This is a genomic window from Tunturiibacter empetritectus, from assembly GCF_013410875.1.
Lineage (GTDB): Bacteria > Acidobacteriota > Terriglobia > Terriglobales > Acidobacteriaceae > Edaphobacter > Edaphobacter empetritectus.
The window spans coordinates 173014-229917 of sequence record NZ_JACCCU010000001.1 but is presented as its reverse complement, the minus strand read 5'-3'; the positions used below and the strand labels follow the sequence as shown (position 1 = coordinate 229917).

Annotated in this window: 55 protein-coding genes (2 of these 55 cut by a window edge); 30 read left to right on the top strand and 25 right to left on the bottom strand. The window is 59.4% G+C overall.

From position 1 onward, the window contains the following. Positions 1-534: the 3' portion of a 3-deoxy-8-phosphooctulonate synthase gene (gene kdsA, locus HDF08_RS00895; protein WP_218884467.1), read on the top strand. It extends 327 nt beyond the left edge of the window; the window shows 534 of its 861 coding nt (coding positions 328-861); the start codon falls outside the window, past its left edge; its stop codon occupies positions 532-534. A 362-nt stretch (positions 535-896) separates the two neighbouring features. Here kdsA and HDF08_RS00890 read toward each other — a convergent pair whose 3' ends face one another. Both HDF08_RS00890 and HDF08_RS00885 read right to left on the bottom strand, forming a co-directional pair. Next, a complete protein-coding gene (locus HDF08_RS00890; RefSeq protein ID WP_179636572.1) occupies positions 897-1808 on the bottom strand; it encodes an OmpA family protein in 912 nt (303 codons plus the stop codon). 219 nt (positions 1809-2027) lie between these two features. Beyond that, positions 2028-2633: a DUF2393 domain-containing protein gene (locus tag HDF08_RS00885; RefSeq protein ID WP_257030817.1), complete on the bottom strand. Its 606-nt coding sequence runs from the start codon at positions 2631-2633 to the stop codon at positions 2028-2030. 244 nt (positions 2634-2877) lie between these two features. Here HDF08_RS00885 and HDF08_RS00880 point away from each other — a divergent pair, with 244 nt between their 5' ends. Further along, positions 2878-3042: a hypothetical protein gene (locus HDF08_RS00880; RefSeq protein ID WP_179636571.1), complete on the top strand. Its 165-nt coding sequence runs from the start codon at positions 2878-2880 to the stop codon at positions 3040-3042. A 75-nt stretch (positions 3043-3117) separates the two neighbouring features. Here HDF08_RS00880 and HDF08_RS00875 read toward each other — a convergent pair whose 3' ends face one another. After that, positions 3118-3873, bottom strand: a complete 756-nt coding sequence (locus HDF08_RS00875) for an ATP-binding protein (protein WP_179636570.1) — start codon at positions 3871-3873, stop codon at positions 3118-3120. A 198-nt stretch (positions 3874-4071) separates the two neighbouring features. Here HDF08_RS00875 and rpmE point away from each other — a divergent pair, with 198 nt between their 5' ends. Both rpmE and HDF08_RS00865 read left to right on the top strand, forming a co-directional pair. Next, positions 4072-4308, top strand: coding sequence for a 50S ribosomal protein L31 (rpmE, locus tag HDF08_RS00870; RefSeq protein ID WP_179586303.1), 237 nt, complete (start codon positions 4072-4074; stop codon positions 4306-4308). Between the two features lie 104 nt (positions 4309-4412). Beyond that, the gene (locus HDF08_RS00865) at positions 4413-5708 is read left to right on the top strand and encodes a tRNA dihydrouridine synthase (RefSeq protein ID WP_179636569.1); all 1296 of its coding nucleotides are present in this window, start codon (positions 4413-4415) and stop codon (positions 5706-5708) included. Positions 5709-5756: 48 nt separating this feature from the next. Here the strand turns inward: HDF08_RS00865 and HDF08_RS00860 are convergent, their stop codons facing one another. Genes HDF08_RS00860 through HDF08_RS00850 form a run of 3 tightly spaced genes read right to left on the bottom strand, consistent with a single transcriptional unit; the run spans position 5757 to position 8402 of the window. Then, entirely contained in the window at positions 5757-7388 is a 1632-nt protein-coding gene (locus tag HDF08_RS00860) for a hypothetical protein (RefSeq protein WP_179636568.1), read from the bottom strand. 44 nt (positions 7389-7432) lie between these two features. Then, on the bottom strand, positions 7433-7855 hold the full coding sequence (locus HDF08_RS00855) for a GNAT family N-acetyltransferase (protein WP_179636567.1): 423 nt from the start codon (positions 7853-7855) through the stop codon (positions 7433-7435). 13 nt (positions 7856-7868) lie between these two features. Next, on the bottom strand, positions 7869-8402 hold the full coding sequence (locus tag HDF08_RS00850; RefSeq protein WP_179636566.1) for a YfiT family bacillithiol transferase: 534 nt from the start codon (positions 8400-8402) through the stop codon (positions 7869-7871). A 56-nt stretch (positions 8403-8458) separates the two neighbouring features. On the opposite strand from HDF08_RS00850, the gene HDF08_RS00845 reads away from it, so the two are divergent. The 4 genes from HDF08_RS00845 (at position 8459) to HDF08_RS00830 (ending at position 11648) form a co-directional block, all read left to right on the top strand. Beyond that, the gene (locus HDF08_RS00845; protein ID WP_257030816.1) at positions 8459-9346 is read left to right on the top strand and encodes a glycoside hydrolase domain-containing protein; all 888 of its coding nucleotides are present in this window, start codon (positions 8459-8461) and stop codon (positions 9344-9346) included. Positions 9347-9465: 119 nt separating this feature from the next. Then, positions 9466-10929: a metalloprotease TldD gene (tldD, locus tag HDF08_RS00840; protein ID WP_179636565.1), complete on the top strand. Its 1464-nt coding sequence runs from the start codon at positions 9466-9468 to the stop codon at positions 10927-10929. Then, a complete protein-coding gene (locus HDF08_RS00835) occupies positions 10929-11237 on the top strand; it encodes a hypothetical protein (protein WP_179636564.1) in 309 nt (102 codons plus the stop codon). The genes tldD and HDF08_RS00835 overlap by 1 nt, the downstream gene beginning before the upstream one ends. A 102-nt stretch (positions 11238-11339) precedes the next feature. Further along, positions 11340-11648, top strand: coding sequence for a hypothetical protein (locus tag HDF08_RS00830; RefSeq protein WP_179636563.1), 309 nt, complete (start codon positions 11340-11342; stop codon positions 11646-11648). Positions 11649-11693: 45 nt separating this feature from the next. Here the strand turns inward: HDF08_RS00830 and HDF08_RS00825 are convergent, their stop codons facing one another. Then, positions 11694-12170, bottom strand: coding sequence for an ester cyclase (locus HDF08_RS00825; protein ID WP_179636562.1), 477 nt, complete (start codon positions 12168-12170; stop codon positions 11694-11696). Positions 12171-12250: 80 nt separating this feature from the next. Between HDF08_RS00825 and HDF08_RS00820 the strand changes: the two genes are divergently transcribed. The 3 genes from HDF08_RS00820 (at position 12251) to HDF08_RS00810 (ending at position 15594) form a co-directional block, all read left to right on the top strand. Beyond that, on the top strand, positions 12251-13654 hold the full coding sequence (locus tag HDF08_RS00820; RefSeq protein WP_179636561.1) for a TldD/PmbA family protein: 1404 nt from the start codon (positions 12251-12253) through the stop codon (positions 13652-13654). A 43-nt stretch (positions 13655-13697) separates the two neighbouring features. Continuing rightward, entirely contained in the window at positions 13698-15089 is a 1392-nt protein-coding gene (locus HDF08_RS00815; RefSeq protein ID WP_179636560.1) for an excinuclease ABC subunit UvrC, read from the top strand. 142 nt (positions 15090-15231) lie between these two features. Next, positions 15232-15594, top strand: a complete 363-nt coding sequence (locus tag HDF08_RS00810; protein ID WP_179636559.1) for an STAS domain-containing protein — start codon at positions 15232-15234, stop codon at positions 15592-15594. A 284-nt stretch (positions 15595-15878) separates the two neighbouring features. Here the strand turns inward: HDF08_RS00810 and HDF08_RS00805 are convergent, their stop codons facing one another. Then, the gene (locus HDF08_RS00805; protein ID WP_179636558.1) at positions 15879-16316 is read right to left on the bottom strand and encodes an RNA polymerase sigma factor; all 438 of its coding nucleotides are present in this window, start codon (positions 16314-16316) and stop codon (positions 15879-15881) included. A 123-nt stretch (positions 16317-16439) separates the two neighbouring features. Between HDF08_RS00805 and HDF08_RS00800 the strand changes: the two genes are divergently transcribed. Continuing rightward, on the top strand, positions 16440-17984 hold the full coding sequence (locus HDF08_RS00800) for a carboxylesterase/lipase family protein (RefSeq protein ID WP_179636557.1): 1545 nt from the start codon (positions 16440-16442) through the stop codon (positions 17982-17984). 37 nt (positions 17985-18021) lie between these two features. On the opposite strand, the gene HDF08_RS00795 is transcribed toward HDF08_RS00800, so the two are convergent. After that, positions 18022-19083: a linear amide C-N hydrolase gene (locus HDF08_RS00795; protein ID WP_179638707.1), complete on the bottom strand. Its 1062-nt coding sequence runs from the start codon at positions 19081-19083 to the stop codon at positions 18022-18024. Positions 19084-19209: 126 nt separating this feature from the next. Here HDF08_RS00795 and rpe point away from each other — a divergent pair, with 126 nt between their 5' ends. Beyond that, positions 19210-19887: a ribulose-phosphate 3-epimerase gene (gene rpe, locus HDF08_RS00790; RefSeq protein WP_179636556.1), complete on the top strand. Its 678-nt coding sequence runs from the start codon at positions 19210-19212 to the stop codon at positions 19885-19887. Between the two features lie 64 nt (positions 19888-19951). Continuing rightward, positions 19952-21691, top strand: coding sequence for an outer membrane protein assembly factor BamD (locus tag HDF08_RS00785; protein ID WP_179636555.1), 1740 nt, complete (start codon positions 19952-19954; stop codon positions 21689-21691). An 85-nt stretch (positions 21692-21776) separates the two neighbouring features. On the opposite strand, the gene HDF08_RS00780 is transcribed toward HDF08_RS00785, so the two are convergent. Together HDF08_RS00780 and HDF08_RS00775 are read right to left on the bottom strand one after the other, a co-directional pair. Further along, on the bottom strand, positions 21777-22349 hold the full coding sequence (locus HDF08_RS00780) for a hypothetical protein (protein ID WP_179636554.1): 573 nt from the start codon (positions 22347-22349) through the stop codon (positions 21777-21779). Positions 22350-22405: 56 nt separating this feature from the next. Continuing rightward, positions 22406-22900, bottom strand: coding sequence for a polymer-forming cytoskeletal protein (locus tag HDF08_RS00775; protein ID WP_179636553.1), 495 nt, complete (start codon positions 22898-22900; stop codon positions 22406-22408). Positions 22901-23019: 119 nt separating this feature from the next. Between HDF08_RS00775 and HDF08_RS00770 the strand changes: the two genes are divergently transcribed. Together HDF08_RS00770 and HDF08_RS00765 are read left to right on the top strand one after the other, a co-directional pair. Next, entirely contained in the window at positions 23020-25935 is a 2916-nt protein-coding gene (locus tag HDF08_RS00770) for a valine--tRNA ligase (RefSeq protein ID WP_179636552.1), read from the top strand. Between the two features lie 86 nt (positions 25936-26021). Further along, positions 26022-26879 (top strand): ATP-binding response regulator, encoded by an 858-nt coding sequence (locus HDF08_RS00765; protein WP_179636551.1) that lies wholly within the window; start codon positions 26022-26024, stop codon positions 26877-26879. A gap of 13 nt (positions 26880-26892) precedes the next feature. Here the strand turns inward: HDF08_RS00765 and HDF08_RS00760 are convergent, their stop codons facing one another. The 3 genes from HDF08_RS00760 to HDF08_RS00750 are packed head-to-tail and all read right to left on the bottom strand — an operon-like array spanning position 26893 to position 28140. Next, positions 26893-27318, bottom strand: a complete 426-nt coding sequence (locus tag HDF08_RS00760; protein WP_179636550.1) for an LIC_13387 family protein — start codon at positions 27316-27318, stop codon at positions 26893-26895. Further along, positions 27315-27833: an SRPBCC family protein gene (locus HDF08_RS00755; RefSeq protein ID WP_179636549.1), complete on the bottom strand. Its 519-nt coding sequence runs from the start codon at positions 27831-27833 to the stop codon at positions 27315-27317. The genes HDF08_RS00760 and HDF08_RS00755 overlap by 4 nt, the downstream gene beginning before the upstream one ends. Before the next feature lies 1 nt (position 27834). Beyond that, complete coding sequence (locus HDF08_RS00750; RefSeq protein ID WP_179636548.1) at positions 27835-28140, bottom strand: ArsR/SmtB family transcription factor; 306 nt, start codon at positions 28138-28140, stop codon at positions 27835-27837. A 245-nt stretch (positions 28141-28385) separates the two neighbouring features. On the opposite strand from HDF08_RS00750, the gene HDF08_RS00745 reads away from it, so the two are divergent. The 4 genes from HDF08_RS00745 (at position 28386) to HDF08_RS00730 (ending at position 32966) form a co-directional block, all read left to right on the top strand. Continuing rightward, positions 28386-28607, top strand: a complete 222-nt coding sequence (locus HDF08_RS00745; RefSeq protein WP_179636547.1) for a hypothetical protein — start codon at positions 28386-28388, stop codon at positions 28605-28607. 75 nt (positions 28608-28682) lie between these two features. Beyond that, on the top strand, positions 28683-29666 hold the full coding sequence (locus HDF08_RS00740) for an ABC transporter ATP-binding protein (protein WP_179636546.1): 984 nt from the start codon (positions 28683-28685) through the stop codon (positions 29664-29666). Continuing rightward, positions 29659-30690 carry an ABC transporter permease gene (locus HDF08_RS00735; RefSeq protein WP_179636545.1) on the top strand — a complete coding sequence of 344 codons (1032 nt, stop codon included), beginning with the start codon at positions 29659-29661 and terminating at the stop codon, positions 30688-30690. Before HDF08_RS00740 ends, HDF08_RS00735 begins: the two co-directional genes overlap by 8 nt. 299 nt (positions 30691-30989) lie before the next feature. After that, positions 30990-32966: a PP2C family protein-serine/threonine phosphatase gene (locus HDF08_RS00730; RefSeq protein ID WP_179636544.1), complete on the top strand. Its 1977-nt coding sequence runs from the start codon at positions 30990-30992 to the stop codon at positions 32964-32966. Between the two features lie 240 nt (positions 32967-33206). Here HDF08_RS00730 and HDF08_RS21405 read toward each other — a convergent pair whose 3' ends face one another. From HDF08_RS21405 to HDF08_RS21395, 3 genes are read right to left on the bottom strand one after another with little or no spacing between them, the layout of a single operon-like run. After that, positions 33207-33833, bottom strand: a complete 627-nt coding sequence (locus HDF08_RS21405; RefSeq protein ID WP_218884466.1) for an amidohydrolase family protein — start codon at positions 33831-33833, stop codon at positions 33207-33209. Further along, positions 33830-34486 (bottom strand): amidohydrolase family protein, encoded by a 657-nt coding sequence (locus HDF08_RS21400; protein ID WP_373563162.1) that lies wholly within the window; start codon positions 34484-34486, stop codon positions 33830-33832. Before HDF08_RS21400 ends, HDF08_RS21405 begins: the two co-directional genes overlap by 4 nt. Further along, positions 34438-34938: an amidohydrolase family protein gene (locus HDF08_RS21395; RefSeq protein WP_218884465.1), complete on the bottom strand. Its 501-nt coding sequence runs from the start codon at positions 34936-34938 to the stop codon at positions 34438-34440. The genes HDF08_RS21400 and HDF08_RS21395 overlap by 49 nt, the downstream gene beginning before the upstream one ends. A 358-nt stretch (positions 34939-35296) precedes the next feature. Here HDF08_RS21395 and HDF08_RS00720 point away from each other — a divergent pair, with 358 nt between their 5' ends. The 10 genes from HDF08_RS00720 to HDF08_RS00675 all read left to right on the top strand — a co-directional run bounded on the left by HDF08_RS00720 (position 35297) and on the right by HDF08_RS00675 (position 46625). Further along, a complete protein-coding gene (locus tag HDF08_RS00720) occupies positions 35297-36502 on the top strand; it encodes a DUF2252 family protein (protein ID WP_179636543.1) in 1206 nt (401 codons plus the stop codon). Positions 36503-36978: 476 nt separating this feature from the next. Further along, positions 36979-37863, top strand: coding sequence for a carboxylating nicotinate-nucleotide diphosphorylase (nadC, locus tag HDF08_RS00715; RefSeq protein WP_179636542.1), 885 nt, complete (start codon positions 36979-36981; stop codon positions 37861-37863). A gap of 7 nt (positions 37864-37870) precedes the next feature. Then, positions 37871-38689, top strand: coding sequence for a biotin--[acetyl-CoA-carboxylase] ligase (locus tag HDF08_RS00710; protein ID WP_179636541.1), 819 nt, complete (start codon positions 37871-37873; stop codon positions 38687-38689). 26 nt (positions 38690-38715) lie between these two features. Next, a complete protein-coding gene (locus tag HDF08_RS00705) occupies positions 38716-39531 on the top strand; it encodes a type III pantothenate kinase (protein ID WP_179636540.1) in 816 nt (271 codons plus the stop codon). Positions 39532-39586: 55 nt separating this feature from the next. Beyond that, a complete protein-coding gene (locus HDF08_RS00700; protein WP_179636539.1) occupies positions 39587-40303 on the top strand; it encodes a hypothetical protein in 717 nt (238 codons plus the stop codon). Beyond that, positions 40300-41592, top strand: a complete 1293-nt coding sequence (gene rlmD, locus HDF08_RS00695) for a 23S rRNA (uracil(1939)-C(5))-methyltransferase RlmD (RefSeq protein ID WP_179636538.1) — start codon at positions 40300-40302, stop codon at positions 41590-41592. Before HDF08_RS00700 ends, rlmD begins: the two co-directional genes overlap by 4 nt. Positions 41593-41624: 32 nt before the next feature. Next, complete coding sequence (locus HDF08_RS00690; protein WP_179636537.1) at positions 41625-44468, top strand: ComEC/Rec2 family competence protein; 2844 nt, start codon at positions 41625-41627, stop codon at positions 44466-44468. 26 nt (positions 44469-44494) lie between these two features. Continuing rightward, entirely contained in the window at positions 44495-44770 is a 276-nt protein-coding gene (locus HDF08_RS00685; protein WP_179636536.1) for a hypothetical protein, read from the top strand. A 67-nt stretch (positions 44771-44837) separates the two neighbouring features. Beyond that, on the top strand, positions 44838-45377 hold the full coding sequence (locus HDF08_RS00680) for a GNAT family N-acetyltransferase (RefSeq protein ID WP_179636535.1): 540 nt from the start codon (positions 44838-44840) through the stop codon (positions 45375-45377). A gap of 57 nt (positions 45378-45434) precedes the next feature. After that, positions 45435-46625 carry a glycoside hydrolase family 27 protein gene (locus HDF08_RS00675; RefSeq protein WP_179636534.1) on the top strand — a complete coding sequence of 397 codons (1191 nt, stop codon included), beginning with the start codon at positions 45435-45437 and terminating at the stop codon, positions 46623-46625. A gap of 84 nt (positions 46626-46709) precedes the next feature. Here HDF08_RS00675 and HDF08_RS00670 read toward each other — a convergent pair whose 3' ends face one another. From HDF08_RS00670 to pgl, 8 genes are all read right to left on the bottom strand, one after another. After that, entirely contained in the window at positions 46710-48608 is a 1899-nt protein-coding gene (locus HDF08_RS00670) for an NHL repeat-containing protein (RefSeq protein WP_179636533.1), read from the bottom strand. A 45-nt stretch (positions 48609-48653) separates the two neighbouring features. Continuing rightward, a complete protein-coding gene (gene xrtJ, locus HDF08_RS00665; protein WP_179636532.1) occupies positions 48654-50312 on the bottom strand; it encodes an exosortase J in 1659 nt (552 codons plus the stop codon). Between the two features lie 63 nt (positions 50313-50375). Continuing rightward, on the bottom strand, positions 50376-50567 hold the full coding sequence (locus HDF08_RS00660; RefSeq protein ID WP_179636531.1) for a PExPT-CTERM protein: 192 nt from the start codon (positions 50565-50567) through the stop codon (positions 50376-50378). A gap of 258 nt (positions 50568-50825) precedes the next feature. Then, on the bottom strand, positions 50826-53531 hold the full coding sequence (locus tag HDF08_RS00655; protein ID WP_179636530.1) for a M1 family metallopeptidase: 2706 nt from the start codon (positions 53529-53531) through the stop codon (positions 50826-50828). 61 nt (positions 53532-53592) lie between these two features. After that, positions 53593-54423 carry a methyltransferase domain-containing protein gene (locus tag HDF08_RS00650; protein ID WP_257030815.1) on the bottom strand — a complete coding sequence of 277 codons (831 nt, stop codon included), beginning with the start codon at positions 54421-54423 and terminating at the stop codon, positions 53593-53595. A 275-nt stretch (positions 54424-54698) separates the two neighbouring features. After that, positions 54699-55484 carry a DUF3800 domain-containing protein gene (locus HDF08_RS00645; RefSeq protein ID WP_179636529.1) on the bottom strand — a complete coding sequence of 262 codons (786 nt, stop codon included), beginning with the start codon at positions 55482-55484 and terminating at the stop codon, positions 54699-54701. 72 nt (positions 55485-55556) lie between these two features. Continuing rightward, positions 55557-56603 carry a glucokinase gene (glk, locus tag HDF08_RS00640; RefSeq protein ID WP_179636528.1) on the bottom strand — a complete coding sequence of 349 codons (1047 nt, stop codon included), beginning with the start codon at positions 56601-56603 and terminating at the stop codon, positions 55557-55559. Next, positions 56604-56904, bottom strand: partial view of a 6-phosphogluconolactonase gene (gene pgl / locus HDF08_RS00635; RefSeq protein ID WP_179636527.1) — the end only. 518 nt of this gene lie beyond the right edge of the window; the window shows 301 of its 819 coding nt (coding positions 519-819); its start codon lies off the right edge, out of view — the gene reads right to left on this strand; the stop codon is at positions 56604-56606. It abuts the gene before it with no gap.

The following is a 56904-nucleotide window of genomic DNA, read 5'->3' as shown; positions in this document are numbered from 1 at the left end:
GTTGACTGCGACGCCGTTGCCGAAGCTGTGGATGTGCTGCAGATTCCCGCGTTTCTCTGCCGACAGACAGATCTGCTGATCGCTGCAGCCGAGGCAACGAAGAAGACTGGCGGTGCGATCAACGTGAAAAAGGGTCAGTTCGTTGCTCCGTGGGACATGCGGCATGCCGTGGAGAAGATTCGCGAGAGCGGAAACGATCGCGTCTCGCTGACGGAGCGCGGCGCGAGCTTCGGATACAACAACCTGGTGGTGGATATGCGCTCGCTGCCAGTGATGCGTGGGTTTGCCCCGGTGGTCTTCGATGGCACGCACTCGGTTCAGACACCCTCAGCGGGCAATGGTGTGAGCGGGGGACAGCCGGAGTTCATCCCTGTGCTGGCTCGTGCGGCGGTCGCTGCCGGAGTGGACGGCGTCTTTCTTGAGGTACATGACAATCCAGCGGAGGCGAAGTCGGATGGAGCCAATGCGCTTCACCTGAACCATTTGAAGGCTGTGCTGGAGCAGTTGCTGGCTGTGCACGCAGCCGTTCGCTAGAAGCATGTGTCCTGCCGGACGGGCTCCCTACGCGGGAAGCGGTCACTTCGTGACTTGTATACCTTGTCTGGGTGGGTTAAGGACGGAGGGCCTTCCGTTGGTCGGCATTTTTTGCTTCCGACCAGCGGGAGGACCTATGCTGCCGTGTCGTCAAGACCGGTAGACGCGTCACGAAGTGACCGCTTCCCGCGTAGGGAGCCCGTCCGGCAGGACATTAGCGCGTTAAAAAAAGCGGCCCCTCAGTGAGGGGCCAATCTGCCTTGGTTCTCTCTGGTTAGGAGAGGTTTTTGCGAGTGCGCTCTAGGTCGCTATCTCGGCAAACTTGCGGACGGTGCGGCTGTCTGCACCGTCCTGGGGGAGGGCTACTGATTCACCTCTTGCGGCGAGCTTACTCCCGCGTTGGAGGTCTTTGGCGTTGCTGTTGCGCTGGATGCCGAATCAGAACTCATCGACGCCAGACTGTTGTGGAGCAGCGTGACGCGAACACCATTCACGACTGCCTGCTCGCCATCTGCGAGCTTGGCAGTGTTCTTGCCAAGGCCAGTCTTGTAGATCCGGTAGACGGGAACCTGATGCTCGGTGACGAGATAGCGGACGACAGAGTCGGCCATCGCCTGTGAGGTCTGGACGCCAGCCTTGCTATATCCCTGCACCTCGATGATGTAGCCCTTCTCACCGGCGAGGGTGGTGGCCAAGTTGTCGAGGTCAGACTTACCTGTCGGTCCGAGAGCCGTGCGACCTGAGGCAAACTTCACCGAGGTGGAAGAGACGGTCTGGTATTGATCGAGATTTCCAACCGTGTTGCCGAGAGCGTCGGTACGGCTGCTTGCGCTGCCTGCGAGGGTCTGGGCAGAGTTGGCGCGATTTGCCGCGTCTTGAGCGTGCTGGTCGGCGGTATTAGCCGCGCCCATTGCGTTCTTGATACCAGCTTGTGAGCGGGAGTCTACATCTTTGATGTCGTTGGCGTTTTTGGACTGAAGCTGGTCAAGCTCATTGACCTGACCCTTGATCGGCGCAGTCTGCCGGTTTACCCACTTCTTGCGGGCAAAGGGGTTCATATGACCCCAGAAGCCTTCCTTCGACTGATCGGCCAGGGGCTTGCCGGTAGCGTAGGTGGACTTGTCATCGGGATTCATTGCGCCCGAGGTGGAACTGCCTGCTGCGGAGTCCGGAGTCTGTGATGCTGGAGTGCTCGACTGGGCAAAGGCTGAGATACCTAACGCACTGCATAAGAGTAAAGCTGGGAGGCCGAAAGTATTTCCGGATTTCATCATTTGGTCTACTCTCCTTTTTCTAACTCTGCGCCTGTGTTGCAGACGTCAACATGCACATAGCTAGAGCAGGTGGCGTGCCAAACTACTTAACGTGTCAGCCAGTTGAAAATAAATGGCTTAGAGAAGTGGGGCAGCCTCAGCCCGCTGGGACATTACAACCGACTCACGCAAAATCTTCCGGCCAGGCGGGTAACTATTACCCGATGTCCCAGTGGGCAGCTATTTTGTGTCCACACTAATAATGTGAATCTCGGGCATTTGCGTGTTCCAGTTGGCTGGGATCGTCTCGAAGATAAGGCGAAAGTCCCGTTCCTCGCCCGGCTTCAGGGGAGCCGCGCTTATGGGCTGGGTATCGATATAGGGTTCACGCATCCGAACTACAGATAGCGGCAGTGTCTCTACCTGCGGGGGCATGGCCTCGTCGTTGCGGAAGATGACCTGTACGCTGATGCCTGAGACGGTCTGCCCCCCTGCGTTTTGGATATGGCCGTCAATAAAGGTCGATTTTCCTCCTGAGAGGCTGGTCGACTCGCTCATGGCAAGCTGCGAAAGGGGAAGCTCAGCGGCATAGGCGGCTAACGGCTGGATCGTATTGGGGGACGCCTGGGACTTGTGCCGCGTGGCAAAGACCAGGCCGAGGAGCACCACCAGCACGACCAACCCAGCTACCCCCCAGGCTGCGACCGGCACTCCGCCGCCCTCGGGCGGCTTGCTGGCGAACATCGCAGGCTGGCCGCTGCTGGTCTCGCTGCGTGGTGGGATCGGGGTACTTTGGGAGACAGATGGATCAACCGGGGGATCGAGAGGACGACGCTGTTCGCTCATAAGCGGAGATTTTATACCGCTGGAGGCGGCCAGCAGCGTGGGCTCCTGGCTTCACTGCCCCCAGTGGTTCTCAAAAAGAGAATCATCCAAGAGTCGGTCACAAAACTTTGACAAATTTTCACGTCAAGACCAGAACTTCCTGATGCATTCTCGCGTTAAGGAACATCTATAGGGTGTCGAGTAATGCACTTGCACGAGACTTTACCCAGCGGCATCTGAGACGCGACTTGAGGAGAGGCCAGGCATGAACGAGCAGATCGATCTTACGCAGCAGCTTCCCTTCTCACCGCTGGATTTGAACAAGGGCCTGCAGACAGCCGAGGGTGTTGTGGTTCCAATTGCGGCCGACCGCATGTATCAGTTCGCTGCACTGACGGCTGGCTTGTTTCTGCTATTTACGCTGCTCTAACCCTCGCCGGGCCTACGTGGTACGGGCCTTTCCCTGTGTTCTGAAGCTGCGCTGCTCTTATTTGAAACAACAACCCTAAGCAAAGCTGGCGCGCTTGACCTTCTGGCGGAAGTCCTCGCCCTGCATCTCCACAACAACGCACATCTCCTGCAGGCGCGAGCGCATGCGTTCGCCGATCCTGTCGCCAAGGGTCTCCTCGCGCATCGCGCCGCGTGGACCGCTCTCGGTGCCCAGGGGGCCTGCATTGGCGTAGTTGGTGGTGATGATCGTGGTGCGGCGGTCGTTATAGCGTGTGTTCAGGATGTGCGCGACCGTGTCCCAGACCCAGTCTGTAGGTTTGGAGGCGCCGAGTTCGTCCAGCACCAGCACCTCGGCGTCAAAGACGGGCGCCAGCACCTCGAGTTCGGTGGCAGAGACCTTGTTGTTGTAGCTGTTCTGCACCTGCTTCAACAGGTCGCGGTAGTCGAAGAAGAGGCCGGTAGCGCCGCGTTCGGCCACCAGGGCCTGCAGAATCCCAACTGCGAGATGCGTCTTGCCGACGCCAATCGACCCGGTGAGCAACAGCCCGGTTCCAACCGTCTCCAGCGGGTAGCCGTCGACAAACTTCCGTGCGCGAAGATGGGCCAGACTGAGCGACCGATTCGAGGAGGGAAAATCGGTCTCGTAGCTTTCGAGCGAGCAGTGTTCATACCGCTTTGGGATGTGGGTGCGGCCCAACATCCGTTCGGCGCGCCTCTGCACCCGGCAGACGCAGTCTTTGACGAACTGCCTGCCATCCTCCTGCAGGACCAGCATCCCCGCCCCACCGCATATCGTGCAAACTTCACTCATAGCCGTCCCTTCAGTATGGCAGCATCTGAATCCAATTGCCCCCTGTGCGAATCTGAGTTAAACTGAGGAAACTGCTTGAGCGCTCCGAAAAGGCGCAAGCGGCGGCGCGACAGGCCTTTCGATGTGACGTGAACTCTTCCGTTGCAAGCGATCCGCGAGCCGGCAGGCATACCCAAGATTGAGAAAAGGATAGTTACCATGCCAAAAGAAGGTATTCACCCGAAGTACGACAACATCCACGTCAAGTGCGCCTGCGGGAACACGTTTGAGACCCGCTCCACGCACAAGGGCGACATCGTCGTCGAAATCTGCTCCGCCTGCCACCCGTTCTTCACCGGCAAGCAGAAGCTGATCGACACCGCAGGTCGCGTCGAGCGCTTCCGCCGCAAGTTCGCCAAGTCGGACGCCGGCAAGGCCGAGACTGCCGCGAAGTAAGCGGACGCCTAAATCACCCAGGGGCCTCCGCACCACGCGGGGGCCATTGTTTTGTCTAAATTGTCTACACTAGTCACGAACAAGAACCACGAGCACCTGTTGCCATGAAGAAGCGATACACCCTCGAGCAGAAGCGCTGGGACGATCCAGCCGAGCACGCGATGCCCGAGCACTCCCGCGTGCCTGCAAGCTTCACCATCGGCAACGTCAAGATCGCGCCTGCGACGATTCTCGCTCCCATGGCCGGTGTCACCGACACGGTCTTTCGCCGCTTCATCAAAAACGCCAGCCAGTTTGCGACTCCCGCCGACGGAGTTGCAGACTCTTCGGCCAACGTCGACAGCATGACTTCGAACCAGCAATCCGGCTGCGGCCTCATCATGACGGAGTTCACCTCCGCCGACGGCCTCTCCCGCATGCGCGAGACCAAGCGCAAACGCTACCTGACTTATTACGACGACGAGCACCCGATCTCCGCTCAGCTCTTTGGCTCGAACCCTGCGACGCTGGCTGATTCAGCACGCATCGTGCAGGATGCCGGCTTCGATATTGTTGACCTGAACCTCGGCTGCCCGGCCAAGCGCGTCGTCGCCTGCAACGGCGGCTCCGGTCTGCTGCGCGATCTGCCGCTCATCGAGACGATCTTCAAGACTATCCGCACCGCTGTCTCGATTCCCTTCACCGTGAAGTTCCGCATGGGCTGGAACGACAAGCACATCGTCTGCGTCGAACTTGCGAAGATGGCCGAAGACTGCGGCCTGAATGCAGTAGCCCTGCACGCCCGCACCCGCGAAGACGGCTACACCGGCCAGGCACGTTGGGAGTACATCGCCGCCGTAAAGGACGCCGTGAAGATTCCGGTCATCGGAAACGGCGACATCCGCACCCCTGAGGACGCAGCCGCGATGGTCGACATGACCGGCTGCGACGCCGTGATGATCGGCCGCACTGCACCGTCGAATCCGTGGATCTTCCGCCAGATCGCGCAGTACACCGCGTCGAAAGAGGCCACCGGCGTGGGCACTTACGATCACCCCACAGACCAGGATCGCTATCGCATGATCCGCACCTACTTCCAGATGCTGGTCGACGAGATCGCCATCGAGGAGCGAGCCGAAGCAGCGCGCGCGGAGGCCATTACTGCGGCAGGCCAGGTCGCACGCGAGCAGCGCCACCGCGACTGCGTCGGGAAGATGAAGCAGTTCGCAAGCTGGTTCACGCATGGCGTTCCGGGTGGAGGCGCACTGCGCAAACAGATCTTTGAATCGAAGAACGGCGACGCAGTTCTCAGCGCGATTGAGAGTTTCTTCGCCACTCGCGTGACGGCCACCGAGAAGGAAGACGCCGTCGCAGAAGTCGACGAGACGATGCTCGCCTCAGCCGCTGCCTACTGCGACTGATCGACGACCATCCGTCAGACATTTCATCGCGTAACAGTCGCCAGAGAGTCAGACTCTGCCCTGCAGCACGTGCGTCGAATGTGATCCGGTGTCGGTATTTCGTTTGCGCCATACAGCCTTCACCTTTGCACGCCAACGCTCATCCAGCGCTACGAGTGTCCATTCGACCCGCGGCGAAAGATAGCGCAGAACGACCTCCGTCGCCGGATGAACTCGCAGCGCGGGAGCCACAAGATACAGGCGCGGAGGCTCGGTCGACAGCCGCAACCCACCGAAGTATCCATGTCGCTGAAACTCTCCAAGGCCCGTGGCGTTGTCGGGGTTCTGCAGATGATGCCACCGCACCCGCACCCAATAATCAAGCCCCTGCAGAGCAAGATGAAGATCTTCGTCGGCCTTCAACTCGATGACCGCCAGCCGTCCGTCATCGGTGACACCGAGCAGGTCGAGCATTCCGCGATCCGCTGCGGCGAACGCAGGCACCTGCGTGTAGACATGCTTCGGATCGAGGCGCGTATCGAGCGGCTCCACATCGCGCCGCAGCACGCTCTCGAGCCAGCGTTCGGGCTGCATGCGATAGAGCGGATCGCGCTTGTCGCCGCCGGCAATGCGCCGTGCAAACAAGCGCTCCACCAACTCCTGCAACTCGCTCTGGTTCTCTTCGGTCAGCGGAGTCTCATTGGCGCCGGCGCCGAACGTGATCTCCTGCGCACTGTTGAACGAGTTCCCTGCGTAGCCCATTCGCACCCGTGCAAACTCCAGACCATGCAGCAGAAACGCAAGCTCCGTGCCACTGCGAAGACGCTGCTCCACCACCTCGCGCATCGTCTCCGGCACCAGCGCCATCACGCGCTGCTTCGAGTCGGCGAATCGTTCGTGTGCGGCCTGCTCGTTGGGCGCATGCATCAGGCGTGTAGTTAGGTTGCCGTGGTCGGCGGCGTCGCGCTGCTCCAGCTCTTCGGACCTTTGATCCAACTCCCACAGCTCCCACTGCGCGACCGCCGGGTTGAGCCAAGCCATCCGCGAGAGTGTTAGCATCGCCATTCCACGCGGCACGATCAGCTTCAACCCCTGATACAGCCTTCGCCCATCGCCGGACTCGCGGCAGTGTTGCAGCCACAGGATCCCCAGGGTCAGGATGCCATCGACGGTTGCCTGCGTCTCCTCTTCATTGACGGCGATCACGGCCCACACCTTCTGCCCCTGCAGAAGCGATCCCCGCGCATACGCAGGCCCAAAGCTCTTTTCCAGATCCATCGCTGTGCGAAGCCCGCCGACCTTGAACTCGGGAAAGCTGCGCAGCAGAACCCGCTCCAGCACCCGCAGATACTTCACCCGCGTTGCCTCACGCGTGGAAGGCGTGCGGCGATCGCGATCGGTTACAAGTTCGAGAGTCTGAGGTTTGGTCTGTCCGAAGCGATGCATGCTCAGCCGCAGAACACCATTGCGCAGGACCGTACTAATGACTCGCCGGACGAGATTGCGGTCTTCTCCCCAAAGATGCAGTGTGCAACGGCCATGCTCGGTCGCGAGCTTGTACTTCGCCTCGCGCATATCGAAGAGTGCCTTGCCATCCTCCAGCACCACCGCGCGGGGAGACTCAGCTAGAAAACTTTCGAGAGCAGCGGAGATCTGTTCCACCGTCTGTACGGGCTCCGCGGAGGAGGCTCTTGGCGGCATAGCCGAACGTTAGCACATCTGCGAGCCGGAAAAGCTCTCGCGATCTACAACGAAAGCTTGAAGTGAAAGTCGGAGATGCGTAGCCCATGGCGGAAGTAGAACGCGTGCGCCTCGTGCCGGTGCGTTCCTGAGTCGAGCATGAAGGTGGTGCATCCCGCCTCTTTGGCCAGCGCAATCAGCCACGTCAGCATCGACTCGCCATGCCCCTTCGACCGCGCCGCCTCGTCCGTCACCAGATCATCCACATAGAGCGTCTTGCCGCTCCACAGCAGATTCTGCATGCGGAAGCCGGCGACCGACACGATCGCGCCGTCCGACTCAAGATAGGCGAGCTGATACCCCTCGGCCTGTTGGGTTTGAATGCGGCCAACGAACTCCTCGGCAGCTAACATGGGCCGAAGCTGGCGCATCACCGGGAAGCAGAGGTCAATCTCGCTTGGCATCGTAGCGATCTGAATGGTGGTCATACGCGGACTTCCGCTACCATCCTTCTGTCGCGCGCAGATGCGTGATGTGTGCCACATGATGGCGCGAGTGCCAGGCATAGGTCAGCGCCGACAGCTCTACCGTGACCCGGCCATCCTGGGGATGGTTGTATCCACGCTGCCACTGCTGTTCGTTGAGTGACTGAAGCAGCATCACCCATCGCGCATGAAGGGCTTCCACCAACTCCAAAGACCACTCCACCGGCGCAGCCATATCATGCAGCTTCGCCCAGGCGGCTTCGTCATAAGATTTGACCGCAGGCCAGTCTTCGGTCAGCGCAAGCTTCACCCGGACGAGGGCGTTCATATGACTGTCTGCGACGTGATGCACCACTTGGCGCAGCGTCCAGCCCCCTTCGCGATAGGGCGTGCTCAACTGTCCCGAGCTCAATCCGTCCACTGCATTACGCAGCTGTTCCGGCAGCTCTGCGAGGGTTGCAATCGCCCCGGTACGCTCGTCCGCAGAGATGGATGCGGGCGCTTCAAAGTCGCCTATAGGGTACCTCGGGTCGATATCTGTAAGCGCCATGGCCTCGCCTCCATACCTCTACCAGCAACTTAGCACACGAAATTGTGTAACCTACCATGAAGATTCAGTTGCGCATCTCAAAGCCTCCCCTTATGCGACTCTCAGCGTTTCACCCACTCCTCCTTCTTGTTTGCGTTATCAATAGTTATGCGCAGCAGCCCATCGGTACGGTTCTCACCATGGGCCCCTATATCGGCTTTGACAGCAATGACTATCCCGGCGATGAGGCTCTGCCTGCGCTAAGTCGACACTTCGCCTTCGTGGGGTACTGGCTCAACAATCCTCCCGGCGAAAGACAGAACGGCTGGATTGGCAAGCGCGAGACATTGGTGCGCAATGGCTTCGGCTTTCTCGTCCTGTTCAACGGTCGGCTGGAGGCGGAGATCAAGAAGGAGAAGCGCTCCGGAACATCGCCTGCCTCGCTGGGAACGAAGGACGCCACAGCCGCCGTCGTCGCAGCGCACCGTCAAAACTTCGCCGCCAACACCATTATCTTTTTGGATCAGGAGGAAGGCGGCCGCCTCACCGAAGACCAGTCTGCCTATCTTCTTGCATGGACAGAGGCAGTCGCCCACCTGGGCTATCTGCCCGGAGTCTATGGCAGCGGCCAGCCAGTCGGCGACGGCCCCGGCAAGACCATCACCACCGTGCAGAATATTCGCGAGCAGGTGGCCGCACAGCATCTGCACCACATCGTGATCTGGGCCTACCAGGACGCCTGCCCGCCCGCCAACGGATGCAGCCTGAAGCCCCCTCCGCTCGACTCCAGCGGCACCCCGGACATAGCGGTGTGGCAGTACGCTCAGTCGCCGCGACGCAAGGAGATTACCGCGGCCTGTGGCAAAACCTACGCCGCCGACGGCAACTGCTACACTCCGGATCTGCCAAATTTCCCGTTGGACCTTAGTGTTTCAAGCTCCGCCGACCCGTCGCATGGGCGCTGAAACGAGCCCGAAAGCGAGCTGACCTTCGCGAAAAAGGGAGATAGACGAGCATACTCCAGCCGCACCTCCGAAAGGGCGTTATTTGCCGCGGCTCCCTTGGAAGCCTAGAATCAATCTAGATGACCATACCCGCACCTGACCACAAACGCTACTTCATCGAAAAACTTGGTCTGTCGGAACGCCTGATGGAACGCTGTCTGGGCGAGGCCCTCTCAGCCGGAGGCGAGTATGCGGACCTTTACTTTGAGTCGGTTACGTCCACCTCTCTGGGTATCGACGAGTCCCTGGTCAAGTCGGCGAGCCAGGGGATCAGCGTTGGTTGCGGCATCCGCGTCGTCTCGGGCGAGCGCACCGGCTACGCCTATACCGACGATCTTTCAAGCGAGCGCCTGCTCCGCGCAGCCCGAACGGCGGCCCTGATCGCCAGCGGCCCGGCCAAAGAGCTGATGAGCGGATTTCGCCAGACCGACACCCCCTCGCTCTACCCTGTCGCCGGAGCCACGAGCGATGCCGAGATCGCCGCAAAGCTGGCTCTGATCCAGCGCGCCGACAAGGCCGCCCGCGCCTACGACTCCCGCATCACGCAGGTCCGCGCCGGCTTCAACGATGAGCTTCGCCGCATCCTGGTCGCCGCATCCGACGGCACCTTCGCATCGGACACCCAACCGCTTGCCCGCCTCAATGTCTTCGTCATCGCGAAGGACGGAGTAAACACAGCACGGGGCACCAGTGGCGGTGGCGGTCGCGTCACCATGGATTTCTTCGAAAGCGCCGGCGGCCCCGGAGGAACAGACAAATCCCCAGAGCACCACGCCCGCGAGGCCGCACGAACCGCGATCCTCCAGCTCGGAGCCGTCGACGCTCCAGCAGGCGAGATGCCCGTCGTCCTCGGCCCCGGCTGGCCCGGCGTTCTACTGCATGAAGCCGTAGGTCACGGCCTCGAAGCCGACTTTAACCGCAAGAAGACCTCTGCCTTCGCCGGACTCATCGGCCAGCAGGTTGCAAGCCCCAAGGTGACGGTCGTCGACAACGGACTGATGCCCGGACGCCGCGGCTCCATCAACATGGATGATGAAGGAAACCCGACGCAGGAGACCACGCTGATCGAAAACGGCATCCTCAAAGGCTTCCTCTCCGACAAGCTCAACGGACGCCTGATGGGTACGCCCAGCACCGGCAGCGGACGCCGCGAGAGCTATCACCACATCCCCATGCCGCGCATGACCAACACCTATATGTTGAACGGGGAGGACATGCCCGAGGACATCATCAAGAGCGTCAAGCGCGGCCTCTACGCGGTGAACTTCGGTGGCGGACAGGTCGACATCACCAACGGCAAGTTCGTCTTCTCTGCCAGCGAAGCGTACCTGATCGAGGACGGCAAAGTAACTCGGCCCGTGAAAGGTGCAACGCTGATCGGCAACGGCCCTGAAGCATTGAAGTATGTGTCGATGGTCGGCAACGATCTGGCACTCGACGAAGGCATCGGCACCTGCGGCAAGGCGGGGCAAAGTGTGCCGGTCGGCGTAGGCATGCCCACAGTAAAGCTCGACCGAATGACGGTCGGGGGAACGGGACAATAATGGCTGTCGAACGCGAAAAGATATACGAGTGCGAAGTAAAACGCCGGCGCGTAAAAACCGGCGGAGGCTACGAGCCTTTCTGGAAGGTCAAGCCAGTGGCCGACGCGCTCGTCGACAACGACACGGAGTTTCGCTGCAAGGATTGCTTCGGCGAGGTGAAGTTGCTCGGCCGCAACGGCAAGACCGGCACTGTACCGTACGTCGAGCATAAGTCCCCGGCAGACTCCGAGTACTGCGCCAACGGAATGCTCTTCAAGAAAGCCACCGACGGCCGCGAGCCCAGACCTTCGCAGCACCCCGTCGAGTAGCTGACTGCTTCGTTGCACCAACTTTCCCCAGGCCCTCTGCGCACGACACCTGAAAGTACGACCAAACGTACGAACTAACCGCGCCGAATCTCGAGGTATCCCATGGCAGTCGAACGTGAAAAGTTTTATGAGTGTGAAGTAAAGCGTCGCCGCGTCAGAGCAGCAGGTGGTTACGAGTCGTTCTGGAAGGTCAAGCCGATCACAGTCGCACTCGAAGACAACGACACAGAGTTCCGCTGCATGAGCTGCGGTGGCGCAGTAAAGGTCTTCAAACGCCGCTCCGAAGACGGCCCCGCTACGCACATCGAGCACAAGCTGAAGACCGACTCCGAATACTGCGCAGCCGGCATGTACTTCCTCAAAGCCACCGACGGCCGTCAGGCACGCCCCTCCGCTTCCCCTGTTCGCTAACACGGTTCGCTGAGTGTTAGCTCCAGCCGGGGCGATCGTTCCTGGCTATGCCCTTGGAATGACGCCAAGCTGCTGCATCATCGTCAGGTTATCCATCAGGATTCGACTGTCTGTCATCTTGCCCCCGACCAGGCGGTCGATGACGACGCCTTTGACGTTGACGCTCCTGCCCGTAGCAGGAACACCGAGAAATGTTCCTCGATGGGTGCCTGTCCACGTAAAGCGAGTGACAACCTTGTCTCCACTAGCTACTGTCTCGTCCGCAACCCAGTGAATGTCCGGGAATGCAGCGCGCAGCATCGCGATGACCTCTTTCAAACCCTCTCGTCCCTGCCGCTGACCCGGAAGAGGATCAAGCTCGACAAAGTCAACCGCAACAATTTCGTCGGCCTGCTCCAGCCGCCCTTGATTGATGACCTCTTCCAAAAACCTGGCGATGACTGCGACGTTCCCAGATGCACTTCCGAACTCTGACACTCGCATCTCCTGATTCAGCCGATGTGAAATAACATCGAGCATCATATCAGCCACTCTCCGCCCACTAGATACAACTGTTGCCTTCGTCAGAAAAGTCAGCTCAAACCAATTATCCTGAAGAGACCATGCCAACCCAGACGACCGCGAACCTCCGCCAGCTTGCCTCCGATGTCCTCAGCCATGCCCTCAAGGCAGGAGCCACCGATGCTGAGGCTGTCGTCTACGAAGGCGATGAGTTCTCCGCGTTGGTGCGGTTGGGACAAGTCGAAACCCTGAAAGAATCAGGCTCGCGAGCAGTTGGTCTGCGGGTCTTCCTCGCCTCAGGGAAAGCCCAGCGCACGGCGAGCACTTCCTCTTCAGATTTTTCGAATGACAGCATTCAGCGCCTCGTCGAAGGAGCTATCACGCTTGCGAAGATCACCAGCGAAGATCCCTTCGCCGGCCTGCCCGAAGCACACGAGTTCGGCCAGATCGAAGAGGATCAGCACCTCTTCTTCGATGATGTTAACGAGATGCCTCCCGCCGAGCGCATCGAGATCGCCCGACGCACCGAGGCCGCAGCCCTAGCCTACGACACTCGCATCCAGAACTCCGGCGGCGGTGACTTCGACACCTCCACCTCGCACAAGATCCTGATGAACTCCCGCGGCTTCAGCGGCGAGTACCGCCGCAGCTACTGCGGGTTTTCCGCCGCGCCCATCGCCCACGACGAGAAGGGCAACATGCAACGCAACTACTGGTTCTCGAACTCGCGCACCGTGAAGAAACTCGAGAACCCCGAAGAGATCGGCCAGGAAGCCGCACGCCGCACCCTCAAACGACTCGGCGCACGCCAGGTCAAGACGCAAAAGGCCCCCGTCGTCTTTTCGCCCGAGATCGCCCGCTCCATCATCGGCAACATCTTCGACGCAGCCAACGGCGACGCCATCTACCGCAACGCCTCCTTCTTCAGCGGCATGCTGGGCGAGCAGGTCGCAGGCGAAAACATCACCGTCATCGACGATGGAACCATCATTCACCGTTTCGATGATGGAGCAGGTATCGGCGGCTTCGGCACGCGCCCCTTCGACGGCGAAGGCCTTCCCACGCGCCGCACCGTGCTGGTCGAACGCGGCATCCTCAAGAACTACGTCTCGAACACCTACACCGCGCGCAAGCTCAACATGAAGTCCACCGGCAACGCCTCCCGCGGACTCGCCGGCAACCCCGGCATCGGCGCGGGCAACTTCTTCCTCGAAGCCGGCACACTCACCCCTGAGCAGATCATCGGCGACATCAAATCCGGCCTCTACGTCACCGAGACGATGGGCTTCGGCGTCAACCTCGTCACCGGCGACTACTCGCAAGGCGCTAGCGGCCTCTGGATCGAGAACGGCGAACTCGCCTACCCGGTCGAAGAGATCACCATCGCCGGCAACCTCAAAGACATGTACAAAAACATCGTCGCCATCGGCAACGACCTCGTCTTCCGCGGAGCCAGTGCCGCCCCCACCATGCGCATCGAAGGCATGATGATCGCCGGCGCGTAAGTTGTAGCGCGTCTTCAGATAAAGCAAGACTACAATTCACGTTGTGGCAACCAGCTTCCATTTCGATCACGTTCTAGACTTCACCCCGGGCCAGGCAGACGAGATCCTCCGCACCATCCCCGCCCTCCCCGGGGTCTTCGCGCTCTTCGGCGCCCGCAAAGAAGACGCACCCTACCTCACCCAGACCGCCGACCTTCGCCGTCGCATGCGGCGTCTGCTCGATCCACCCGAGTCGCAATCCAAGCGCCTCAACCTCCGCGAAAAAGTAGCGCGCATCGAGTACTGCGTCACCGGCTCCGCCTTCGAGTCCTCCCTCGTCCTCTATCAAGCAACAGCAGCACACTTCGGATATACCGAGGCACGTCGCCGCCTCAAGCTCCACACTCCTTACTTCCTTCGCATGACGATGGAAAACGCCTTCCCCCGCGTCTACTCCACCAACAAGCTCTCCAAGCGCGGCCTCGCCCAGATGTACGGCCCCTTCCCCTCGCGCCTCGCCGCCGAGCGCTATTGCGACGCCGTCCTCGACCTCTTCAAACTCCGCCGCTGCTACGAAGACCTCGCGCCCTATCCCGACCACCCCGGCTGCGTCTACGGTGAGATGAACAAGTGCATCGAACCCTGCAAGCAAGCCTGCACGCCCGAGGAATACGCCGCCGAAGCCGAGGCCGTAAAAAAATTCTTCGACACCCGCGGCGAGAGCATGATCATCGCCATCGGCCTCGAGCGCGAAGTGGCCTCCTCCGCGATGCAGTTCGAAAAGGCCGCCGCCCTCCACGCGCAATGGCAGAAAGTAAAAGCCGCGCAGGCCCTCGCCGACTGGATCGTGCGCCCCATCCCGAAGCTGAAGGCCATCATCGTCCAGACAGCCGCGCAGGAGAAGGAGCACGCGGAACAAGCCGCCCTGTTCCTGCTCAACGGAGGCTGCATCATCGGCCCCGAGCGCCTCTCCACCCTTGGCGTGCGTGCCGTACGCGAGCAGACCAGCGTCGGCAGCTCCCTCTTCGCGCAGCCGCTGATGCTGCACGCCATCCCGCTCGAAGGCGCGGCAACCGACACCCCCGGCACCTCCAACTCTCCCGAAGCCCGTGCCACACACGTCCTCTCTCTCCTCGAAGCCCGAGCTGAGCCGTCCAGCGATCTCGCGCTTCTCAGCGACCATCTCTCCTTGCTGCGCCGCTGGTACTATCGCCCCGAAAAGCAACGCAACGGCGAGATCTTCTTCCCCAACGAAGACGGGGGCGACAAGGGCGCGTGGCCCATCCGCAAGATCCTGCGCGGCGCGGCCCGCATGGTCCTCGGCGATCCCAAACCCATGGCCGAAACCCAGCGCGACGCCGCAAAAGAAGCTGCAAAAGGAATCAAGACAAAGATCCTCCACGAAGGCCGGCCAGACGTCGAAAGGGTCGTCCCTGTTTTGCCGAAGAATCGCTGAGGTCAGCTCAGAGAGCGACCTTCTCAACGCCGCATGAGCCGCATGACAAGCTCGCCTGGGCATAAGACGTGACCAGTGTGCAAAAATGCTCCGGTAGGGTTATTGTCTCAATGTATTCATTCCTGCCCCATGGAGCTGCCCGATGCCTGAAGATGTAGCCCCCGCAGTCCCCGTCAAGCCATTAACCTATGAGATTAAACGTGAAGGTGAAACCGCCGTTGTGACGTGCCACGGCCGTCTAGTGGCCGGTCTCACGGACGTTTTTTACCAGGAGTTGAAGGAGGTTGCCGCCAGCAGCAAAGTGCTGGTGCTCGATCTCGGAGACCTGACCTATGTGGACAGCATGGGCCTGGGAACGATCGTCCGGCTGTATGCACACGCGAAGGGCGCAGGGTGTGAGTTCCAGCTCCTGCACCTCGGCAAGCAGTTGCGAAATCTGTTGAAGATGACCAACCTGCTGTCGACGTTCGCCTCTGCAGAAGATCATGGAATCACAGTCGCCTGAGCGCTCATAAGGCGTGGCGGCAATCTCGGATAAGTCTTCGAGGAATCATCTAACGAGATCCATGACCACCTCAATATCCACGTGTCGCGTGCTTCCTGGGATATCTAGCGAACCCAGAATCAGCGGCCTGCCTGCGGTCAGGAAGGACGTGCTTTGTATCTGAGTCTGTCGGATGATCGGGGCTTGTGGTCCAGCACCAGACCTCTCATCCGCCATGCTCAACTGCTCCACCTTGGAATTTAATCTGACGCCGTTCGCAAACTCATCCAGCGTAGCGTCAAAGTTCATGCCCACATCGAGGTAGGCATGACGTGGCGTTCCCCCTTGGGTAACCTCTCCAACTCCCGTAAAACGGCCCGCATGCGCTGCGCTTCGTCTATTGCCTCGTCTGCTGGCACACTCTTAGCAACCAACCGCCGCACGAAGCTTTCGTCCATCTGATCTGGATTTATGCGACGCCTGCGGTCAATGGCAAGGTTCCACGCGATGCGAATCAACCAGACCCGCATGTCGCGTACTGCCGGCAACGACCTGCGATGTTCGAGAACGCGAACGAAGACATCCTGAACAACGTCCTCGGCCTCCGCTTGGCTCCGCAAAACTGAATGAGCTACACGAAACAGAAGCGCGGAGTAAGTCTCCACCAGAGCTGCGGGATTAATCTCCGATCGAGAACCCTCCGCGGCAGACAAAGCCAAACTGTATCCCTCGACCGACGTCATTATGTCCCTTCTAACAAGACAGACGGCCGATGCCAGCTTTCGCTCGACAATTATTGTGGCTGCTTCAGGATCAGTGACCGAACTTGAAACCCTGTTGGGCTCTTGCAGCTAAACTGATCGACGATGCCTATACTCACTCGCCGAAGCTTCCTGGCAAACGGCTCCCTGGCCGCATGTGCCTTCCGAACCCGCAATCTTTTCGCATCGACTACCGCAGCGCCAACCATCGTCCACACTCCGAGCGGAGCCTTGCGCGGCGAGAGCAGCGCGGGAGTCCGCGTCTTCCGTGGCGTTCCCTTTGCCGAGCCGCCCGTCGGGCCGCTGCGTTTTCTTCCCACACAAAAAGTGTCCCCGTGGAAGGGCGAACGGGAGGCAACGCAGTTCCCCGCCGCGCCCATGCAGCATAAACAGCTCGACGTACCGCACAGCGAAGACTGCCTCTACCTGAACCTTTGGGCTCCCGAAGGCACCGGACCCTTCCCCGTCTTCGTCTGGATCCACGGAGGAGGCTTCACCGACGGCCACGCCTTCGAGTCCATGTACGACGGTACCGACTTTGCCCGCGAAGGCATCATCAGCATCTCGGTCGAGTATCGTCTTGGCGTCTTCGGCTTCCTGGACTACGAACCTCTCCTCGGTGAGCAATACGCAGGCTCCGCGAACAATGCGCTGCGTGATCTGATGACTGCGTTGTCGTGGATACAGAAGAACATCAGTGCCTTCGGCGGCGATCCCGCCCGCGTAACCATCAGTGGGGAATCTGCCGGCGCCAAGCTGATCGGCACCCTGATGGGCATTCCCACGGCTCAGTCGCTCTTCCACCAGATGATCTCCGAGAGCGGCGGAGCCGAACGTATCTGGGATCATGCCGCAAGCGCAGCCGTCGCAAAGGGCTTCGGCGACATCTGGCAGAAGCAGTCAGGCAGCGACCTCACAAGCCTGAAGACAGCCGCAGGAGCAGCCCTCATCCAGGCCCAGCAAGAGTTCATGGAGACCTGGCCGCATCACTTCCCGCTGCGTGCCGAACTCGACGGAACCCTCATCCCACGTCTTCCCGTAGAGACTATCGCCGGCGGCTCGACCCGAGGAAAGAGACTGTTGATCGGTACCAACCGCGAAGAGAGCGCGATCTTCCTCGGTCCCCATCCGGCCAAAGATGCAACGGCGATTCAGCTCGGCAACATGAGCGTCGCGAAGTTCGATGCGGTCTATCAAAAATACAAGGAGATCTATCCGCAACTCAGCGTCCAGCAGCGCCGCATTCGTGCCGTCACGGCAGAAGAGTATTGGATTCCCTCCCTCCGCGTCGCCGAGGCGCATCTTAAAGGCGGCGGCAGCGCGTATGTCTACGAGCTGGAGTTCCAGGAGACCAGCGGCCGACTCAAAGACAACGCCTATCACTCACTCGACGTCGGCATGGTCTGGAATCATCCTCACGAGCACGTTGCGGATGCCGCAGCCGAAGCCGCCCTCGGCAAGCAGATGCACACTGCCTGGGCCGCCTTTATCCGCGGCGAAGCTCCAGCAGCGCCTGGGCTTCCCGCATGGCCGCTCTACGACGAACAAAGCCGCTCAACCATGATCTTCGGAGAGAAGGCCAGCGCCGAAAGCCGCGTAGAACAGTCTCCACAAGCCGCCGAGCTCCAGTTATGGAACGAAACTCTATAAAATTCAATCGCTGGTTCCGAGCAGAAAGGACGCTACCTCAAGGGAGTCCAAGAAACTTGAACGGCTTGCTGACCACAAAATCCTTCACAGCATTCCCCGCATAGACATGGCTCTGGTTCTTTCCCAGGTCAAGCTTCTGCACCTTCCCGGTCTCAGCGGAGAAATCGATATCCTTGAAGTTCACCCAAAAGGTATTCGGTGTCACCGCGGACTCGAAGAAGTAAATCATCCTCTTCTGATCGGCCACCGTTCTCCATCGTGTCGACGAGATATTCGGTTGATCCGGTGTCGTCAGCCCGTACGGCACCGACACATTCCGAATCACGCTGAAGACGCTGGCAACCGTAATATCCGCACTCTCTCCCTGTGGAATTGCATTGATGTAGAAAGAAGCCCGCGCAAACCTGTCCGCCGCACGATTAGTCCCCGGCAGCATCACCGTTCCACCAATACCCTTCCAGTAGGTATCCAGCGCCAACTGCTGTTCGAATGCGGGTGAGTTCGTCATCACCTGATACTTGCGGTCATGGTGAATCGTCTGTTTGCCATCGATGTACTCCACAATCGCGCTATCGCCTGTCGCGTCCGACATCGATAGGTGCACGGTTGCGAGCCTCTTCTCTCCCGGCACATTCGCAGTGACCAGCGTGAAGGGCTCCTGCTCCAGAGCGTCCACCGCCTCTGCCACCGTAGAGAAGTTGTCCAGCACCCACTGCGCCCACAAGGAGATCGCCATCCCTGGCTTCCCTGCAACCGGCTTTGGATACTCCGACTCCACCAGCCACAGTAGATTCGTCACCATACCCTTCTCATTCATCCCATCGGTCGTCGAGACGTCATATCCCGTGGCCACCACGCTTCCGTACTTCGATCTCCACTTCAGCGACTCCGCTCCCACCTCCCCGTTCCGCTCCATCCCACGGGGGAGGATATAAAGATCCGTGCCTATATCAACCTGCCAATCCATCGAACGAGAGGTAATCACCTCGCCGTCCGGTCCCAGGTAGACAGCCCGCGTACACGCCCAGGCACGCAAGTCTGTCTCAGGGGAAAGAGCGACGGTCAGGAGAAGAACGAAAGAGCACAGCCAACGCGCCATCCTCAACATAGGAACCTCCGGTACGCAAAATGATTCGGCGGAGTCACAATAAACCTCCGCATCCCAATCGCCAACGAAAAATACGTCATCTTGCGCTGATAAACTCTTCCGCAGGAGTTTATTCACGTGATTGAACTGGCAGCATCCATCCTCGCCGCAGACTTCGCCCACCTTGCCGACGAAGTCGCCCTCGTGGAGCAGGGCGGAGCCACCATCCTCCATGTCGACGTCATGGACGGCCACTTCGTCCCCAACATCACCTTCGGCCCGCCTGTCGTCAAAGCCCTCCGCCCCATCACCAGGCTCCCCCTCGACTGCCACATGATGGTCGAAGATCCCGACAACTTCATCGCCGACTTCGCCGAAGCAGGAGCGGATATGATGAGCGTCCACCAGGAGGTCTGCCGCCACCTCCATCGCACCCTCCAGCAGATCATCCATCACGGCATGTTGCCGGCCGTCGTCATTAACCCCGCAACTCCAGTCGACACACTGGTCGAAGTCCTTCCGATGCTGCACCATGTGCTGGTGATGAGCGTGAACCCAGGCTTCGGCGGACAGAAGTTCCTGCCGCTCGCGCTCGACAAGATCGCCCACCTCGCAGAGCTGCGCGAGGAGATGGGCCTCAACTTTCGTATCGAAGTAGATGGCGGCGTCGCTCACGATACCGTCGCTCAGGTCGTCGAAGCAGGAGCTGACATGCTCGTCGCCGGCTCAGCCATCTTCAGCCCCGGCAAGACCGAGCAGAACGCCGTGGAATTTCTCAAAATCGCCCGGGCCGCAGCCCCGGCACAAGTCGTGTAGGAACGATTAGAATAGAACACAGCCTGAGCGCCCAGTCGCGCGAGGCGGATGGGGTCTATACCGGATGACGAAGCGTTCTTTCTTTCCAACTTTCTTTCCCAGCGTAAAGGCCGGCACGCTGGCCGGAGTCGCAACTGCCAGTCTGATCTTCGGTTCGCTAGGTTCCCTCGGAGCCTTCGCACAGGTAACCGGCTCGTCCCAGACGACCACCGACGCCAACGGTCAGCAGCATGAGAGCGTCACCCTCTCCGCAACTCCCCCAGACAAGAAGGGTAAAGTCGTCCAGTCCAAGGACACAAAAAAAGAGTTCCGCAAAGAGAAGGCGATGAAGCCGGCCGAAAAGCCCGACGCCAAGCTTCCCGACAAAGTGCTCTACGATAAGGCCGTGGACGCCACCAAGCGTGGCCACTTCGACGTCGCCCGCCTCGATCTCCAGACCCTGCTCAACACCTATCCTGACTCGCAGTATCAGATGAAGGCCAAGCTTGCCATCGGCGACAGCTGGTACAAGGAAGGCGGCACCGCAGCCCTCACCCAGGCTGAGCAGGAGTACAAGGACTTCATCACCTTCTTCCCCAACGCCCCCGAGGCCGCCGAAGCCCAGATGCGCGTAGGCGACATCTACTTCCGCCAGATGGACAAGCCCGACCGCGACTACGCCAAGGCCACTCACGCCGAAGAAGAGTACCGCCTCATGCTGCAGCAGTTCCCGGAGTCGACCCTGGTGCCCCAGGCCAAGCAGAGACTGCGCGAGGTCCAGGAGGTCATGGCCACTCGCGAGGCCAACATCGCAGCCTTCTACGGCACGCACAACAACTACCCCGCGACCATCGCCCGCTACCAGACCGTCGTCGACACCTATCCGCAGTACAGCCACATGGACGACGTTCTGGTCGGCCTCGGCGACGCCTATGAAGCAGAGGCCCGCTTCGTCCGCTCCATGAAGCTGCCCGAAGCAGGCAAGGCGCGCCTCGAAAAGATCTACGACGACCAGGCCATCTCTGCTTACAGCAGGGTTGTGCTCGAGCACTCGGCCTCGCCCCACGTCGAAGACGCCCGCGACCGGCTCGACGCCATGAATGTCAAAATTCCGCAACCCACGCCCGAGCAAATTGCCGCCAGCGTCGCACTTGAAAACAGCCGCCGCCAGTATCGTCTACAGGATCGCGCTCGTCTGCTTGTCCTCCACCAGCCAGACGTCGTCATGGCCGCCCGTGATGGAGAGCCAACCCTCGCCGACCCGACCCCCACCATCGCGCCTCACGTCGTAAACCAGATCAAGACGGACTTCAACGAATCGCTAAACCCCAACGCGCCGGCCACGGGGGGTGCTCTCACCGCGAAGCCCGCGACGACAGCCGATGCTGCACCCGCAGCAGCACCAGCCGCTCCTGCAGCCCCCGCCGCGCCTCTGGCTCTCTCGGACGTTCCCGCCGCCGACGCCGGTGCCGCCAGCGGAGCATCCTCGACGACCAGCATCTCCGGCGCCACACCAACTCCGCCCGCCTCCTCCGGCAACGTTATCAACGGAGTCGAGATTCTCAACTCCGGCGCCTCCGGAACTACCGTTCCAGCCGATGGCGGCCTGAAGGCGGTTGGACCAACCAACTCCACGCCTCTCCCCGCGGTTGAAAAGGCTGCGTCTGCGCCCGATGCAGTGAACGATATCAAGCCTGGAACTCAGCCCGCCGCCCAAACCGGCAACGCCAACGGAAAGAACAAGAAGCCTGACTTCGACAAGGGCGACGAATCCGACAGCAAGCACAAGAAGAAGAAGGGCCTGAACAAGCTGAACCCCTTCTAACCTCTGCGAACATCATCTACACGAAACAGAAAAAAGAGGATGCAGCTTCAGGCTGCATCCTCTTCTTCGTCTGAAGCGAACCCGTTCAGGAACTCTGACTGACCGCAATACGCCGCCGCACCTGCGGCACAAACAAAGCCGAGAGCAGCACTAACACCAGCACCCCCAGCAAGACTGAAAACAGCGGGCTCAACGACAGCCGTGGGTGCGCGCTCACCTGCCCGTGCGCCAGCGGCACATGCGACAGGTGCCCGCCCAACACATACGCACTCCCTCCAAACGACTCATCGCTCTCATACACCGCGTTGCCGCCCAGCACCGTCGTATCGCCGCCAATCCGCGCCTGCGAATCGACCACCGCGTTCCCCCCGATCACGGTCGCGCCCTTCCCCACCTGTCCGGTCACGTTCAGGCTGCCGAACAGCACGATCACCCGCCCCGTCACGTCACCCTCCACCTGCACCGAGCAGAAGACACACATCGCATTGTGCACTAGCTGGCCTGAGGCAACATAGACGTCTTCCCCGACATAAGCCCGGTTGCCCGGCGCCTGAGCGAGCGCGGTCGAGGCAAACAGAAGCGTAAAAACGAGGCTGCGGAGCGCAAAGTTCGGCAAAGTTCCCCCAGAGAATAACAGCGTGCAGAAGGTAGTACGCATACACCGCAAGCCAGGTTCCCAGATCTTCTTACACTACCTCAGCCCGCAGCCGCCGCCTAGAACCCGCGCCCTCGCGGAGGAACCGGATATGGATACCGGTTACGCCGAACAATAGACACGATCAGCCAAATGAGACCGGCGAGTATCAAAAACGGTGCGAGCGGCAGCAGCAGCCAGAACCTGCCCGGCAGAACCGTCTGCTGGCCATGAATCGACGCCCCATCGCCCAGCTTCAAGTCTCCCGCAGCAATCGCAACATCGCCGCCCACCGTCGCATCCTGGCCCATCTCGAGATCGCCGCCGAGCGAAGCCACATCGCCTGAGATCGTCCTCCCCGAATCCACCACAACCGATCCCAGGAAGGTCGCGATATCTCCCTTCACCTCGCCATGCACGCGCACCGTGCAAAACGCGCAGGCGATATCCCCCGCCGTCTCTCCATCAGCAATCGTAATATCGCTTCCAACCCCGGCGCGATCCTGCGAAGAACGGGCGAAGGCGGGTGTACAGGCAACAGTCAACACAGCAAGAGCGAGGAGCAGTCTACGCATGAAGGACCTCGTGGGCTAGTGTACGTGGATGCATCTCTCAACGAACCGCATTCCTCAAGCTCGAGCCGGCCACCGCATACCAACGGTTAACGCCCGTGGATGCTACCCTTAAAACACCGATGAGCCAGGAACTTCCAAAAGCATACGATCCGTCCGTTATCGAACAGCGCTGGGCCGAGTACTGGGTCAAAGAACATCTGTTTGACGTTCCGACCCCCGAAACTACGCACGCCGCACAAAAGAAGTTCACCATTCTTTTGCCGCCTCCCAACGTCACCGGCCGCCTCCACATGGGTCACATGCTCAACCAGGCGGAGATGGACATCCTCACCCGCTGGCATCGCATGCGCGGCGAAACCGCCCTCTGGGTTCCCGGCACCGACCACGCCGGTATCGCCACCCAGATGATGGTCGAGCGCCAACTCGCCGCCGAAGGCAAGAACCGCAAGGAGCTCGGCCGCAGCGCCTTCGTCGAAAAGGTCTGGGCCTGGCGCGACCTCTACGGCGGAGCAATCCTCGACCAGATGAAGCGCCTCGGCGCCTCCGTCGACTGGTCCCGCGAGTACTTCACCATGGACGACCGCCTCAGCCCCGCCGTCAACGAGGCCTTCGTCCGCCTCTACGAGCAGGGCCTCATCTATCGCGGCGCCTACATCGTCAACTGGGACCCCAGCATCCAGACCGCCGTCTCCGATCTCGAGGTCGAGCACGAAGAGCGCATCGGCAAGATCTACCACATCCGCTATCCCTTAGCCGACGGTTCAGGCTCCATAGTCATCGCAACGACCCGTCCGGAAACGATGCTCGGCGACGTAGCCGTAGCCGTAAACCCCACCGACGAGCGCTACCTCGCACTGCAAGGCAAACTCGTACGCTTACCGCTAAGCGAGATCAATGGAAGTCCCGCACGCGAGATCCCCATCCTCGCCGACGAGTGGGCCAAGCCCGAGTTCGGCACCGGCGCCGTCAAAGTCACACCCGCACACGACGCCAATGACTTCGCCATCGGCCAGCGCCACAACCTGCCCAACCTCACCATCCTCGACGAGACCGCGCACGTCCTCCTCCCCGGCTCGCCCTACCACGGCCTCGACCGCTACGCCGCACGCGAGAAGATCGTCGCCGACCTCGAAGCCCTCGGCCTCCTCGTCGAGATCAAGGAGCACACCAACTCCATCGGCCTCTCGCAGCGCACCGGCGTCGTCATCGAGCCGCGCCTCTCGCAGCAGTGGTTCCTCGCCGTCAACAAAACCCCCACCACCGGCGGCGACAGCATCGCAGCGAAAGCGATCGCAGCCGTCGCCCAGGGCCACATCAAATTCACCCCCGAGATGTACACGAAGGTCTACGACGAGTGGATGAAGAACATCTACGACTGGTGCATCTCGCGCCAGCTCTGGTGGGGCCATCGCATCCCTGCGTGGTACTGCAAAGCCTGTTCTGCCATTACCGTGGCGCGAACGACGCCCACTCACTGCGCCACCTGCAACTCCGCCGACCTCACCCAGGAGACCGACGTCCTCGACACCTGGTTCTCCTCCGGCCTCCTCCCCTTCACCGTCTTCGGCTGGCCCAATCCAAACCCGGATACCGGCATGCCGGATCTCACCCCTGATCTCGCCACCTTCTACCCCACCGACCTCCTCGTCACCGGCTTCGACATCCTCTTCTTCTGGGTCGCCCGCATGATCATGCTCGGCACTCACTTCATGCTCGACGTCCCCATGCCCGATGGCTCACCGCGTTCGCTTGAGAACGCGGTGCCCTTCAAAGCCGTCTACATCCACGGCCTCGTCCGCGACGCCGACCGCCAGAAGATGTCCAAGACCAAGGGCAACGTCATCAACCCCATCGACATCATCGAGCGCTTCGGCACCGACGCCGTCCGCTTCACCCTCGCCAGCATGGCCTCGCCCGGCACCGACATCGCCTTCTCCGAAGCCCGCACCGAAGGCTACCGCGCCTTCGCCAACAAGATCTGGAACGCCGCCCGCTTCCTCTTCATGAACCTCGACCGCATCGAAGGCGGCTTCAACCTGCACCTACACCCCGACCCAGCCGCAAACCCAACCAAAGAAACGGGTGCCCCAGAACCTGCCCCGAACTCGTCGAAGGGTCCCGCCTCTGGAACCTGGGCTCTCCCAGAGGAAACACCTCTTGAGAGTCGTTGGATCTTCTCCCGCCTCTCCCACACCGCCGCCGAAGTCGACCGCGCCCTCTCCGCCTACCGCTTCGACGAGGCCGCCAACGCCGTCTACCAGTTCTTCTGGGGCGAACTCTGCGACTGGTACCTCGAACTCATCAAACTCCGCCTCAACTTTGACGACCTTCCCGAGACCGTCTCAGAAGAGGACCGCGCCGCCAGACGCCTCGAAACCGCCCTCTCGCTTACCTTATTGATCAGCGTCTTCGAGCAGGCCCTCCGCCTCCTCAGCCCCTTCATGCCCTTCATCACAGAAGAGCTCTGGCACGCCCTCTGCAGCTACAGCATGGGCGGCCCATCACTTCCCAAATCCATCGCCCTTACCCGCTACCCGCAGGCCTCCGACTTCCCCATCGACCTCGTCGCCGAAGCCGAGATGAAGACCCTGCAGGACCTCATCGTCACCGTACGCGGCCTGCGCAAGGAACTCGGCGTCCCCGAGAAAGAAGCCACGCCCATCCGCATCTTCGCCTCGCCGGCCATCGGCGCGCTCGCGAAGTTAAACGCCGACATGCTCGCCAAACTTTCGCGTGTCAGCGCCGTCGAGGTCGCTCCCGCGGCCCTCACCGGCGCCAACGCCCGCTCCACCGCGGACTTCGACGTAGCCGTCCTCTACGAGCGCACCATAGACGTCCCCGCAGAACGCGAACGACTCACCAAAGATCTCGCCAAGTACGAGAAGGGTCTCGCCGCCGCCGACAAGCAGCTAAACAACGAAGCCTTCACAGCGAAAGCGCCCGCCCACATCATCGAGGGCCTGCGCAAGCAATCCGCCGAAACCCGCATCCTCTACGACAAAACCAAAGCCGCCTTAGACGCTCTCGCCGATTGACGGAGCAGGTCGATCACACCATCGAGCGATGGTCTCGCATAGTTGATGGTCTAGAATCAACTCGTTCCCACGTCTCGGACCACGACATGAGTCGAGTTCTTATCATCGGAAGTCACACCCCGATCAGCCGCGAGATCGGCCGCGCACTCACTGCCGCTCACTTGCCCACGGTGTATTCGGCAGGCCCCGCCGATGCGCTCAAGCGGTTGCGTACCCGGCGCTTCGACGTCGTCATTACCAGCGCCGATAGCGATATCGAGGAGAACCTCGCGCTCCTTGAAGAGATGCGCTCCATCAGGCCCGAACTGAAGTGCATCGTTCTGGCGCAACACAGCACCCCCGACAAGGTCATCGCCGCCCTGAAAGCCCGGGTCTTCGGCTGTTTCACCCCTCCCTTCGACACTCAGGAGATCGCGGCAATGGTCGCCAGTGCAGCTTCCGACAATCACTCGCGAGACGACATCGAAATCCTCTCGGCCCGCCCCGGCTGGGTCTCCATCCGTGCCAACTGCCGCCTCGTCACCGCCGAACGCCTTCTCTCCTTCGCGAAGGAACTCAGCGCCCAACTCCCCGAAGACGCGAGACAGGAGATCATCCAGGCCTTTCGAGAGATTCTTATGAACGCCATGGAACACGGAGCGAAGTTCAATCCCGACCAGGTCGTCGAAGTGAACGCCATTCGCACCGCCCGCACCATGGTCTTCCGTGTGCGCGACCCCGGCACCGGCTTCCAGAAGGAATCCCTCGCCCACGCGGCCATCGGAAATCCCGCTACCGATCCCACGGCCCACATCCTGCTACGCAAGGAACAGGGGATGCGCGCCGGAGGATACGGTCTTCTTCTAGCAAGCGGCACCGTCGACGAGCTAATCTACAACGCAATCGGCAACGAAGTAATACTCATCAAGTACCTGGATACAACCGCGAACAACGAGAAGCCCTGAAGCATAGCTCCGTTCATCCAGCAGACCTCTGCATCGAAACCGCGCCCATCATAAAACACAGCGCCGCCAGCGCGGACAACACCGCAGGCCCAACCGAAAAGAACTGCAGCGAAAGCACAGTTCCAAAGCACTGCAGCACAAACATCCCCCACGCAATCCTGCGCGCTGCCATCTCCCCGGCGCGCACCATCGACCCCAGTGTCCATGCCAGCCATGCGCCGAAGAGATAAAGGCTCGAGATAAACAGTCCAAAGCCCTTATAAAACCCGCCATAGCTGAACGTCGAGCTCCCAGCAGAAAAGCGCACGCTGTTCATCGCCTCCCACACGGCACGACCCTCCGCCGTGTCCGGGCGGAAGGCCAGAAAGCCGTACGTATGGCCCACGGCAAACAGCAGCAACACCACAGCCGCAGCGCGAAACCACGCCGCCGCCCTCATACCCACTCATCCGCCTTCGCCGCAAACCGCTCCATCACGCCGACCCAGCCGGAGTTCACCTGCTCGTGCATCTTCGACCAGCCCGCACCGTGTCGCTTCATGTGGCGATGCTCCAGCTCCACCAGCGTCGTGCCATCATCCGCCGGAGTAAATCGCACCTCCACCTCACTACACCTGCTCAGATCCGGTTCGAACTGCCAGTCCGGACGAATCTGCCACGCCATAACAAAAAGATGTGGAGGCTCCCACGTCAACACCGAACCCCATGGACAGTTCGTCCCATCCTCCTGCTCGGAATAGATCGCGCCCATCGGCTTGCCCTCCACCACCACACGCTTCATCGGTGAGCTGCCAATGTGGTGCGTCCGCGGCCACCAGCTATCCATCTCCTCCGTAAACACCCGAAACGCGCGCGCAACCTCTGCCTTCACGCGAACACTCTTCCGCACGGGCTCCAACTCCTGCGAGTCCGCCAGCAGCGTCGCTTCATCCATCATCAGTTGTCTCTCCGGCATATCACTTCTCCTCGACCTTCGCTTGAAATGCTTCCAGAGCCTCGCCCCAGAAGTTGTCCAGATACTTTCGCAGCGCCTCAAATCCCTTCGGATCCAAACTGTAGTAGCGCCGCGTTCCTGCTGCCTCATCGCGCACCAGCTTCGCCTCCTTTAAAACCCGCAGATGCTGCGAGACTGCAGGCCTGCTAACCGTAAGACCACGCGCGAGCTCGCCAACCGGCAACGGCCCCCGGCGAAGCCGCTCCAGCAGCATCCGCCGCGTAACATCCCCCAAAGCATTAAGTTGCACCTGTTCGTAAGCTTTCACTTACCGTAAGCTAGTACTTACATAAAAATCTGTCAAGCATTTTTAGAGATAACGAAGTGCCCGCTGCGCGCGGGGCGGTCACTTCGTGACTTGTATACCCCTTCGGTTGGCGCTCCCTTTGGTCGCGATCAAGAATCTCTCCGCCGACCAACGGGAGGCCCAAGGCGAGCCGGTACACCCCCCACAAAGTGGGCGCCGCCCGTGCAGGGCGCGCTAAAATCGGAAGTCGATTTATCATGGAGAGTATGCCGTTTCCGATCAAAGTCTGCGCCATCTGCTCAGAAGAGTTCGAGCTAAAGCCGGATAAGCCCGGCTTCGCCAACCGCTGTCCCGAGTGCAGCGCCGAAGAGTTCACCGACCCCGTAAGCAAGCAACGCATGGACTCCGACGAGCGCAAAAACCAGACCGAAGCCAACGCCGCCCGGCGCCAGGCCATGCGCGAGCTCCTCTACCGCAAAGACAGCTAGCGGCCCCCGCACTTCTGGCAACGACTCTGCACTTCAGCGGTTGATCGCGGCACCCGCCCCGCATACTCTAAGTCCATGAGTTCTACGGCCAAGCCGACGCCCCAGGCGCCCTCCCTCCACCTGCGCGGAGTCCGCAAGGCCTTCGCCGAGGTCGTCGCCGTCAACGGTCTCGATCTCGAGGTCACATCCGGCGAGTGCTTCGGTCTGCTCGGGCCAAACGGCGCCGGCAAAACCACTACCATCGAGATCTGCGAAGGCCTCACCGCACCCGACAGCGGCGTCGTCGAACTCCTCGGTCTCAACTGGAGCACACACGCCGAAGAACTGCGCCAGCGCATCGGCCTCCAACTCCAGGAGACCCAGTTCTCCGAGAAGATGACCGTCGAAGAGACCCTGCGCCTCTTCCGCAGCTTCTTTCGCCGCGGCATCACCGTCGAAGACTCCATCAAAACCGCCCAGCTCGAAGAGAAGCGCAGCGCCCGCGTAGGCACTCTCTCCGGCGGCCAGAAGCAGCGACTCGCCATGGCCTGCGCGCTCGTCGGCGACCCCGAGCTGCTCTTCCTCGACGAGCCCACCACCGGCCTCGATCCCCAGGCACGCCGCAACCTCTGGGATCTCCTCGACCGCCTCAAGCAGGAGGGCCGCACCATCATCCTCACCACCCACTACATGGACGAGGCCGAGCGCCTCTGCGACCGCGTCGCGATCATGGACCACGGCCGCATCATCGCGCTCGACACCCCGCCGAAGCTCATCGCCTCCGTCGGCGGAGAACACATCGTAGAGTTCGCCGCCACCAGCCAGGACAACGGAGCAACCGGAGCAAACGGAGCCGCCGCAGTCGATCCAGCCCTGCTGACAGCCATCGACGGAGTAGAGTCACACCGCCTCACCGCCGGAATCCACCAGCTCTCCGTGCGCGAGCTCCACACCGCAGTCCCGAAGATCTTCTCCGTACTCGCCTCGCAGGGGCTTCACCTCGACGAGTTCCGCACCCACTCGGCCACGCTCGAAGATGTCTTCGTAGCCCTCACCGGAAGGAACCTCCGCGATGAATAAGCTGGAGTTCAGCAGCCTCTATCAACTCACGATGATGCGCTTCCGCCTCTTCCTTCGCGAGCCCGAAGCCATCTTCTGGATCTTCATCTTCCCCATCCTGCTCGCCGCCGGCCTTGGCATCGCCTTTCGCAACCGCCCGCCGGAGGTCCTTCAGGTAGGCGCGACCACGCTGCAACTCACCCAGGCACTCAACGCCGACAAAGGACTGACCTCCACAACGATGGATGAAGCAGCAGGCACGCAGGCGTTAGCGACGGGACGCATTCTGCTCCTCGCAGTTCAGAGGCCGGACACGACTGTCTACCAGTATGACTCCACCAACCCGGACGCACGAACCGCAAAGCTCCTCGCCGACCGCGCCATCCAAACCGCAGCCGGCCGACACGACGCCCTCCCCACCAAAGAAGAGTTAGTCCACGAAACCGGCTCCCGGTACATCGACTTCGTCGTGCCAGGCCTGCTGGGAATGAACTTGATGGGATCCGCCATGTGGGGCATGGGATTCGCCATCGTTGACGCGCGCCAAAAGAAACTCCTCAAGCGCCTCGTCGCCTCGCCCATGCCGCGCTGGCAGTACCTCGCATCGTTTCTCCTCTCGCGTCTGGTTATGCTCGTCATCGAAGTCGCCGCCTTCCTCGGCTTCTCCCGCCTCGTCTTCGGTGTGCCCTTCCGCGGATCGATCACGCAACTCGCACTCCTCTGCATGCTCACTTCACTAGCCTTCTCTGCCCTCGGCCTGCTCACAGCCTCCCGCGCCAAAACCATCGAAGCTGTCTCCGGCCTCATGAACTTCGTCATGTTTCCCATGTGGATCTTCTCCGGAGTCTTCTTCTCCTCCACCCGCTTTCCCGCAGTCGTCCAGCCCCTGATCCGAGCATTGCCTCTCACCGCCGCCATCGACGCCATGCGCGGCAACATGCTTCAAGGAATGAGCCTCCAACAACTCATCGCCCCAGTAGCCATCCTTCTGGCATGGCTCATCATCCCCTTCGCCATCTCCCTCCTCATCTTCCGCTGGCGCTAGATATCGGGGGACGAAAACTCAAGGGAAATACCAGTGGTAGGCCAGCTTCGGGTCCGACACAAGGAGCTGCCGAAAACCTCGTTTTTCGTGAAGTGCGGATAGCCGCCTGATCGTCGATGAGTGACTCGGCGATTTAGCGAGAATCCAGAAGGATGTCTGGCGACATGCGTGTTTCGTTACTCATCACGTACTATGGGTAGAAAATTAGCTAGCTAGTGCCCGCAGGCCGTGTTGGCGGCGTTATGCCATAGCCGAAACCCGCAGAGGAGACGGATCATGAGAAAGCTCAAAGTCGTCAGATGAGACTCTCGCTATTCTCTGTGCTGCTGGTGCCGCTAGCCTTGTTGTCGCTCTTCCTCTGCGCGGCCTCTGGACTTCATGCCCAGAACTTCAACCTGCAAACCGGACGCGAGCCCGTCGCCTCCCTCGATGGCCTCTGGCGTTTTCACATCGGAGACGATCCCGCATGGGCCGACCCGAACTTCGACGATTCGCAATGGCCTCTGCTCCGGTCCGATGAGGCTCCTGGCCAACAGGGCTATAAGAACTACAGCGGATTCGCATGGTATCGCTTCACCGTAGTGGTGCCTGACGGTAGCAGGAATTGGTCCATCAATTTAGGGCCCATGGAAACGGGCTATCAGCTCTTCGTCGACGGACGTCTCGCCGGTTCATTCGGCCCAATCCTCAGTTCTCTGAACTACGCCGTTTTAAGCCGCGTCTTTGCCCTATCCCCCGCCGCAACCGCCGGCCCGCGTACGTTTCACATTGCCATCCGCACCTGGCACCTTCCGGCCTGGGCAGATTATGTGCCGGGAGGGTTTGGGGTTTTCGGTAGCAGCTATTTCGGAGACTCTCGCCTCATCGCACAACGTGCGGCGACGGCCAGATCGCTGCAGTGGAACGGGCTCGTCAACGAATACACCTATGCCGTGCTCAGCACGCTCGTCGGCCTCGTCATGCTCGTCTTGTTTTTCATCCGCCGCGAAGAACGTGAATATCTATGGTTCGCGCTGCTTCTACTGGCGAACGCGATAGACATCGGACTGAGCTTCGGTCAGGTGCTTGCTCTGATGCCTTTGCCGGTCTTTGATTTTATCGATGGCTTAGTGCGATCGGCTGCTCTCTTTGCTGCCATGGCTTTTTTCTCCATCGTGCTGCGCGCGCCGCGCTCCAAAACCTGGTGGCTCATTGCCGCGCTGCTGCTTATCAATCCGCTAGGGATTTTTCTTTACGTCTTCAATGTCAATATCACCTCCGTGGGAATTGCCAGCTTGATTGCCACGCTGTCTGTGCTCCCTGCCACTGTCTGGATTCTCGTAACCCTGCTTAGGCGCGCGCTCCAACGCGATCGCGACGCGCTCATCCTGCTTGTTCCTACTCTGCTCTGGCAGGGATTTCCCTTCATCGACAACCTCCTCCTCATCACGTGGCAACTGGGCTGGCAGCGGTGGGCGTCACACTGGACTTTCGCTTTGCTAACCAAACCGTTCGTGCTGTTGCCTGGTCCGGCCGTCGGTACAGTCTTCATCTTTGCCCTTCTTCTATTTCTGATTCGGCGCTTCTCGCTCGCTCGGCAGGAGGGGGCGCGCCTTGCAGGTGAGTTCGAGTCTGCCCGCAACATTCAATCGCTGCTCTTTCCGGCAAAGCCGCTTGCTACCCCCGGTTTTGCCATCGAAAGCGTCTATCTTCCAGCCAGCGAAGTTGGCGGTGACTTCTTCCAGATTATGCCCGCCAACGATGGCTCTCTGCTCGTTGTCGTCGGAGACGTCAGCGGCAAGGGCCTCAAAGCTGCAATGACCGTCGGCAGCATCATCGGCGCGCTGCGTGGCTGCCCGGTGCGAAGACCCGACGAAGTCCTCGCTCACCTCAACCGCGTTCTCCACGGCCAGATAACAGGCTTCGTTATCTGCACCGCCGCGCTTATCGCCGCCAACGGCAACATGATCCTAGCTAACGCCGGAAACCTCCCGCCCTACCGCAACGGGCAAGAACTAGAGATTGAATCCGGTCTACCACTTGGTATCACGCCGGATGCCTCGTACTCCGAAACCACATTCCAGCTCAATCCAAACGACCGCCTCACCTTCGTATCGGACGGAGTCGTAGAAGCCACGAACGAACGTCGCGAGCTCTTCGGCTTCCACCGAACCCAGGCCATCAGCACCCAATCCGCCAGCGCCATCGCCGAAGCCGCAAAGCAATTCGGCCAGAGCGACGACATCACCGTACTTACCCTCACGCTCACGCCCTCTCTGAATGCATCGCCCCGATAGCCATCCTGCTGGCATGGCTCATCATCCCCTTCGCCATCTCTTTACGAATCTTCCGCTGGCGTTAGCTATCGAGGGACGAAAAAATCGTGGGGAAAAACCGGTGGTGGGTCAGCTTCGAGTTCGGCAAAAAAGCTGCCGAAAGCTACGTTTTCGAGGAATGACGTTATTACTACCAAGAACCGACTTATCGTTAACCAATCGGTTTATCCAAAGATCCAGAAGGACAGCTACGTAACGTTTTTAATCCTTGCGTTTATAGATGCTATTGCCTTCTTTGAATGTCTGATCGACTTTGATCGCCTTAATAGCATCGCCCTCAACCTTAAGTGGGTTTTCTGAGAGCACTACCAGGTCCGCCAATTTTCCCGGTTCAATCGATCCTTTACTGCCTTCCTCCATATATTCGTAAGCTGATTCCGTAGTAATCGCCTTGAGGGCCTGGTACGCTGTGATCCGTTCTTCCGGACCGAGAACCACTCCACTCCGGGTAGTACGGTTCATCGCAGTCCACATAATGAACATCGGATCGAGCGGGAGAACACTGAAGTCGCTGTGATTGCTCACACGAAGTCCCATCTTCATGGCGGTATTCATTGGGCTAATGAAGCTGGCCTGCTGCATCCCACGATTTTTGACGTGAACATCGCCAAAGAAATAGGTATGCAAGGTAAACATGGAAGGCACGATTCCGAGTTTCACATAAGTGTCGAGCTGGTCGCGCCGGACAAATTGAGAATGGATGATGACAGGGCGCAGTTCACTTTTGCCTCCAAGCTTCTGATGAATGCGAAGGAACAAATCAATCGCTGCATCCCCGTTGCAGTGATTGAAGATGCGAAGGTTGTTGTCGTAGATGACCTTCATCATCTTGAGAAACGTCTCCTCCGGGAAAGTGGTTCTCCCACCCAATTCTTTTCGCCCGACGGCCCACCCGTCAGATACGGAGTGGTAAAAAAAGCTGTCTTTGCCTGGGGAGAACCGTCAATCAACGCCTTGACTCCGGCAAGTTTCAGCCGATGATCGTAGCTACCGAAAGTATTTGGAGGATATTCCTTCAAAATGGCTGGCAATTCGGTGACGAGTGGAAGTGAATCGACGTCAAGAAAGAATCGATTTTGACTCGCAGCTTTTTTGAGTAAGTTCAGGTCCTTTAGCCCCGTTGCTCCTTCCTGCGCGGTCGTGTAGCCATTCGAAGCGTAAATGTCCTGCGCGCTCTTTACGCGGTCCAGCATTTCATCCTCAGACGGTTGAGGCATGCTGGCGAAGATCGGAAGAAAGGCTGTCTCCATCAAGAGTCCAGCGGGTTCCTTTGAACCGGGCTTTCGAAGAACAACTCCCCCCGGAGGAACAGGCGTTGCCGCCGTAATATTCATCTTTTTGAAGGCAGCCGAATTGAGCACAGCGCCATGATTCGATATATGAATCAACATCACGGGATTGTCCGGGAAAGCCGGGTCAAGATCATAGCGTGTTAGTTCACGCTTTTCCGCCAGTTCGTTGCTGTCGTAGCCGTATCCGATGATCCATTGCCCTTTGCAATTTTCTGCTTGGCCTGATGCTCTTTGAGAACCGCAATAATATCTGGAATGGATTTGACCGGGCCAACAGGAGGTGCGGTCACGTTAGCCCATGCACTGATCTGCAGCGCATTCATAAAATGGCTGTGCGGATCGATGAAACCTGGCAACAGTGTTTTGCCATGCAGGTCTACGATCTGTGTTGCTTGCCCTTTATATTTCCTGGTTAGGTCCTCAGTCGAACCGACCGCAAGAATCTTACCTGCCTTCACAGAAACAGCTTGAGCGCTTGGCTGACTCTCGTTCATCGTCACTACATCAGCGTTAGTGAAGATGATCTGCGCAGCGTCCGCGTCCGGTACGCCCGTCCGGCATGAACTCAAAGACAAAGGCAAGACAATGCTCGCAGATAAGACTGCAAACCGTGCGAATCGACGACCCTGCACAAAACTCATATGATCTCCTGGAACGACAGCGGGATACATATCTTTTCCTGTAAGTGTTGGAAACAAAAACGCTTGCAATGCTATCACAAGTCGGTTTCATGAGCGACATACCTTCTTGAAACGTTCACAGACCCGCCCGTCGAGAACAGGCAATGCACTCATCAACCTCGGTTGAAAAGCATCCGGCCGGATACGTAACGACAACCGCGCTTGTATTGACCAACTGAAGGAACTTCCCGTAAGTCGGGTCTTCGGCAAGTTAAGCCGTTCACATCAAGCTGCCCCACTATCAAAAAAAGTTTCAGTCAGCGTGTCTATCGGGCCGTAAGCCACTCCTCGCATATTAATTTTCTGCTAATACTGGTTGATGCGGAAAAAAGTAGTTGAAATCAAGCCAGCCGATCGCCAAGCCATACTCGAAGAACGCCGTCGCCTCAAGATGGCACGCTCTGCCCACGCCTATGTCCGTGGAAACACCCTCCAGTTCTACCAGTGGCTCAAGGAAGACTCCGCCCGCAAGCTCCCCCAAGGCCCTCCCGTCTGGATCTGTGGCGACTGCCACGTAGGCAACCTCGGCCCCGTCGCCAACTCCGACGGCAAAGTTGAGATCGAGATCCGCGACCTCGACCAGACCGTCATCGGCAACCCCGCGCACGATCTCATCCGCCTCGGCCTCTCCCTCGCCACCGCCGCCCGCGGCTCCGACCTTCCCGGTGTCACCACCGCCCTCATGATGGAGCAGATGGTCCAGGGATACCGCAGCGCCCTGATCCCACACGTCGCTACAAAGGTAAAGAAGACCCCGGAAAACCTGCGCCCCGTCGAGACCGTGCTTCGCCAAGCCGTCAATCGCGAATGGCGTCATCTGGCGCAGGAGCGCATCGAGGACGTCGAGCCGACCATCCCCCTTGGCGATCGCTTCTGGACACTCTCCGAAGAAGAAAAGGAAGAGATCGAAAAGCTCTTCAAGAACGAAGACGCCCGCAAGCTCATCACCTCGCTCAAACATCGCGACGACGACGCGAAGATCCGTGTGCTCGACGCCGCCTACTGGATGAAGGGTTGCAGCTCCCTCGGGCGTCTTCGCTACGCCGTCCTGCTCGGCGTAGGGCCAAAGAAGGACAAGGAGTACTGCCTCGTCGACATCAAAGAGGCCGTGCGAGCCGCCGCCCCGGCAGCCAAAAACGCCGACATGCCTAAAGACTTCGCCCAGCGGGTCGTCACCGGCGCCTCGAACCTGTCTCCGTATCTCGGCGAACGCATGCTCGCCGCAAAGTTCCTAGGCCGTCCCGTCGTCCTGCGCGAGCTTATGCCTCAGGACCTCAAGCTAGAGATCGACCGTCTCACGCGCGAAGAGGCCGTCAACGCCGCTAGCTACCTCGCCTGCATCGTCGGCAAAGCCCACGCCCGCCAGATGGACGCCGCCACCCGCAAACACTGGGCCGCCGAGCTGACCAAAAACCAGTCGAAGACCCTCAACGCCCCAGGCTGGATGTGGACCAGCATCGTCGAGCTCATCGCCAGCCACGAGACCGCCTACCTCGAACACTGCCGCCTCTACGCAACCGCCTAGTGAAGAAGAGCAGCCTGCCGGCGGGCCGCTACGCGCGGTGCGGTCACTTCGTGACGTGTATACCCCTTCGGTTAGCGCTCCTGTTGGTCGCGATGAAATATCAGCCGACCATCGGGAGGCCGGGGGCGAAGCCGGTATACACCCCACGAAGTGGGCGCGGCCCGCGCAGGGCGAACTAAGCATCTCGCTCCTGAGATGGGAACATCGGTGCACCCACAAAACCCTCCTCTCTTCCCAATTAAAGATTTTCCACAGAAAAATCTCCGAAAAAAATGGCGCATTTTCTGCTCCCCAAAAGCACGCAGCTAAAACACCACCTTTCACCACCGAACCACCACGATCTCACCAGCAAAACACCACGCCAAAACACCCACTTTCCCCAAAACCCCCCTCGAAAACAACCCAAAAACAGCAAAAACTCCCCGCCACAACGCCCATATTTTTTTCTGCAAAACCAAGAGGTTTAGGATTAGAGAATGGACTGGAAGAGCAAACGGATTCGCACCATCCTTGAAGCTGCCCTGGCTGAAGACAAAGTCGCCAACGACGTTACCACCGCTCTCACCATCCCACCCAATCTCCGCGCCTCCGGCACCATCATCGCCAAGCAGGCCTGCGTCGTCTCCGGACTAGGCTGTATCCCCGTCTTTCTCGATATCTTCGCCAAGATGCAGACCGCGTCAACCGGGCGTTTCGAGGTCATCAGCCACCCCGAGATCTTTGACGGCGTAAGCGTGAAGAAGGGCCAAACCCTCGCCGTGATTCGCCATAACGCTGCAGCCATCCTCTCCTGCGAGCGCGTCATCCTCAACCTCATGCAGCGCATGAGCGGCATCGCAACACTCACCAACGAGTTCGTAAAAGCAGTCGCCGGCACCAAGACAAAAGTCCTCGATACGCGAAAAACCATACCAGGCCTGCGCGTTCTCGATAAATACGCCGTCTGCTGCGGCGGCGGCGTCAATCATCGCCTCGATCTGCAGGACGGAATCCTCATCAAGAACAATCACATCTCCCTCGGCGGCGGCCTTCCAACAGTACTCGAGCGCGCCCTCGAAGGCCGAAAGACAGGCCAGGTCGTGCAGGTCGAAGCCCGCAGCCAGGCAGAATTAGACCAAGCTATCGCTGGCGGTGCAGAGTCCATCCTGCTCGACAACATGACTCCTTCGCAGGTAAAGAAAGCGGTCAAGCAAATTCGCGCCACCCTGCCAAACGTCCCAGTTGAAGCCTCCGGCAACATGAATCTGAAGACGGTGCGTGACTACGCCTTAGCCGGAGTGGACTTCGTCTCCGTCGGCGCACTCACCCACTCAGCCGTTGCAGTTGACCTGAGCATGCGCATAACAGCGGACATCTACTGAGGGCAGCGTGGCTGATTCGTTCGATCTTTCCTCCATTGTCGCTGCACTCGCCCGCTCCCCCTTCGCCGGCCATCTGCAGCATCTCCCAACGGTTGGGTCCACCAACTTGCTGGCGTTGGAAGCCGCACAAGCAGGCGCATCGCATGGCAGCGTGTGGGTCGCCGATGAGCAAACCGCAGGGCGAGGGCGCGGCGGCAACACCTGGCACTCCATACCCGGCGACGGGCTTTACCTAAGCGTGCTCCTTCGCCCGCAAATAGCCTTAGTCGACGCACTCTGGCTATCCCTAGCAACCGGCCTTGCTGCGCAAGCAGCCATCGCCGCCGTAACAGGCCTTAGACCAGATATTCGTTGGCCCAATGATCTTCTTCTCGATGAAAAAAAATGCGGAGGCATCCTGGTCGAAACCTCCTCGATTCCCTCGCAGTCTGACACTCCCACGATGCTTCGATACGCCGTCATAGGGATCGGCATCAATGTAAATCACAGCAACTTCCCTGCCGAAATTGAACCCTTCGCCACCTCGCTGCGCCGCGAAGGCGGAAGTTCGCATCCACGGGAACGCGTACTGATCGAACTTCTGCGCGCTCTCGACGAAGAGATTCACCTTCTCGAGGATGAGCTCCGTGAAGCTTCCACGCGCCCCTCCCTGTTAGAGAGATTTGAAGCAGCGTCAAGCTGGGTGCGAGGCAAACGCGTTCGAGTCGACGAGGACGGCGGATATACTGGCGTGACGACAGGGCTCGACCCTCGCGGCTTTTTGCGTATCGCAGGAGACGATGGAGAGCTGCATACGGTACTCTCCGGCGGAGTTCGTCCGTTCTAGACCGAACAGGGTGGGAGATTCGAACCATGCTACTGGCAATGGATGTGGGCAACACCAACACGGTTCTCGGGCTCTACCGGCTGGCCAACGAAGCAACGGCGACGGGGCCGGAGTTGGTGGCGAACTGGCGCATCACAACACCCTCGTCGAAACTGACCAGCGATGAGTTCGGCATTCTCCTGCGCAATCTCTTCGGCTTAAAAGGGCTGGAGATTGGAGTAGTCGACGGCATCGCGATCTCCTCAGTAGTCCCCCCACTGGACTCAACCCTGCGCCAGGTCTGCGAGCTGTACTTTCATGTTAGGCCCGTCTTCGTCGAACCTGGCGTGAAGACCGGCATTCCCGTCTTGACGGATAACCCCGCAGAGCTCGGCGCCGACCGGATCGTCAACTGCATCGCGGCCTTCGAGCGCTTCGGAGGACCGTGCATCGTGGTGGATATGGGCACTGCAACAACCTTCGACGTGCTCTCAAAAAAAGGCGAGTTCCTCGGCGGCGCGATCGCCCCTGGACTAGGCATCTCGGCCGATGCCCTGTTCTCGCGGGCGGCCCGGCTGCCGCGAATCGATATTAAAAAACCCGCGAAGGTCATCGGAACTGGAACTGTCGACAACATCCAGATTGGCCTTTATTACGGCTACATCGGGCTCGTCGACGGCATCCTCGAACGCATGATCGCCGAGATGGGACCCGAGACCAAGACCGTTGCCACTGGCGGCCTCGCAAAACTCATTGCCGGCGGATCGAAGTACATCGGAGCAGTGGATGAGTTGCTGACGTTGACCGGACTGCGCCTCATCTACGAGCGCAATCTTGACCGGCACAAAAAGCGCGGGACCTAACTACGAAGCACGTTTAGGCACGCTCGTCCGCGCTGGCTTAAGCTGTAGAGATTCAATGCAGAACTACTTCAACTACTTCACGGAGATCGAGGAACGCTTTCAGCAGCGCCGCGGCTCGCTCCTGATGCTCTCTACCTTGGATTGGGCTCTGATCGAGACATGGCGGGAAGCCGGCGTGCCTCTGGAAGCGGTATTACGCGGAATCGATAACGCCTTCGACAAACATGATGCGAAAGCTCTTCGCGCCACAACAAGAACGCGCAAGGTGAACGGCTTGGCGTGGTGCGCCCAGAGTGTGATGGAGGCCGTGGAGCAGGCGATGGAAGCGTCTATCGGTGCGGCTCCTACACCGAACACTCAGACAGCAGAGAGCGGCTTCGAGACCGAACGCGTTGGACGATACCTAGACGACAACGCTGCAGCAATCGAGTCGGCAAAGCTGACTCCGCCGGCAGACGCAATGGCCTCCGAAGTCGCAGCGAGACTGCGAGCCCTGGCCACCGGCCTGCGCGGTGAAACGACGCATTCGCTCGAAGAGCTCGATAGGACGCTCAGCGTGCTCGAAGAGAAGATGTTTGCCGCTTTGATGACCGCCGCGCCTGAAGACGAATTGGTCGCCTTACGCGAACAGGCGGCTCGCGAACTGGCGCCTTACCGCGGCAAGATGCAGGCCGTCCAGATCAAACAAGTACAGCAGCAGTTTCTTCAGAAGCGGTTGCTGGAAGCGCGCCGACTGCCTCGCCTCAGCCTCTTTTATATGAGCCACGAATGAAGTTACAAATTGAAAAAGCAATCTATGGCGGAGCTTGCCTTGCTCATCAGTCCGATGGAGATTCTGTCTTTATACCCTTCGTGCTACCAGGCGAATTGGTCGAGGTCCAGATTCAGCAGCAGAAAAAGAACTTTGAGGAAGCCTCTCTTCTGCAGGTGCTGGAGGATTCGGTAGACCGTGTCCAGCCAGCGTGTCCACACTTCGGAGAGTGTGGTGGATGTCACTACCAGCACACCCAATATCCCGCGCAGGTGAAGATGAAGGCATCCATCCTGCAGGAGACGCTCGAACGTGCCGGGTTGAAAACGCTACCTGAGATTCAGCTTCATTCCGCGGCTCCCTGGGCTTACAGAAATCGTATGCGCCTGCGGCTCGAAGAGCTGGACTCCATCCTGAAAGTCGGCTACAACCGGCAGGGCACCAATGTGTTTCTTGCGATTCAGGAGTGCCCCATCACTGCGCCGTTGCTGTGGCGCGCGGCTCAAAGCCTCTTGCAAGTGGCGACAGAGAACACTGCTTCAAGTCGCTGGCTACTCAACGCTGTCGAAGCGGAGTTTTTTACAACAGCCGACGAAAAGAAGCTGCAGATGACCGTCTTTGTCCGAAAAGATCAACCTGGGTTAGCCCCATTGTGTGACCGCATGAAACAGCTCGTGCCAGAGCTCACGGGAGCTGGCACCTCTCTCCTAAAACCCGCAGGACCACAGCGACAGCTACAGAAGCCGCGTCCTTTAGAGAGTTGGGGAGCACAAGGCTTGAGTTATCAGGCAGGAAACGAAGACTACTGGGTGAGCCGCGGCGCCTTCTTCCAGGTCAACCGCTTTCTCATCGAGGAGCTTGTCCGGATCGTCGCAACAAATCGTCAGGGACAACTAGCATGGGATCTATACGCAGGCGTGGGATTATTTTCTCGAGCACTGGCGAAGACGTTTCAGCAGGTCGTAGCCGTCGAAGCCGCCGCCACCGATCTGATCAAATCCTTCAAAGGAACAGGCAGGCACGCCATCGAAGCCACCACCATTGAATTCCTCCGTCAGGCTGTGGTGCAGCGAGAACGCCCTCAGTTGATCGTCGTGGACCCTCCGCGGGCCGGTGTCGGAGCCGAGGTTTGCGCACTCCTCGCGCGCGTTGCGGCCCCCGAGATCGTCTACGTCTCCTGCGATCCCGTAACTCTGGCTCGAGACCTGAAAATGCTGGTAGACGCGGGCTACAACCTCGAAGAACTCCACTTGGTCGACCTGTTTCCTCAGACGTTTCATCTTGAGACGATCGTGATTCTGCGCAGATAAACGTGGCCACCTTGTGGTGAAATGGTTGATAAGTGCGGTCCGCAGGCAGAGCAACGAAGACCGGAAGAACCAACGAGCCGAACCCCGATCTCTGGCCGAAGGCAGTCGCACGCGTTCCCCAGCTCAAGTTCCGTCGCGCTCCTCTGCTGACGGCGGTCTGCTGGTTTGCTCTGGGCGAAGTGATGGCACGGAATCACGCACCAACTGTCATTGTCCTCGTTGCCATCTCACTCTTGTGCGGTCTGACGCTAGCCAGCCTGCGATGGTCTTTCCGGATCGCAATCGTCCCTCTGGCAGCGGTTTGGATGGCCCTTGGACTCTTCTGCGCGGAGGTGCAGCCCGCTCCGCCTACTCAACACGCTCTGAAAGCGTATGCAGACGGACTGAGCCGACAAGTCAGAGGACGCGTCGTACGGGTTCGCGAGTTAGCTCCCCTACAGGAAAACTCGGATCAGGATAAGGAAGCAGGTTGGTGGCCGGAGAAAGAGGCTGACGAGGAGGCGGCGGCTATCGGCGCACTCTCAGTCGATATTCAAGTCGATGCGGTGGAGGAGGTAACGCCAGACGTTGCATGGATGGCCCCTATCAAAGGTGGCGTGCGCATGAATGTCGTTCCTGACAAGCTTGCAACGAACGCCGCCGTTACAGGTCTCGCCGTATCTGCCAGTCAACCGCTTCCCACGCTGAAGTGTGGCGACCTGGTGCAGGCTCCCATGCGACTGAAGGTGGCCGAGTACTACCGTGACCCTGGCGCGTGGCAGTACGCAGACTACCTGCTTGCACAGGAAATCGGCGCTCATGCCAGCGTGCGTACCTCGAAGGTCTCCGTCCTTGACGAATCCAGCTCGACACTTGCGACGCAGTCCGAACGCGCAGCACAGTGGCAATGCAGGATCTTCGCAGCACAAAGCTGGGCTTCGGGTCGCGTGCTTGGCTATGTGCACTCGAAGGCGAATCGAGGACTTCCAAACATCCTGCGGCTCAGCGCGGACGACGCAGGGATGCTCAACGCAATGCTGTTTGGCGACCGCGCCGGCCTCAATAAAACTCAACGCGTAGGCTTCGAGCGCACAGGTTCATTTCATCTCTTTGTGGTCTCAGGAATGCACGTCGGCCTACTCGCTGGCCTCGTCTTCTGGCTGGCCCGCCGGCTCAGACTGCATGATTGGCTCGCAACGTCGCTTACCATCGCCTTGACCTTTGGCTACGCGTTGCTGACCGGCTTTGGCGCTCCCGTACAACGAGCGCTCTTCATGACAACGGTCTTTCTCATGGCGCGTCTTTTGAGTCGGGATCGCAACGTACTGAACGCTCTAGGAGCCGCAGCACTGGCTGTCCTGGTGTTATCTCCGAGCGCGCTATTCGAAGCCAGCTTCCAGATGACGTTCCTCGCGATCGTCGCAATCGGCGGCATCGCGATTCCATTGGGCGAGCGCAGCTTTCTTCCCTATGCCAACGCCGCGGAGAACCTATGGGACAAGTGGATCGACACGGGCCTGCCCCCGCAAGTGGCGCAGTTTCGCCTGATGCTGCGGATGGGGAGCGCGGCCATTGCCAAGGTGCTCGGCCAATGGTCCAGCGAGTTGTTGCCCACACTGATTCGTTGCAGTCTCTGGGCGTTGGAGTTGTCGTTGATAGGCGTAGTGGCCGAGATGGTAATGGTCTTGCCGATGGCAGTCTACTTCCACCGCGCAACCATGTTCGCCGTCCCCACCAATATGTTGAGCGTGCCGCTGGTCGCCATTCTCGCTCCCACCGCAGTCGTTACATTTTGCGCCTCCCTCATCAGCCCCTTGTTAGCGCTGCTGCCTGGCGCCATGACGGCCCTATTGCTCCACGGAGTTGCGGGAGTGATCGGCCACGTCAGTGCAGTTCATGCAGCCGATCTGCGCGTCCCCGCTCCAGCGTGGTGGGTCGCAATCCTTGCAATCATTGCGTGGACCTTCTCCTGCTGGGCCGTGCGACGATCCCGCAACTGGGCCTCGGCTGCAGTCGTCGTACTGCCGCTAGTCGCCTTGATCGTGCTATGGCCGGAGCATTCGATCGTCTCACCCGGCATGATGGAGGTGACAGCGATCGACGTTGGACAGGGCGACTCCATCTTCATCGTCAGCCCCGACGGCGCAACGATGCTGATCGATGCCGGCGGCCCCGTCGGCGCGGTCACCGAGGCCGCAGAAGCGACAAGCCGCTTCGACGTTGGCGAGGAGGTCGTCTCGCCGTATCTCTGGTCACGCAGATTTCGTCGGCTCGATGTGCTTGCCCTGAGCCACGCCCACAGCGACCACATGGGCGGAATGCCCGCAGTCCTTCGCAACTTTCGCCCCCGCGAACTATGGGTCAGCATCGATCCCAACTCCGACGCCTACCGTTCGCTGCTCGACGAGGCAAAAGATCTTGGAGTCACCGTACGCCACTTTTACGCGGGCACCCAGCTTGCCTGGGGAGGAACGCAGATAACGATGCTTGCGCCCGAGGCCGGTTACGTCAACCCTCGAGAGCCTATCAACAACGATTCGCTTGTGATGCGGATGCAATACGGCGAGGCGTCCGTGTTGCTGGAGGGCGACGCCGAAGCCCCAAGCGAGCGTGAGATGCTCTCGCATGGAAGAGTCTCGCCGGTCACGCTCTTGAAGATCGGCCACCACGGCAGCCGCACCTCGACCACCCAGGAGTTCTTCGCTGCCGCCGCCCCAAAAGATGCCGTTGTGTCGGTCGGCAAGGGGAATACATTTGGTCACCCCCGTTACGAAGTGATCGAACGAATTGCGGACGCCCGCACTAAGCTGTATCGAACGGACGAGTTTGGCTTGACCACCTTCCTGCTGGGCCGGGATGGAAAGATCCGTGAGCTTGTCGATGCGTCTAATCCATAAGTAGCTGACTTGATCGGGAGGTTTCGATGGAGTTGAATGGGCCAAATGCTGAGGCTGTCGTGATCAGCGCGGAAGAGCGGGCAGAAGAACAAAAACTGATCCGCAGAATGCAGATGATGATGAACATGGTGATGCAGGTCATCGCGCAGGACGGGTCGCTGACAGTGGACGAGGCAGCCCAGATGATCGCCGACAGCAGAAGGGCTGCCCTGGCCATGTTCCCCGGAAAAGAGTTAGCCTATGACCTCATCTGGCGTCCTCGCTTCCAACGCCTCATGCGCGAACGTTTTCGAATCATGTAGCTTCGGTTGCTTCGCACTCTCATGCAGCAGAAATCCGCATCGCCGCTCCTGTTACGCTGAGAAGACGATGCAGATCCGGCTGGCAACACAAGATGATCTCCCGGCGCTGATGAACCTCGTCAGGCGCGTCGTTCCGCTGATGCGTGCGACAGGCAATCTCCAGTGGGACGAAACTTACCCAAACGACGCCGTCTTTCAGCGCGACATCGATCTGAACCAGCTCTGGATCGCCGAAGCGAACGGCAACATCGCCGGTCTCGCTGCAATCACCATGGATCAGGACCCCGACTACTCCCAGGTCGGATGGGACATCAACGAACCTGCAATCGTAGTGCACCGTCTTGCGGTCGATCCTGCATTCCGCGGCCAGGGAGCAGCCGGCGCACTCATGCAGAGAGCCGAAGAAGTTGCAGTCGAGCGCGGCATCACCGCCCTCCGCGTCGACACCAACACCAACAACGAAGCGACACAGAGGCTCTTTCCGAAGCTGGGTTACCTGCTGGCCGGAGAGATCGGCCTCGAGTTCAGGCCGGGGCTGCGCTTCCTATGCTACGAAAAGCGGCTCCACGTAACGCCAACCAAACAGTTGCTTCCTCACAAAGGTTAGAATTTCGTGAGGCTCGTAGAAAATCTCGTGCCGCTTTCCGAAGAGGAGTGCATTGCAATGGGTCGAACTCGTTTCCTTATAAAAATCTGGTTGGTAATGCTGACAGTCATCGTGCTATCGGTCTCTGGACAAGCTCTTGACAACGGCCTTGCAAAAACTCCCCCCATGGGTTGGAACAGCTGGAACAAGTTCGGCTGTAAAGGACTCAATGAAAAGGTCGTGCGCGAGACCGCGGACACCATGGTGAGCAGCGGCATGAAGGATGCGGGCTATCAGTTCGTCATCCTCGACGATTGTTGGCAGACCGGCCGCGACGCATCAGGCAACATCATCGCCGACGCCGAGCGCTTCCCCTCTGGCATCAAGGCGCTCGCCGACTATGTCCACTCGAAGGGCCTGAAGTTCGGCATCTACACCGATGCCGGCGCCATGACCTGCGCCAAGCGTCCAGGCAGCATCGGCCACGAGTACCAGGACGCAAAGCAATACGCCAACTGGGGCGTCGACTACCTCAAGGAAGACTGGTGCAGCACGCTCCCCGGCCAGAACAGCGAGTCCTCCTACACCGTGATGCGCAATGCACTTGCCGACTCGGGAAGACCCATCGTCTTCAGCATCTGCGAGTGGGGATCGACCAAGCCATGGCTGTGGGCAGGACCAATCGGAAACCTGTGGCGCTCCACCGGAGACATACAAGACTGCTGGGACTGTAAGAAAGACTGGGGCGGCAACGGCGTAACCCAGATCATCGACCAGATGAGTGGACTCGAGACCTACGCCGGTCCCGGCCACTGGAACGATCCTGACATGCTCGAGGTCGGCAACGGTGGCCTCACCAAAGAAGAGTCGCGCGCACACTTCAGCATGTGGGCGATGTTCTCCGCGCCCCTGCTGGCGGGCAACGACATCTCCAACATGACGCCCGACACCAAAGAGATTCTGTTGAACAAAGAGGTCATCGCTATCGATCAGGACCCGCTCGGACACCAGGCACGCAGAGTCAAAAAGACGGGCGACCTGGAGATCTGGTCGAAGCAACTACAGGACGGCGGCCGCGCCGTCGCACTGCTCAACCGCAGCCCCGCAGCCGCGAAGATCGCCGTCGCGTGGACCGACCTCGGCTACCCCGACTCTGTCTCTGCCTCGGTACGAAATCTCTGGACGGTGAGCGATCTGGGCAAACAGAGCGGGAGCTACTCCGCCGACGTGCCCAGCCACGGCGTGGTCATGCTCACGATCAAACCGTAGTTACGAATCGACAGCAAACGAAGAGGCTACCGCCGCGTATCGTTGCAAGCAGTAGCCTCAACTCTGCGTGGTCAACTACCGGCCCTAAGGCGTCTCTGGCGGCCCCAGCACAGGAGTCTTCACCGGCGTTGCCAGTCCAACGATCTCCGTAAGCGTGCCGTTGTTGAAGTCCGTCACCCACAGATTGCCACTGGCATCAACCACAATCGCATACGCCTCAATAAATCCAGCATCCGGCGCATAGCCCGCAGTTGGAGACAAAATCGCGCCAGGTGAAGCCGCGGCCGAACCGGCCAGTTCTGTAATGGTGTGACTATGCAGGTTTGCGACCCATACATGACCCACCCCATCGATCGCGATCCCTTGCGGAGCAAGAATGCTGGCCTTGTTATCGCTGTAGCCGCCCGAGACCACCGTTCCATCATTCGCAAGCTCAGTGATGCTATTCCCTATCTGATTCGCGACCCATACGTAGCCGCGTTGATCAACCGCAATACCGTCCGGGCCGCCGACACTCGGGAAGCTGGTAATCTGGTTCCCATCAGCGGAGACCTTGCTGACGGTATCGTTGCCAAAGTTCGCCACCCACCCGTAATGATTCGAATCAATTGCGACTGCAAGCGGAAAACTGAACTGCAGTGACTCATATCCGGTTGTGCCCGAGAGCGGTTGACCGGTGCTCGAGAGCAGGGTGACCCGAGAGTTTCCATAGTCCGGAATCCATACCGTCCCATTCGGATCGATCGCAATCGCCGTCGGATAACTGATCCCGCCAGCGCTGTATCCCGTGGCGCCCGAGAGCACTTGGCCGCTCGAACTAAGCTCGGTCACGCTGCCAAAACCGCCATTGACCCCGGAACTTCCCCCGTCAGGAATCCACAAATTCCCCTGAGGATCGATGGCAAGCGCTTTCGAATCTGATAACCCACCGCCTGTAATGCCACTTGGAAACTTTGGAGTTCCTGTCGTCGAAAACTCAGACACAACACCCGAGTAGGTCGAAACCCAAAGATTGCCGGCAGCGTCCACGCCCAGACCGGACGGCAGCTTACTGTCGAGTGGCACCCCGTCACCGATACCCCCGCCATGGTAGCTGATGGAGAGAGTCCAATCCGCCGGCGCCGCAGAGAGAACCGGTGAAAACGGCGCGCCACTCACGGGAAGCTGCGCAAATAACATCGCGACATTACTCCCCGGATTGCGCACCATATTCAAAACCGCATCCAGCGTGTTGGTCGGAGCCGCCCCACCATTCGGCGTAGTGGCTGCGAAGAGCGAGCCGCATCCCGACGCCGTGGCCGTGCAGTTGTTGAGAAGATCAGCGACGATATTGATCTTCTTTACCGCACTGGTAGAGTCTCCGGTGGCGGGAAAGGTCGTCCCCGGCGCGGATCCCTTTGTGAGGTTCGCGAGGTTCGCCACCGTAGCCACGGCATTGGCCAACCCCTGAACGTTCGTCGCGCTCGCCCCAAGATTGCCCTCAGTGCCAAAGAACTGTGCAAGCCCCCAGGCAGTGGCCGCCGTCGTTACCTCGTTGACTACGAACTGAGACCCCGCCGTAATCTGATTGCATCCGCCAAGCGCACTCGCAAGCGTAATCGCAGTGTTATTGGGAGCGCCTCCCACCTGTCCCCCGCGAGCCACAACATAGATCTCCGAGCCAGCGAGAGGACAGGAATAACCCGCAGCCACAGTAAATAAACCGGTCGCATCCGTGGTGAGTGCGCTCGCAAGCAGCGACGTCGAGGCCGAGCCACTCCCGCCGGTTCCAGCTGCATAAAGCTGGACGGCCGCTCCGACGATCGGCAGAGAACCAGCCATCGCCTTTCCGGAAAAACTCACGCCAGGATTAGTGGGCGGTGGTGGTGGTGGAGGCGGGGGTGGTGGTGGCTGAGTCGGAGTTGAGCCGCCCCCGCATCCCGCAAGCGAGCAAGCCAGAATCCCGACCATCGCCGCGCTGAAAAGTCCCTGAAAGTTGCGCAAAAGTAATCTCACTGGATGGCCCAAAGATATCAAAGCTGAATGCAGTTACTGTCGGTAAGGCTTCGTGAGTCCGTCCAGGTTCGCCGAGCCGAGGAAAGACTGAAGATCTGTCGTCAACTGCCGTCGCGCCACCTCCACCGGCATCGTTGTGTCAATCGTCTCGACCTTCAGCAGGATCGGGATGGGGCGCTGCGCCTCCTGCGACAACAGAGACTGAGTAGTCGGCTTGCTATACACGAATCCAAAGTGGGTGCGGTCGCTCGAATACTCTCCGCAGGAACCGCTATTGCAGAGAGTCGTCGCCTCAAGATATTGGGTCGCGCCGTCGTTGAAGAAGGAGCCCGAAAAACCAATCTGCCCGTTCGCAGTAGGTATCGAGAGCTGGTCCCTCCAGATCGGATCCTCCCCGCGCGCCGAGTGGCAGATCAGCGTATCGTGAGACCCCATCACCGGCGAAATCCCAATCGACACATGCGCTCCTCCATCTGCCGGAGCGTACTCGGCCCAGTGATAGATCAGCGGACCAGCGAAGAGATTCTCGTTCCAGGTACGCGCCAGGGTGTAGCTCCCAATGCGGTCAGGGAACTGTCCCGGCGCATTCTGATCGGCCTTCCTCTGAGCAGCGGCAGTCCCGCTGTACGTGCTCACGTAGGCCCGCGCAACCCCATAGCCACTGACTAGTACCAGCGCAAGCATTCCGGCAAAGCGAAGATAGAAAGGCCGTCCCGCGACTGCGCCAGCCGAACAAGCCGGGGTCAGGGCAGGAGGCTTGATCTGGCCGGGCGACTCGCTCAGGCGGCGGACAACGTGGAACAGCAGAAAGGTTCCCAGCAGAAAGAGGCACGCCCCAATGACGTAATCTCCCATCTCAGCCTTGCTCCGCAGAGAGGGGATGTGCAGTGCCACGATGTAGTACAGAACCAGAATGCACAGTCGTGCAAAGTTGAAGACGTAACCCAGCAGGATCGCGCCGGCCACCACCGCAGCATGCGCATACCAGCGAAAGCGATACACATAGCCCGCGATCAGCGCAATGAATCCCATCGTGACCGCACCACGAATCCCATTGCATCCCGGAGCGATGAACATGCCGAACTCAGGAGTAAACATCAGCCGAAGCTGGTCCGGGCTCAGTGGCTGGCCCAACGCGATCGCAAAGGCGCGAGCCACGTGGGCGGAGGCGCGCTGCAACGGCAAATCGACAAACACATTGAAGATGTGAGGAATCGGATTAACAAACCACAGCAGGATAAGCGGAAACAGAGAAGCCCGGAACAGCCGCTTCCCGCCAAACAGCAGAACCACTCCCGCGCCATAGGCAAAGGCCACAAGCGAGTGCGGCGGAACATAAATCGACCACTTCGGGGAGAACACAAACACCAGAACCGCCTGGTCCCGTATGTGCACAACCGCGGCCGTGACCACCAGGACGGCCAGGCCCCACCAGCTGCCCTCCATCTCCCATCCAAGCGACTGCCATGCCCGCAGTACCAGCACAAAGCTGACCAGCGGAATGAACATCCCGATTGACTTGAGAGCGTCCGTCGTCCAAAGATTCCAAAGAGCAGTCACCGTCGAAAAGATGGTGAATAGGCCAAACACCGAAACGATCGCCGCAAATCCTGCGGCACGGGGCAGACTAAGCCCCGCCGCCCCAGCCGATCGGAGTGGGCTGACTTCAGCGGTAGCAGGTAAACTTGACATGCGGTCTTTTTGATCCAGGCCAGCGCACCAGGGGAGTATCAGGTGGCAAGTCCTAGTGGCGGCTTACTTGGAAGAGTTGCGACGAGCCTTGATGCGAGCACGTACCGATACGAAAAATGCACCTGCGGAGCCTACAACAGCAAGAATAGCTGTCGGATTCTCCGGAGAGTTCACGCATCCGTCTTGAGCGTACAGCGGGAGGGCGACGGATGAGAGGAGGGCGATGCCGGCTAGTAAGAGACAGGTTTTCTTCATTGGTGTCCTCAATTGGGAAGGTACCGTTACGAAAGTTGAAAGTCAACGCAGAATGACTTCCACTTCATAACACTTTTGGGTACCCTGATCATTTTTACCGACCGTCCACAAAACCCAGCCCGAAGCGCCTCCGGTTCACCCCCTTCCAGCCGCAAGACAGACGCTGCCAAAGACTTGCCTCTTCTCGCGCCTCGCCCCGAAACGAAGCAGCTATCTCTCAACTTTGGCTGGACTTAAGTTGTACAGACCGCGCCTTCCTCACCTGGCCTGACCCTGAAGCCACGCATGCAGCTTCGGCTCCTGGACAGTCTGCAATTTAATGCAGTCGTTGATACTGTCAACAGCCTTTGCAAGAGTCCGTTCCGCTGCCGCGACCTTATGCGTCGTGAAAAAACTACTTACCTGATCCCTCTGTTCGACCGTGCAGAAGGACCCGGTAGCCCCCACCACCTCGGCCCCGGACGACACCGTGAACTGAGCACTCACCTTCTCCCAGTTCTGCCGCATATACTCCCAGGCTTCGTCCCGGCTCACGCGCTCGCGAAGCAGCACCGTCAGCATGGCCCAGCTATCCTGATTTCGAACCTCTCCTGAGGCGATCAGGTCGAGCGTCCGCCTTACCAGCGCAGGATCGCGAAACCGTGCCAGCAACTGCAGTGCATCGGTCTGCTCTCCCGGGTCACTGAAGTTCCTGCTCACCGCGAGTACCTTATCGTAGAGCGCCGCATCCCCATTGGCCGCGCTCACCTGCACGGCCGCGTCGGCCAGCGCCGAATCAAGCGTCTTGTCCTTCACCTTATCCCCCGCGAAGACCCGGGCCGTCAGCAGCTTCGCCTCAGCCAGAACGGCGGTATCGTGCGCCTCGCCCAGCAGCTCAAACAGCGTTCCGCGAAGCTGACGTCGGTCAAACGGCTCCTTCTTCTCCGGGCTACCCAAGGCGGAATACACCGGCCCAAACTGCCTCTGCAGCACCGCAGCCAGCGCCGCCCGATCCTCGTCACTGGCTATCTCCGAATCGATCTTCTGGATCTGCTGATGCGCCGTATCGAGCACCGCCGCACTGGAGTCTTCCTTCAAAGCCAAAATTAGATTTAGAAAATCCCCCACATCCGCCTGTCCCGACTGCACCAGAGCCCACCGGTCGCCCAGCAGCCCGATCCGCTCCGACGGCGTCATCGAACTCTCCGCCTTTGTCACAATCGTGCTCAGCTGCGCTGGAATGTACGCCGTTCGGTAGTATCCCTTAGCCCCGGCATTCGCATAGAAGAACGGCATCCCGGCATCCACCGGCTGCGGCACGCTAGACTCCCCAGGCGTCATCACCCGGCAGATCGGCTGGCCGTTCGTCTTCAGGCATACCGGCACAGTCCACTCCGGCACCTGCCCGGCCACAGGTCGGTTCATCTCCTCTGCCGACAGAAAAAACCTGCTCTGCCCCACCGGAACGCCTCCTGCTTGCCTCTCGGAGAACGTCAGCAGCGGCACTCCAGGCTGCGTCACAAAGCTCGACATGATCTTGTCTACCGGCAGATGCGAGTTCGCCGTCTGCGCGCCCCAGAAGTCTTCCGCGGTCGCATTGCCATACAGATGCGCCTGCAGATAGTTGTGCACCCCCTGCCGAAAGACCTCCTTCCCCAGGTAGTTCTCCACCATGCCAATCACGGCCCCGGCCTTGCCGTACGCAATCCCATCGAACATCTCGTTGATCTCATCCGGCGTGCTGGCCGTCGCGCGTATTGTCCGCGTGGTCCGCTGAGCATCAAGGTTCAGCGTCTCGTTCAGCCCCTGCGCGTCGTCCTGGTCGAAGTTCCACTCCGGGTGCCACGCGGCCGCCGGCTTGGTCTCCATCCACGTGGCAAATCCCTCGTTTAGCCACAGGTTGTCCCACCACTGCATCGTCACCATATCGCCGAACCACTGGTGCGCCATCTCATGCGCCACCACCGTCGCAACCCGCTTCTTCTCGGGAATATCGCCGGTCTTTTCGTTTACCAGCAGGTCAGTCTCGCGATACGTAATGCAGCCGAAGTTCTCCATCGCGCCCGCTTCAAAGTCCGGCAGCGCAACCATATCCAGCTTCGGCATTGGATACTTAATCCCAAAGTAGGTGTCGTAATAGTGCAGAACGTACTTCGCCGACTCCAGCGCAAACCGCGTCAGCTCCACCTTGTCCGGCGTCGAACACACACGAATCGGCACGGCATCCGACTTGCCCTCCGTGCATTTGAAATCACCCACCAGAAACGCAACCAGGTAGCTCGACATCTTCGGCGTCGTCGCAAACCGAATCGTGTGTTTGCCCGCAACCGGCCCCGCTTTATCCGAGATCATGTTCGAGTTCGAGATCGCCGTATCGCCACTATCGACGACCACCGCAATGTCATACGTAGCCTTCAGCGCAGGTTCATCGAAGCCCGGAAACGCGCGCCGCGCATCGGTAGGCTCAAACTGCGTCACCGCGTAGTTGCGCGCCTTGGTCTTCGAAAGATAGAAACCCCGCAGCTTATCGTTCAACACGCCCGAGTAGCGAATCGCCAGCGTCACCCTCCCCGCGGGCAGCTCCTCCGCGAAGCTAAACGTAGCCTGCTCCTTCTCGCCATCAAGCGTCACCGTCGCGGTCTGCGGATGCCGATCAGCCTCAACCGGGTTCAGCGGCTTCGGCTGCGATCCCAGCTTGCCGTAAGAGTACGCCGCCACCGGCAGAACATAGGCCTTCACCTCAACGAATTTAAGCTCCGCTGCATTCAGCGTGATTCGCTTGCTGGGAGCATCCAGCGCAACATCGATTGTCTCTTCCCCGCTGAAGCTTGCCGCCTTCAAATCCGGCGTCACCGTCAGCCCGTAGTGCTCCGGGTGTACCTCTGGGGGCAGCCGCTGTGCCTGCACTCCAACGGGAGAGGCAAGGAAAAGTGCGAAGGCAGATGCCAGGACAGAAAAGAAAGAAACAGAGTGACGAACGAACATCAAAGGGGCCTCGAAACGAAGGAGTGTTGGCGTATGGGAAGTGCCTTCGCGAAAAATCTACTTACTTGACCCGCCCCACGCAAAGCCGCGCCGGACGGTGCTCATTGATTGAGACGTTCCCCACGCCAATCTCGGCAGCAGTACATAGCCTCTGCCAATCCTCCACCACGAAGCTGCGCCGGATCGACACCGGCCCATCGTTCTTCACGAACGGGTGCCAGTTCGCAAACCGCGCCCACAACCGAAACAGTTGGTACGGCACCGGCTTGCGGTGAAGATCGTCGATAAACCATCCACATCGCGCCGTCTGTTCCATCCATCGCAGAAACAGCACGATCTGCGCATTCGTCAGATGGTGCGTTAGCAAGGAACAGAGGACAACGTCGATAGGTCCCTTCGTGTGATCGGCCAGCGCATCCCCCACCAACCACTCAATCTGCTGATTCGGCGGAGTAGCCTCCCGCGCCGCACGAATCGCATCCGGATTCAGATCGATGCCCGTCAGCGTCACCGCAAATCCCCGTTTAGTCGCCCATCGATCGATCTTCCGCAGCGTATCTCCATAGCCGCACCCAACGTCCACCACGCGCAGGGGAGCCGCCGAAGGAGGATGCGCCGCCATCAGTTCTTCCAGCCAGCCCAGCGTAGGCCGCTGCGCAAACGTCAGCCGGTTCACGCGGGCAATGTCATGCAGACACGCGCGCAGCTCCTCATAAGGGCAAGGCAAATCCATCAACTCCACCAGATCGGCACGCTGCGTGAAGTCGAGCCCGCCCGCAAACGCCGGCGAAGGAAACGCCGATAGCGAAGCTACTGCAATATCTTCAGAAGAATGGGCATCGAGAACTTCCTGCGACGAGATTTCGGGGGACGTAATAGAAGAGGTAGGCAAGATTAGTCGTGATCAGTATAACGGCTTGAGAAAAAACGGCTTGAGGGAAACCTGCCCCACAAAAGAAATCCCATGAAACAAGGGAGCATCCCGATATCTTCGGGATCAGGCTCTCTCCTCTGACTCAATCTCTTTCGTAAAGAAAGCACGTTCCAGAGATTTCATCCCCCGCATCTTCTGTCAATCCCCCGAATGCAAAAGATTCCTCTTTCACAAACATTCATTAGAGTATGAAATTCTGTGACGCATCCACGGGCCGCGACAGCCAAGTAAACCTAACCCAGGTAGTTCTCGAGATCTGCCGGGACTGGTTGGCCTCTAATTATCAGAACTCTTTTGAGCATATTTAGCATGTATTCTTCGTTCATAATTCGTGCGATGACGATGTTTTCGTGCATTTCGAATTCTTCCTTATTGAGCTTGCCAGCCTCAAGACTTTTTACAGCCTTGCGTTGAATATTATTGGCAATCATGTCCGCCATCTGAAGGGCTGGAGTAATTTTGTCGTCTTGAATAGTGAAGCCAGCCATCATCTTGGCTGTCTTCGGATTTTTTTTCTTAAAGTCCTTATAGAGCAATAAGAGTTCAGGGTAATCGTCACCTTCATCGTGAACGAATGCTATTTGAATCTTGCGCCCGAGATCGCGCCTGACCTTTTTGCAAGTCTGAAAAACTAGGCTCTCCAGCGCACGATGATAGGTATTTTTGCTGAAAATGGATTTGGCTTCAGGTCGCAAACAAACCTTCAGATAATCCTGAACATTTACCGCAACTGCGACTCCAGCGATTGTTTGGTGGTGATTCTTTACAATCTGCTGAAGTTCCGCCTTTATCTGTTTAGCGGTAGTTCTGCCGACAGATCGAAATCGCTCAAACTGACCTTTCATCATCTTGTACTCGGAAGTCTTGTAATAAGCGATACCGTGACGAATTAGGCATCTGTTCCACTCGTCGGTTAGGTGGGACCAGTCAATCTTGTTCGCGAGAAATCCGGCGGAAACGAAGACTTTTTCCTGCTTTGAATCCTTACTGTCGTCGATGTAACACTTGAGGATGAGCATGAGGAACTATCCGGCGAGACCCATTCTTAGACGAATAAAACAGCAAGGAAAATAAGCCTGATAAAAATGCCTTTAAGTGGTCTTAACCGAAGCAGCCCGCTCCGAATAACCCGCGTTCTCCGACGCACGAGCCTCCGCATAAGCCGCCGCCCCAAGCAGAGCGCAGGTATCATCCAGAATTACGCGAACCGGAATCGACTCAACCAGCGGCGACAACCGTCCTTTATCGATGAAAGCCTGGGTAAACGTCCCGTTCTTCAACGTCTTCAAGATCTTCGGAGCAATGCCCCCGCCAAGGTACATCCCGCCGGTCGCAAGCACCTGCAGCGCGATGTTGCCCGCCTCCGCGCCATAGGCTCCAGTAAAGATCTTCATCGTCTCAAAGCATAGCGAGCTCGAACCGTCCTCGGCACACTCCCCGATCACCGCGTTCGGATCCTCCGTCTGCATTCGGTCATGCAGCCACCCCGGCTCGGCAATCTTCTCCACATCGCGCAGAAAGGTGTAGATGTTCTTGATCCCAAGACCCGAAACCACCCGCTCCCAGCTCACCCGCCCCTTCAGCGTAAAGCGCAGGTACTCCAGCAGCGCGATCTCACGATTACTCCGCGCCGCAAAGTCGGCATGGCCGCCCTCCGACGCAATCGGGCGGTGCTTCTGCCCGTCCCAGATCAGCAGCGCCTGCCCCAGCCCGGTCCCCGCAGCCATCAGGCCCGCATGTCCGGTAGCCTCGGCATCGCCCTCGTGCAGCGTAAAGATGCTCTCCGGCGCAAGCTCGGGAATACCGTAACCGTTCGCCTCAAGATCGTTGATCAGAGAGATATGAGGAATCGAAAGAGACTTCACCAGATCGCGCGTATCCAGCGTCCACGGCAGGTTCGTCAGCTTCAGGCGTCCATCGCGAACCGGCCCTGGACACCCGAAGCAAGCCCCAAAGATATCCCCTCCCTGCGTCGTGTTGGTCCCGTCTCCAGCCAAAAACTTGTGAACCACATCATCCAGGCTCGCAAACTCATGCGCCGGGAACTTCTGGTCGCGGATCGGGTGCAGACGCCCGTTGGCAAAATCGTACAGTGCAAGGTGAACCTTTGTTCCGCCAACATCCCCAGCGAGAATCATCTATTTAAGCTCCAAAGTTCCCGTCTTAAGCTCCAAAGTTCCCGCCGAATCCGAATTCGCCGGTGCAGGCAGCTTAGCCGCTGCCGCCGAGTCGAGCAAGAGGGTCAATTGCCCGCTGGCCGGTCGAATCAGCTGCGAAGGGTGCACCTCAGGCTGGTACGGTCCCAGGAAGACATCGTGCAGAACCTGCGCCTTCCCTGTGCCCTCGATCAAAAATGCTACCTCCCGGCCTTGGTTGATCACCGGCCAGGTCAGGGTGATGCGCCACGTATCCTTCTGCGGAACGTGATTTGGCACCACG

Coding starts and splice junctions, on each gene's coding strand:
- HDF08_RS00890 (WP_179636572.1), bottom strand. CDS start 1,808: ATGATGAAATCCGGAAATACTTTCGGCCTCCCAGCTTTACTCTTATGC.
- HDF08_RS00885 (WP_257030817.1), bottom strand. CDS start 2,633: ATGAGCGAACAGCGTCGTCCTCTCGATCCCCCGGTTGATCCATCTGTC.
- HDF08_RS00880 (WP_179636571.1), top strand. CDS start 2,878: ATGAACGAGCAGATCGATCTTACGCAGCAGCTTCCCTTCTCACCGCTG.
- HDF08_RS00875 (WP_179636570.1), bottom strand. CDS start 3,873: ATGAGTGAAGTTTGCACGATATGCGGTGGGGCGGGGATGCTGGTCCTG.
- rpmE (WP_179586303.1), top strand. CDS start 4,072: ATGCCAAAAGAAGGTATTCACCCGAAGTACGACAACATCCACGTCAAG.
- HDF08_RS00865 (WP_179636569.1), top strand. CDS start 4,413: ATGAAGAAGCGATACACCCTCGAGCAGAAGCGCTGGGACGATCCAGCC.
- HDF08_RS00860 (WP_179636568.1), bottom strand. CDS start 7,388: ATGCCGCCAAGAGCCTCCTCCGCGGAGCCCGTACAGACGGTGGAACAG.
- HDF08_RS00855 (WP_179636567.1), bottom strand. CDS start 7,855: ATGACCACCATTCAGATCGCTACGATGCCAAGCGAGATTGACCTCTGC.
- HDF08_RS00850 (WP_179636566.1), bottom strand. CDS start 8,402: ATGGCGCTTACAGATATCGACCCGAGGTACCCTATAGGCGACTTTGAA.
- HDF08_RS00845 (WP_257030816.1), top strand. CDS start 8,459: ATGAAGATTCAGTTGCGCATCTCAAAGCCTCCCCTTATGCGACTCTCA.
- tldD (WP_179636565.1), top strand. CDS start 9,466: ATGACCATACCCGCACCTGACCACAAACGCTACTTCATCGAAAAACTT.
- HDF08_RS00835 (WP_179636564.1), top strand. CDS start 10,929: ATGGCTGTCGAACGCGAAAAGATATACGAGTGCGAAGTAAAACGCCGG.
- HDF08_RS00830 (WP_179636563.1), top strand. CDS start 11,340: ATGGCAGTCGAACGTGAAAAGTTTTATGAGTGTGAAGTAAAGCGTCGC.
- HDF08_RS00825 (WP_179636562.1), bottom strand. CDS start 12,170: ATGATGCTCGATGTTATTTCACATCGGCTGAATCAGGAGATGCGAGTG.
- HDF08_RS00820 (WP_179636561.1), top strand. CDS start 12,251: ATGCCAACCCAGACGACCGCGAACCTCCGCCAGCTTGCCTCCGATGTC.
- HDF08_RS00810 (WP_179636559.1), top strand. CDS start 15,232: ATGCCTGAAGATGTAGCCCCCGCAGTCCCCGTCAAGCCATTAACCTAT.
- HDF08_RS00805 (WP_179636558.1), bottom strand. CDS start 16,316: ATGACGTCGGTCGAGGGATACAGTTTGGCTTTGTCTGCCGCGGAGGGT.
- HDF08_RS00800 (WP_179636557.1), top strand. CDS start 16,440: ATGCCTATACTCACTCGCCGAAGCTTCCTGGCAAACGGCTCCCTGGCC.
- HDF08_RS00795 (WP_179638707.1), bottom strand. CDS start 19,083: ATGGCGCGTTGGCTGTGCTCTTTCGTTCTTCTCCTGACCGTCGCTCTT.
- HDF08_RS00785 (WP_179636555.1), top strand. CDS start 19,952: ATGACGAAGCGTTCTTTCTTTCCAACTTTCTTTCCCAGCGTAAAGGCC.
- HDF08_RS00780 (WP_179636554.1), bottom strand. CDS start 22,349: ATGCGTACTACCTTCTGCACGCTGTTATTCTCTGGGGGAACTTTGCCG.
- HDF08_RS00775 (WP_179636553.1), bottom strand. CDS start 22,900: ATGCGTAGACTGCTCCTCGCTCTTGCTGTGTTGACTGTTGCCTGTACA.
- HDF08_RS00770 (WP_179636552.1), top strand. CDS start 23,020: ATGAGCCAGGAACTTCCAAAAGCATACGATCCGTCCGTTATCGAACAG.
- HDF08_RS00765 (WP_179636551.1), top strand. CDS start 26,022: ATGAGTCGAGTTCTTATCATCGGAAGTCACACCCCGATCAGCCGCGAG.
- HDF08_RS00760 (WP_179636550.1), bottom strand. CDS start 27,318: ATGAGGGCGGCGGCGTGGTTTCGCGCTGCGGCTGTGGTGTTGCTGCTG.
- HDF08_RS00755 (WP_179636549.1), bottom strand. CDS start 27,833: ATGCCGGAGAGACAACTGATGATGGATGAAGCGACGCTGCTGGCGGAC.
- HDF08_RS00745 (WP_179636547.1), top strand. CDS start 28,386: ATGCCGTTTCCGATCAAAGTCTGCGCCATCTGCTCAGAAGAGTTCGAG.
- HDF08_RS00740 (WP_179636546.1), top strand. CDS start 28,683: ATGAGTTCTACGGCCAAGCCGACGCCCCAGGCGCCCTCCCTCCACCTG.
- HDF08_RS00735 (WP_179636545.1), top strand. CDS start 29,659: ATGAATAAGCTGGAGTTCAGCAGCCTCTATCAACTCACGATGATGCGC.
- HDF08_RS00730 (WP_179636544.1), top strand. CDS start 30,990: ATGAGACTCTCGCTATTCTCTGTGCTGCTGGTGCCGCTAGCCTTGTTG.
- HDF08_RS21405 (WP_218884466.1), bottom strand. CDS start 33,833: ATGATGAAGGTCATCTACGACAACAACCTTCGCATCTTCAATCACTGC.
- HDF08_RS21395 (WP_218884465.1), bottom strand. CDS start 34,938: ATGAGTTTTGTGCAGGGTCGTCGATTCGCACGGTTTGCAGTCTTATCT.
- HDF08_RS00720 (WP_179636543.1), top strand. CDS start 35,297: ATGCGGAAAAAAGTAGTTGAAATCAAGCCAGCCGATCGCCAAGCCATA.
- nadC (WP_179636542.1), top strand. CDS start 36,979: ATGGACTGGAAGAGCAAACGGATTCGCACCATCCTTGAAGCTGCCCTG.
- HDF08_RS00705 (WP_179636540.1), top strand. CDS start 38,716: ATGCTACTGGCAATGGATGTGGGCAACACCAACACGGTTCTCGGGCTC.
- HDF08_RS00700 (WP_179636539.1), top strand. CDS start 39,587: ATGCAGAACTACTTCAACTACTTCACGGAGATCGAGGAACGCTTTCAG.
- rlmD (WP_179636538.1), top strand. CDS start 40,300: ATGAAGTTACAAATTGAAAAAGCAATCTATGGCGGAGCTTGCCTTGCT.
- HDF08_RS00685 (WP_179636536.1), top strand. CDS start 44,495: ATGGAGTTGAATGGGCCAAATGCTGAGGCTGTCGTGATCAGCGCGGAA.
- HDF08_RS00680 (WP_179636535.1), top strand. CDS start 44,838: ATGCAGATCCGGCTGGCAACACAAGATGATCTCCCGGCGCTGATGAAC.
- HDF08_RS00675 (WP_179636534.1), top strand. CDS start 45,435: ATGGGTCGAACTCGTTTCCTTATAAAAATCTGGTTGGTAATGCTGACA.
- xrtJ (WP_179636532.1), bottom strand. CDS start 50,312: ATGTCAAGTTTACCTGCTACCGCTGAAGTCAGCCCACTCCGATCGGCT.
- HDF08_RS00660 (WP_179636531.1), bottom strand. CDS start 50,567: ATGAAGAAAACCTGTCTCTTACTAGCCGGCATCGCCCTCCTCTCATCC.
- HDF08_RS00655 (WP_179636530.1), bottom strand. CDS start 53,531: ATGTTCGTTCGTCACTCTGTTTCTTTCTTTTCTGTCCTGGCATCTGCC.
- HDF08_RS00645 (WP_179636529.1), bottom strand. CDS start 55,484: ATGCTCATCCTCAAGTGTTACATCGACGACAGTAAGGATTCAAAGCAG.
- glk (WP_179636528.1), bottom strand. CDS start 56,603: ATGATTCTCGCTGGGGATGTTGGCGGAACAAAGGTTCACCTTGCACTG.